The sequence below is a fragment of the Streptomyces sp. NPDC002476 genome, from assembly GCF_042889785.1.
Lineage (GTDB): Bacteria > Actinomycetota > Actinomycetes > Streptomycetales > Streptomycetaceae > Streptomyces.
The window spans coordinates 248,907-304,359 of sequence record NZ_JBIARH010000001.1 but is presented as its reverse complement, the minus strand read 5'-3'; the positions used below and the strand labels follow the sequence as shown (position 1 = coordinate 304,359).

56 protein-coding genes and 2 riboswitches (1 of these 58 running past the window's edge) are annotated in these 55,453 nt (G+C 71.4%); of the genes, 35 read left to right on the top strand and 21 right to left on the bottom strand.

Translation table 11 applies throughout. From position 1 onward, the window contains the following. A protein-coding gene (nadA, locus tag ACFYXM_RS01340; RefSeq protein ID WP_389285719.1) for a quinolinate synthase NadA crosses the window boundary here: on the bottom strand, positions 1 to 385 show its 5' end (the start). The gene continues 824 nt to the left of window position 1, outside the view; 385 of the gene's 1,209 nt are visible here — the first part of the coding sequence; it begins with the start codon at positions 383 to 385; the stop codon falls past the left edge of the window. 224 nt (positions 386 to 609) lie between these two features. On the opposite strand from nadA, the gene erpA reads away from it, so the two are divergent. After that, positions 610 to 966, top strand: a complete 357-nt coding sequence (gene erpA, locus ACFYXM_RS01335) for an iron-sulfur cluster insertion protein ErpA (RefSeq protein ID WP_362629994.1) — start codon at positions 610 to 612, stop codon at positions 964 to 966. A gap of 187 nt (positions 967 to 1,153) precedes the next feature. On the opposite strand, the gene ACFYXM_RS01330 is transcribed toward erpA, so the two are convergent. Next, positions 1,154 to 2,734 (bottom strand): hypothetical protein, encoded by a 1,581-nt coding sequence (locus tag ACFYXM_RS01330; protein ID WP_389285717.1) that lies wholly within the window; start codon positions 2,732 to 2,734, stop codon positions 1,154 to 1,156. A gap of 114 nt (positions 2,735 to 2,848) precedes the next feature. Here ACFYXM_RS01330 and ACFYXM_RS01325 point away from each other — a divergent pair, with 114 nt between their 5' ends. Further along, the gene (locus ACFYXM_RS01325) at positions 2,849 to 3,082 is read left to right on the top strand and encodes a hypothetical protein (protein ID WP_389285715.1); all 234 of its coding nucleotides are present in this window, start codon (positions 2,849 to 2,851) and stop codon (positions 3,080 to 3,082) included. 25 nt (positions 3,083 to 3,107) lie between these two features. On the opposite strand, the gene ACFYXM_RS01320 is transcribed toward ACFYXM_RS01325, so the two are convergent. After that, positions 3,108 to 3,590, bottom strand: coding sequence for a DUF4188 domain-containing protein (locus ACFYXM_RS01320; RefSeq protein WP_389285713.1), 483 nt, complete (start codon positions 3,588 to 3,590; stop codon positions 3,108 to 3,110). An 81-nt stretch (positions 3,591 to 3,671) separates the two neighbouring features. On the opposite strand from ACFYXM_RS01320, the gene ACFYXM_RS01315 reads away from it, so the two are divergent. Then, positions 3,672 to 4,331 (top strand): MerR family transcriptional regulator, encoded by a 660-nt coding sequence (locus ACFYXM_RS01315; protein ID WP_389285711.1) that lies wholly within the window; start codon positions 3,672 to 3,674, stop codon positions 4,329 to 4,331. Positions 4,332 to 4,613: 282 nt separating this feature from the next. Here ACFYXM_RS01315 and ACFYXM_RS01310 read toward each other — a convergent pair whose 3' ends face one another. Then, complete coding sequence (locus ACFYXM_RS01310; RefSeq protein ID WP_389285709.1) at positions 4,614 to 4,811, bottom strand: hypothetical protein; 198 nt, start codon at positions 4,809 to 4,811, stop codon at positions 4,614 to 4,616. Between the two features lie 161 nt (positions 4,812 to 4,972). On the opposite strand from ACFYXM_RS01310, the gene ACFYXM_RS01305 reads away from it, so the two are divergent. Further along, on the top strand, positions 4,973 to 5,947 hold the full coding sequence (locus ACFYXM_RS01305) for a carbohydrate kinase family protein (RefSeq protein WP_389285707.1): 975 nt from the start codon (positions 4,973 to 4,975) through the stop codon (positions 5,945 to 5,947). 241 nt (positions 5,948 to 6,188) lie between these two features. Here the strand turns inward: ACFYXM_RS01305 and ACFYXM_RS01300 are convergent, their stop codons facing one another. Beyond that, positions 6,189 to 7,571: a cysteine desulfurase/sulfurtransferase TusA family protein gene (locus ACFYXM_RS01300; protein WP_389285705.1), complete on the bottom strand. Its 1,383-nt coding sequence runs from the start codon at positions 7,569 to 7,571 to the stop codon at positions 6,189 to 6,191. Between the two features lie 381 nt (positions 7,572 to 7,952). On the opposite strand from ACFYXM_RS01300, the gene coxB reads away from it, so the two are divergent. The 4 genes from coxB (at position 7,953) to ACFYXM_RS01280 (ending at position 12,426) form a co-directional block, all read left to right on the top strand. Next, positions 7,953 to 8,912 carry a cytochrome c oxidase subunit II gene (gene coxB, locus ACFYXM_RS01295; RefSeq protein WP_389285703.1) on the top strand — a complete coding sequence of 320 codons (960 nt, stop codon included), beginning with the start codon at positions 7,953 to 7,955 and terminating at the stop codon, positions 8,910 to 8,912. After that, positions 8,909 to 10,645: a cytochrome c oxidase subunit I gene (gene ctaD / locus ACFYXM_RS01290; protein ID WP_389285701.1), complete on the top strand. Its 1,737-nt coding sequence runs from the start codon at positions 8,909 to 8,911 to the stop codon at positions 10,643 to 10,645. The genes coxB and ctaD overlap by 4 nt, the downstream gene beginning before the upstream one ends. After that, positions 10,642 to 11,040 (top strand): cytochrome c oxidase subunit 4, encoded by a 399-nt coding sequence (locus ACFYXM_RS01285; protein ID WP_389285699.1) that lies wholly within the window; start codon positions 10,642 to 10,644, stop codon positions 11,038 to 11,040. The genes ctaD and ACFYXM_RS01285 overlap by 4 nt, the downstream gene beginning before the upstream one ends. Positions 11,041 to 11,166: 126 nt before the next feature. Further along, entirely contained in the window at positions 11,167 to 12,426 is a 1,260-nt protein-coding gene (locus ACFYXM_RS01280; RefSeq protein ID WP_389285697.1) for an Ig-like domain-containing protein, read from the top strand. Between the two features lie 51 nt (positions 12,427 to 12,477). On the opposite strand, the gene ACFYXM_RS01275 is transcribed toward ACFYXM_RS01280, so the two are convergent. After that, positions 12,478 to 12,879, bottom strand: coding sequence for a hypothetical protein (locus ACFYXM_RS01275; RefSeq protein WP_389285695.1), 402 nt, complete (start codon positions 12,877 to 12,879; stop codon positions 12,478 to 12,480). Positions 12,880 to 13,066: 187 nt separating this feature from the next. Between ACFYXM_RS01275 and ACFYXM_RS01270 the strand changes: the two genes are divergently transcribed. The 6 genes from ACFYXM_RS01270 to ACFYXM_RS01245 all read left to right on the top strand — a co-directional run bounded on the left by ACFYXM_RS01270 (position 13,067) and on the right by ACFYXM_RS01245 (position 20,254). After that, entirely contained in the window at positions 13,067 to 13,687 is a 621-nt protein-coding gene (locus ACFYXM_RS01270) for a heme-copper oxidase subunit III (protein WP_351518526.1), read from the top strand. A gap of 92 nt (positions 13,688 to 13,779) precedes the next feature. Next, a complete protein-coding gene (locus ACFYXM_RS01265) occupies positions 13,780 to 14,589 on the top strand; it encodes a c-type cytochrome (RefSeq protein WP_389285693.1) in 810 nt (269 codons plus the stop codon). Continuing rightward, a complete protein-coding gene (locus ACFYXM_RS01260; protein ID WP_389285691.1) occupies positions 14,586 to 15,638 on the top strand; it encodes a Rieske 2Fe-2S domain-containing protein in 1,053 nt (350 codons plus the stop codon). Before ACFYXM_RS01265 ends, ACFYXM_RS01260 begins: the two co-directional genes overlap by 4 nt. Further along, the gene (locus ACFYXM_RS01255) at positions 15,635 to 17,284 is read left to right on the top strand and encodes a cytochrome bc complex cytochrome b subunit (protein WP_389285689.1); all 1,650 of its coding nucleotides are present in this window, start codon (positions 15,635 to 15,637) and stop codon (positions 17,282 to 17,284) included. The genes ACFYXM_RS01260 and ACFYXM_RS01255 overlap by 4 nt, the downstream gene beginning before the upstream one ends. A gap of 124 nt (positions 17,285 to 17,408) precedes the next feature. After that, on the top strand, positions 17,409 to 18,473 hold the full coding sequence (gene trpD, locus ACFYXM_RS01250; protein ID WP_389285687.1) for an anthranilate phosphoribosyltransferase: 1,065 nt from the start codon (positions 17,409 to 17,411) through the stop codon (positions 18,471 to 18,473). Between the two features lie 127 nt (positions 18,474 to 18,600). Beyond that, positions 18,601 to 18,718, top strand: a riboswitch (SAM riboswitch). 171 nt (positions 18,719 to 18,889) lie between these two features. Then, positions 18,890 to 20,254: an aminotransferase class V-fold PLP-dependent enzyme gene (locus tag ACFYXM_RS01245; protein WP_389285686.1), complete on the top strand. Its 1,365-nt coding sequence runs from the start codon at positions 18,890 to 18,892 to the stop codon at positions 20,252 to 20,254. 142 nt (positions 20,255 to 20,396) lie between these two features. On the opposite strand, the gene ACFYXM_RS01240 is transcribed toward ACFYXM_RS01245, so the two are convergent. Together ACFYXM_RS01240 and ACFYXM_RS01235 are read right to left on the bottom strand one after the other, a co-directional pair. Next, on the bottom strand, positions 20,397 to 20,678 hold the full coding sequence (locus ACFYXM_RS01240; RefSeq protein WP_389285684.1) for an Lrp/AsnC family transcriptional regulator: 282 nt from the start codon (positions 20,676 to 20,678) through the stop codon (positions 20,397 to 20,399). Then, entirely contained in the window at positions 20,675 to 21,427 is a 753-nt protein-coding gene (locus ACFYXM_RS01235) for a rhomboid family intramembrane serine protease (RefSeq protein ID WP_389285682.1), read from the bottom strand. Before ACFYXM_RS01235 ends, ACFYXM_RS01240 begins: the two co-directional genes overlap by 4 nt. Positions 21,428 to 21,625: 198 nt before the next feature. Between ACFYXM_RS01235 and ACFYXM_RS01230 the strand changes: the two genes are divergently transcribed. From ACFYXM_RS01230 to ACFYXM_RS01215, 4 genes are all read left to right on the top strand, one after another. Beyond that, the gene (locus ACFYXM_RS01230) at positions 21,626 to 21,868 is read left to right on the top strand and encodes a hypothetical protein (RefSeq protein WP_073782241.1); all 243 of its coding nucleotides are present in this window, start codon (positions 21,626 to 21,628) and stop codon (positions 21,866 to 21,868) included. A 37-nt stretch (positions 21,869 to 21,905) separates the two neighbouring features. Further along, entirely contained in the window at positions 21,906 to 23,273 is a 1,368-nt protein-coding gene (locus ACFYXM_RS01225) for an NYN domain-containing protein (protein ID WP_389285680.1), read from the top strand. Between the two features lie 280 nt (positions 23,274 to 23,553). Continuing rightward, complete coding sequence (locus tag ACFYXM_RS01220; protein ID WP_389285678.1) at positions 23,554 to 24,591, top strand: NlpC/P60 family protein; 1,038 nt, start codon at positions 23,554 to 23,556, stop codon at positions 24,589 to 24,591. 192 nt (positions 24,592 to 24,783) lie between these two features. Next, entirely contained in the window at positions 24,784 to 26,055 is a 1,272-nt protein-coding gene (locus tag ACFYXM_RS01215; protein ID WP_389285676.1) for a hypothetical protein, read from the top strand. A 61-nt stretch (positions 26,056 to 26,116) separates the two neighbouring features. Here ACFYXM_RS01215 and ACFYXM_RS01210 read toward each other — a convergent pair whose 3' ends face one another. Next, a complete protein-coding gene (locus ACFYXM_RS01210; protein ID WP_389285674.1) occupies positions 26,117 to 27,379 on the bottom strand; it encodes a glycosyltransferase 87 family protein in 1,263 nt (420 codons plus the stop codon). Positions 27,380 to 27,508: 129 nt separating this feature from the next. Here ACFYXM_RS01210 and ACFYXM_RS01205 point away from each other — a divergent pair, with 129 nt between their 5' ends. After that, entirely contained in the window at positions 27,509 to 28,651 is a 1,143-nt protein-coding gene (locus ACFYXM_RS01205) for a glycosyltransferase family 4 protein (RefSeq protein WP_389285672.1), read from the top strand. A 203-nt stretch (positions 28,652 to 28,854) separates the two neighbouring features. Here the strand turns inward: ACFYXM_RS01205 and ACFYXM_RS01200 are convergent, their stop codons facing one another. After that, a complete protein-coding gene (locus tag ACFYXM_RS01200; protein ID WP_389285670.1) occupies positions 28,855 to 30,651 on the bottom strand; it encodes an AMP-dependent synthetase/ligase in 1,797 nt (598 codons plus the stop codon). A 459-nt stretch (positions 30,652 to 31,110) separates the two neighbouring features. Here ACFYXM_RS01200 and ACFYXM_RS01195 point away from each other — a divergent pair, with 459 nt between their 5' ends. The 6 genes from ACFYXM_RS01195 (at position 31,111) to ACFYXM_RS01170 (ending at position 36,471) form a co-directional block, all read left to right on the top strand. Next, positions 31,111 to 31,917, top strand: coding sequence for a metallophosphoesterase (locus ACFYXM_RS01195; protein ID WP_389285668.1), 807 nt, complete (start codon positions 31,111 to 31,113; stop codon positions 31,915 to 31,917). Positions 31,918 to 32,094: 177 nt separating this feature from the next. After that, on the top strand, positions 32,095 to 32,544 hold the full coding sequence (locus ACFYXM_RS01190; protein WP_389285666.1) for an SRPBCC family protein: 450 nt from the start codon (positions 32,095 to 32,097) through the stop codon (positions 32,542 to 32,544). Between the two features lie 4 nt (positions 32,545 to 32,548). Then, complete coding sequence (locus ACFYXM_RS01185) at positions 32,549 to 33,877, top strand: ArsA family ATPase (RefSeq protein WP_389285664.1); 1,329 nt, start codon at positions 32,549 to 32,551, stop codon at positions 33,875 to 33,877. A 92-nt stretch (positions 33,878 to 33,969) separates the two neighbouring features. After that, positions 33,970 to 34,428 carry a DUF5304 domain-containing protein gene (locus tag ACFYXM_RS01180; protein WP_389285663.1) on the top strand — a complete coding sequence of 153 codons (459 nt, stop codon included), beginning with the start codon at positions 33,970 to 33,972 and terminating at the stop codon, positions 34,426 to 34,428. A gap of 73 nt (positions 34,429 to 34,501) precedes the next feature. Continuing rightward, positions 34,502 to 35,443, top strand: coding sequence for an ROK family glucokinase (locus ACFYXM_RS01175; RefSeq protein WP_389285662.1), 942 nt, complete (start codon positions 34,502 to 34,504; stop codon positions 35,441 to 35,443). A 269-nt stretch (positions 35,444 to 35,712) separates the two neighbouring features. Next, entirely contained in the window at positions 35,713 to 36,471 is a 759-nt protein-coding gene (locus ACFYXM_RS01170) for an endonuclease/exonuclease/phosphatase family protein (RefSeq protein ID WP_389285660.1), read from the top strand. A 78-nt stretch (positions 36,472 to 36,549) separates the two neighbouring features. Here ACFYXM_RS01170 and ACFYXM_RS01165 read toward each other — a convergent pair whose 3' ends face one another. Together ACFYXM_RS01165 and ACFYXM_RS01160 are read right to left on the bottom strand one after the other, a co-directional pair. After that, positions 36,550 to 37,335, bottom strand: a complete 786-nt coding sequence (locus tag ACFYXM_RS01165; RefSeq protein WP_389285659.1) for a hypothetical protein — start codon at positions 37,333 to 37,335, stop codon at positions 36,550 to 36,552. Next, a complete protein-coding gene (locus tag ACFYXM_RS01160; RefSeq protein WP_389285657.1) occupies positions 37,328 to 38,107 on the bottom strand; it encodes an alpha/beta hydrolase in 780 nt (259 codons plus the stop codon). Before ACFYXM_RS01160 ends, ACFYXM_RS01165 begins: the two co-directional genes overlap by 8 nt. Here ACFYXM_RS01160 and ACFYXM_RS01155 point away from each other — a divergent pair. The 5 genes from ACFYXM_RS01155 to ACFYXM_RS01135 all read left to right on the top strand — a co-directional run bounded on the left by ACFYXM_RS01155 (position 38,039) and on the right by ACFYXM_RS01135 (position 42,221). Beyond that, positions 38,039 to 38,197 carry a hypothetical protein gene (locus tag ACFYXM_RS01155; protein WP_389285943.1) on the top strand — a complete coding sequence of 53 codons (159 nt, stop codon included), beginning with the start codon at positions 38,039 to 38,041 and terminating at the stop codon, positions 38,195 to 38,197. The two genes, ACFYXM_RS01160 and ACFYXM_RS01155, sit on opposite strands and share 69 nt — an antisense overlap. Before the next feature lie 165 nt (positions 38,198 to 38,362). Continuing rightward, entirely contained in the window at positions 38,363 to 39,103 is a 741-nt protein-coding gene (locus ACFYXM_RS01150; protein ID WP_389285656.1) for a lysophospholipid acyltransferase family protein, read from the top strand. A 48-nt stretch (positions 39,104 to 39,151) separates the two neighbouring features. Then, positions 39,152 to 40,375, top strand: coding sequence for a MacS family sensor histidine kinase (gene macS / locus ACFYXM_RS01145; RefSeq protein ID WP_389285655.1), 1,224 nt, complete (start codon positions 39,152 to 39,154; stop codon positions 40,373 to 40,375). Next, complete coding sequence (locus ACFYXM_RS01140) at positions 40,372 to 41,064, top strand: response regulator (protein ID WP_389285654.1); 693 nt, start codon at positions 40,372 to 40,374, stop codon at positions 41,062 to 41,064. Before macS ends, ACFYXM_RS01140 begins: the two co-directional genes overlap by 4 nt. 140 nt (positions 41,065 to 41,204) lie before the next feature. Continuing rightward, entirely contained in the window at positions 41,205 to 42,221 is a 1,017-nt protein-coding gene (locus tag ACFYXM_RS01135) for a 2-hydroxyacid dehydrogenase (protein WP_389285652.1), read from the top strand. A 59-nt stretch (positions 42,222 to 42,280) separates the two neighbouring features. Here the strand turns inward: ACFYXM_RS01135 and ACFYXM_RS01130 are convergent, their stop codons facing one another. Further along, positions 42,281 to 44,251 (bottom strand): anthranilate synthase family protein, encoded by a 1,971-nt coding sequence (locus tag ACFYXM_RS01130; protein ID WP_389285650.1) that lies wholly within the window; start codon positions 44,249 to 44,251, stop codon positions 42,281 to 42,283. A gap of 88 nt (positions 44,252 to 44,339) precedes the next feature. After that, positions 44,340 to 44,396, bottom strand: a complete 57-nt coding sequence (locus ACFYXM_RS01125; protein WP_138057791.1) for a trp operon leader peptide — start codon at positions 44,394 to 44,396, stop codon at positions 44,340 to 44,342. Between the two features lie 217 nt (positions 44,397 to 44,613). On the opposite strand from ACFYXM_RS01125, the gene ACFYXM_RS01120 reads away from it, so the two are divergent. Further along, on the top strand, positions 44,614 to 45,960 hold the full coding sequence (locus ACFYXM_RS01120) for a class II 3-deoxy-7-phosphoheptulonate synthase (RefSeq protein ID WP_389285929.1): 1,347 nt from the start codon (positions 44,614 to 44,616) through the stop codon (positions 45,958 to 45,960). Between the two features lie 181 nt (positions 45,961 to 46,141). Further along, positions 46,142 to 46,438 carry a bacterioferritin-associated ferredoxin gene (locus ACFYXM_RS01115; RefSeq protein ID WP_389285927.1) on the top strand — a complete coding sequence of 99 codons (297 nt, stop codon included), beginning with the start codon at positions 46,142 to 46,144 and terminating at the stop codon, positions 46,436 to 46,438. 71 nt (positions 46,439 to 46,509) lie between these two features. On the opposite strand, the gene bfr is transcribed toward ACFYXM_RS01115, so the two are convergent. Then, positions 46,510 to 47,034 (bottom strand): bacterioferritin, encoded by a 525-nt coding sequence (gene bfr, locus ACFYXM_RS01110; RefSeq protein WP_389285648.1) that lies wholly within the window; start codon positions 47,032 to 47,034, stop codon positions 46,510 to 46,512. Between the two features lie 194 nt (positions 47,035 to 47,228). Here bfr and ACFYXM_RS01105 point away from each other — a divergent pair, with 194 nt between their 5' ends. Continuing rightward, positions 47,229 to 47,861 (top strand): sulfite oxidase-like oxidoreductase, encoded by a 633-nt coding sequence (locus tag ACFYXM_RS01105; RefSeq protein ID WP_389285646.1) that lies wholly within the window; start codon positions 47,229 to 47,231, stop codon positions 47,859 to 47,861. 32 nt (positions 47,862 to 47,893) lie between these two features. Here the strand turns inward: ACFYXM_RS01105 and ACFYXM_RS01100 are convergent, their stop codons facing one another. The 6 genes from ACFYXM_RS01100 to thiO form a co-directional block, all read right to left on the bottom strand. Next, entirely contained in the window at positions 47,894 to 48,037 is a 144-nt protein-coding gene (locus ACFYXM_RS01100) for a hypothetical protein (RefSeq protein ID WP_389285644.1), read from the bottom strand. 98 nt (positions 48,038 to 48,135) lie between these two features. Continuing rightward, on the bottom strand, positions 48,136 to 48,993 hold the full coding sequence (locus ACFYXM_RS01095; protein WP_389285643.1) for a deoxyribonuclease IV: 858 nt from the start codon (positions 48,991 to 48,993) through the stop codon (positions 48,136 to 48,138). A gap of 6 nt (positions 48,994 to 48,999) precedes the next feature. Next, a complete protein-coding gene (pknB, locus tag ACFYXM_RS01090; protein ID WP_389285641.1) occupies positions 49,000 to 50,916 on the bottom strand; it encodes a Stk1 family PASTA domain-containing Ser/Thr kinase in 1,917 nt (638 codons plus the stop codon). 126 nt (positions 50,917 to 51,042) lie between these two features. Then, entirely contained in the window at positions 51,043 to 51,837 is a 795-nt protein-coding gene (locus ACFYXM_RS01085) for a thiazole synthase (protein WP_389285639.1), read from the bottom strand. A 2-nt stretch (positions 51,838 to 51,839) separates the two neighbouring features. Continuing rightward, the gene (gene thiS / locus ACFYXM_RS01080) at positions 51,840 to 52,118 is read right to left on the bottom strand and encodes a sulfur carrier protein ThiS (RefSeq protein ID WP_389285638.1); all 279 of its coding nucleotides are present in this window, start codon (positions 52,116 to 52,118) and stop codon (positions 51,840 to 51,842) included. After that, entirely contained in the window at positions 52,115 to 53,320 is a 1,206-nt protein-coding gene (gene thiO, locus ACFYXM_RS01075) for a glycine oxidase ThiO (RefSeq protein WP_389285637.1), read from the bottom strand. The genes thiS and thiO overlap by 4 nt, the downstream gene beginning before the upstream one ends. Next, positions 53,318 to 53,431: riboswitch (TPP riboswitch) on the bottom strand. It overlaps the preceding gene by 3 nt. Before the next feature lie 236 nt (positions 53,432 to 53,667). Between thiO and ACFYXM_RS01070 the strand changes: the two genes are divergently transcribed. Beyond that, on the top strand, positions 53,668 to 54,849 hold the full coding sequence (locus tag ACFYXM_RS01070; RefSeq protein ID WP_389285925.1) for an NAD(P)/FAD-dependent oxidoreductase: 1,182 nt from the start codon (positions 53,668 to 53,670) through the stop codon (positions 54,847 to 54,849). 101 nt (positions 54,850 to 54,950) lie between these two features. After that, positions 54,951 to 55,316: an Rv2175c family DNA-binding protein gene (locus tag ACFYXM_RS01065; protein ID WP_389285636.1), complete on the top strand. Its 366-nt coding sequence runs from the start codon at positions 54,951 to 54,953 to the stop codon at positions 55,314 to 55,316. Positions 55,317 to 55,453 lie beyond the last annotated feature (137 nt).

The window sequence follows — 55,453 nt, the reverse complement described above, 5'->3', positions numbered from 1 at the left end:
GCAGCACGACCTGCTGGTCGTCCGTGGTCAGGATGTCCGCGGACTCGGCCATGAAGTGCACACCGCAGAAGACGATGTACTCCGCCTCCGGGCGCGCCGCGGCGTCCCGGGCGAGCTTGAACGAGTCGCCGGTGACGTCGGCGAACTGGATGACCTCGTCGCGCTGGTAGTGGTGGCCGAGGACGAACACCTTGTCCCCGAGCTTCTCCTTGGCGGCGCGGGCACGCTCCACGAGGTCCGGGTCGGACGGGGCGGGCAGGTCGCCGGGACACTCGACACCGCGCTCGCTCCTCGGGTCGGCCTCGCGGCCGAGGAGGAGCAGTGCGAGGGGCGTCGGCTGGACGTCGAGATCCTGGACGGGGTGGGCCGTGGTCACGTCACGCACCCTTTCTTCTCTGCGGAGGAGCCTTTTCGTCGAAATGACGTTATCTATCATAGCCGGTTTATGTCACTTTGACGATGGCCATAGCGTCGATGTGACGCATCCCTTGAAGGGGCCTGTGTGCGAGCATGAAGGGAACAGGCAAGCGCTCGGCCCGGAATGAATCCGCGGTCCCGACGGTTGCAACGTCGGCAAGCAGTCTCCGTACAACCCCGGGAGAGAAGCAGATGTCCGTATCGGACGAGACCACCACCGTGAGCGACGGCATCCTCCTGTCCGACGCCGCCGCCGCGAAGGTCAAGAGCCTGCTGGAGCAGGAAGGCCGCGACGACCTGGCGCTGCGCGTCGCCGTCCAGCCCGGCGGTTGCTCGGGCCTGCGCTACCAGCTCTTCTTCGACGAGCGCTCGCTCGACGGCGACGTCGTGAAGGAGTTCGACGGCGTCAAGGTCGTCACCGACCGGATGAGCGCTCCGTACCTGGGCGGCGCCTCCATCGACTTCGTCGACACCATCGAGAAGCAGGGCTTCACGATCGACAACCCGAACGCCACGGGCTCCTGCGCCTGCGGCGACTCCTTCAGCTGAGCCCCGAGGCACCTGACCCCGAAGGCGGTCGAGCCCCGAAGGCGCCGATTGCTTGAGGCGGGGGCGGAGAAACCATACGAAGGCGGCGGCCCCGAAATTCGGAGCCGCCGCCTTCGCCGTGCGTACAAGCCATTGGTACGAGCCGTGCATACGAGCCGCCGTGTGCACGACCGTGTGTACGGGGTTGTCAGGCGTGCGGTACGCGGGCGCCCGAGGCCGCGTCGACCACCGCCCGGTCACCGAGCGGTGCGTCCAGCGTCACCGTCCGGGTCAGCTCCTCGGCCGTCATCACGCAGACCTTCTTCCCCTCCTGCTTCGACTCCGTCACCGTCACCCGCACCGTCTTCCCGTCCTCGGCCGCGCTCGCCGCGTACGTACTGCACACCCCGCCCCAGAACGTCACCGACAGGTTCCGGCCGTCGGCGCTGTACGACTGGATCTGCCGCGAGCTCTCGGGCGTGCCGCCCGTCTCGCCCGGCGGCGTCGCCGGGGCGTCCTTCGCCTTCGCCAGATACGCGGGGTCCACGGCGACCCGCGCCAGCGTCGTGCCCGCGTCGCCCTCGGCGGACCGTACCGAGAAGAGCCAGGACGGCACGAGGGCCGGCTCGCCCGCCACGTGCCGCATCGACAGGCCGAACACCGCCTTGTCGATCGTGACCGTCGTCGTCGGCGGCTCCGCCCCGGTCCGCGTCCCGCAACGGACCCCCGGCGATTTCAGGTCACCCTCCAGCGGTACGGGTTCGGCGCACCCTCCGACCCCGGAGCCTTGGCCCGTCCGTGACGAGGAGCCGTTCAGCTGCTTCAGCGCCTCGCCCGCGCTGATCACCGGATAGCTGTCGCCCTTCTCCAGACCCTTCAGGTGTCCGCTGCCGCCGACCACGTCACCGTCCGGGCCCACCTGGACGCCGGTCGACCAGCCGTACGTGGGCAGCCCGTCCACCACCGGATCGGCGTTCACCACCCGTGCGGAGCCCATCACCTGGCGGGAGTCGAGGGCGGCGTCGTCCAGCCCCGCCGCCCTCAGGACCGGTGTCGCGGCGGCCCTGGCGGCGCTCTCGCTCACCGGGGAGCCGCTGTCGCCCGGAGCCGTCCTCCCGCTCGAACAGACCGACGCGCCCCGGCGGCAGTCGTCCGTTCCCCCGGAGCCGTACCGGGCGAAGGTCCAGGTGCCCGGGGCCTGCCTGTCCACCCTGAGGAGCGGTCCGGAGCCGTCCTTGTCCGAGCCCACCGTCCAGGACGTGCCCTCCGCCCGCGGCGTGCCCGCCAGGCCCAGCGACTTCGCCAGCCGGGTCACCTCCGCCGCCGTGACCGTGCCCACCGCGCGGCGCACCTCGGCCCGACCCGGCCCCTGGGGCAGCGTCCCGGACACGCGGTAGACCACCTTGCCGCCGTGCGGATCGGGCTCACCGATCGCGATGCCCTGCGGGGGTCCGTCCGGCGCCGCCGGCGGAACGTCCGCACGCTCGTCCAGGGCCGGCGGGGGAGGGGCGGAGCCGCCACCGTCGGCCGCCGCACCGCCGCCGCTCCCGCCGTCGCCGTTCGCGGCGGTCGCCGCCCAGTACGCGCCACCGCCCCCGGCCAGCAGGACCGCCGCCACCGAGGCCACGAGCACGGAGCGCTTCGGGAGCCGTGGCCGGGCGGACGCCGCCGCGTCCGGAACGCTCCCCGGCGCCCCGTCCGGAGCATCCTCGCGCGGTGCACCTCGCCGGGCGCCGGTCACCTCGTCCGGGGGGCCGGTCACGTCGTTGTCGGGTCGCTCGGTGCTCAACCGGATCCGCTCCTTCGCCTGCGCTGCCGTCGTACAGGCCGTCGACCGGCCTGCCGTCCGTCCCTGGGTCGGGACGACAATGGGACGGGGCACAGGGCCGGACGGTTCCGCCTGGTGGGCGACGACCACCACGACCACGTGGCGTCCGTGCCGCACGCCGTCGACCACCCGGACCGGGGGGCCGCCCTCACCCTGGCGCAGGCCCTGGCTGGTGCCGCTCCCGGCAACGTTTGCCCCGTCGCGACGTCGGGCACGCACTCTCGCTGCACCAGCCGAAAGCCCAAGTACGTCCAGTACAAGGACTTCCGGCCGGCACACCGAGAGCACGCACCCCACGCCGCTCCTTGACGGGCAAACGTTGCCTGCCGCGGCACTAGCCCGCGAGCCGCTCCGCGGCCCGCTCACCCCGCCGCCCGACCGGCTCGACCCCATGGGCTTCGCCGAGCCCAGTCGGTGGCATGGCGTGGTAGATCGCCTCGTACGAGCCCGCCGGCACGATGTACGTCTCGTGCCAGATGCCGACACTCCCCGCGGCGCTCCGCGCACGGCGGTTGAACGCCGCCCAGGCGGGGCGGTGCTGTCGTTCCGGGGCCGAGGCGTAGGCGAGCAGCTTCTCGCGCGACTCCCAGTACTGGACGAGCGTGTGGGTGCGCAGCCCGGCCGTGTAGCCCCGGTATCCCAGCAGCCCGCTGCCCTCCTCGCGCGCAAGCTCGTTGAGCATGCGTGGCATGGCCGTGAAGGCGGGCAGCCAGTGGCGCACCGACCGCCACCGGTTGATCCGCATGCCGATGAGGAAGACGACCACGTCCCCCTTGGCCGCCGTCGTGACTCGCCCCGCTATCGGTGCCGTACCCATGCCGCGCTCCCCACTCTCTTGTTGGATAGTGCCACTATCCATGCTTGGATAGTGACAGTATCCGAAGGGGGGTGCAAGTTGATGAGACTGGCCGAGCTGAGTGAGCGCAGCGGGGTGTCCGCCTCGACGATCAAGTACTACCTGCGGGAAGGGCTGCTCCAGCCCGGCCACCGGGTCACCGCCACCCAGGCCGCGTACGGCGAGGAGCACCTGCGCCGGCTGCGTCTGGTGCGGGCGCTGATCCAGATCGGCAAGGTGCCGGTGGCCGTCGCGCGGGAGGTGGTCGCCGCAGCGGAGGACTCGTCGCTGGATCACCACATGCGGCTCGGCGCGGCCGCCCGGGCGCTGCCGCATGGCCCGGGGCCCGCCGAGGACGACGAGGCGACCGGGATCGCGCGCCGCTCGGTGGAGGCGTTGCTGGAGCAGTTGGACTGGCGCTGCATGCATGACGACGCCTCCCCCGCCCTCGGCACGCTCGTCGCCTCTGTCGCCGCGCTCGTCCGCCTCGGTTACCCCTGCGACACCGCGCACCTGTTGTCGTACGGCCGCATCGCCGCCGAGCTCGCCGTCGCCGACCTGGACGCGGTGGAGGAACAGCCCACGGCGGCCGGGCAGATCGAGGCGGCCGTCGCGCTGACCGTGCTGTACGAACCGGTGCTGCTCAGCCTGCGCAGACTGGCGCACGTCCAGGAATCGGCCCGTCGGTTCGGGGTCGCCACTGACTTCGGCTCGTCAGGGTGAACCTTCACGAAGTCCGTGACGCACCGGTCAGTCCAAGAAGGCGGCGCGGGCGGCGGCGGCACGAGTGCTGCTCGACGCATACCCGCAGGTCGGTGCAGCGGCGGGCATGGGGCGGGAAGCAGCACCCGCTACCCTGCCGGCCGCGTCGCCGCTGCCGTACGCGCAGCCGGGAAACCGGCACCGGGACGCCGTGAGTGACCCGGCGGCCACGTTCGAGCTCGGCCATCGCGCGGACGGGCTCCCCGCCCATGCCTCCTGGGTCCACGGCGCGGACCCCGACATTCAGTCGCCGTACTCGGACATGCCGTCGACCAGCCGGGCGGACACCGCCGGTACGGTCACGCCGTGGATCCGCTCCGGGGCCACCCGGTCGGGGGCGGGCTTCGCGCGGGCCACCCAGTGCGGCGCCATTCGCGCGCAGTCACCGCGCAGCTCGGACAGGCTGATCTCGGACTCGTGCGTGGCGATGTGATTCGACATGAGGGCACCGTAGGCATCGCCCGTACGGAGAAGAAAGCCCTACTATCGGGTAGTTTTCCCCCCTTCAGGGCGCGCACCGGGAACGGTAGCGTGAACTGTCACGCCGCCCCCGGGAACACTTCCATCCCGTTCCCCCCGATCTCCGCAGGAGCACTTTTCCCGTGCGCATCGCAGTCACCGGCTCCATCGCCACCGACCACCTCATGACGTTCCCCGGCCGATTCGCGGACCAGCTGGTCGCGGACCAGCTGCACACGGTCTCCCTCTCTTTCCTGGTCGACAACCTCGACGTGCGCCGGGGCGGTGTCGCCGCCAACATCTGCTTCGGCATGGGTCTGCTCGGCACGAACCCGATCCTGGTCGGTGCCGCCGGGGCCGACTTCGACGACTACCGCGCCTGGCTCGACCGCCACGGCGTCGACACCGGCTCGGTCCGGATCTCCGAGGTCCTGCACACCGCCCGGTTCGTCTGCACGACGGACGAGGACCACAACCAGATCGGCTCCTTCTACACGGGTGCCATGAGCGAGGCCCGGCTCATCGAGCTGAAGTCCGTCGCCGACCGGGTCGGCGGCCTCGATCTCGTCTCGATCGGCGCCGACGACCCCGAGGGCATGCTCCGCCACACCGAGGAGTGCCGCTCCCGGGGCATCCCGTTCGCCGCCGACTTCTCGCAGCAGATCGCCCGGATGGACGGCGAGGAGATCCGTATCCTCCTCGACGGCGCCACGTACCTCTTCTCCAATGAGTACGAGAAGGGCCTCATCGAGACCAAGACCGGCTGGAGCGACGAGGAGATCCTCTCCCGGGTCGGCCACCGGGTCACCACCCTCGGCGCCCGCGGCGTCCGCATCGAGCGCGTCGGCCACGAGCCGATCGAGGTCGGCTGCCCGGAGGAGGAGAGCAAGGCCGACCCGACCGGTGTCGGCGACGCCTTCCGGGCCGGATTCCTCTCCGGCCTCGCCTGGGGCGTCGGTCTGGAGCGCGCCGCCCAGGTCGGCTGCATGCTCGCCACCCTGGTCATCGAGACCGTCGGCACCCAGGAGTACACCCTGCGCCGCGCCCACTTCATGGAGCGCTTCACCAAGGCGTACGGCGACGAGGCCGCCGCCGAGGTCCGCACGCACCTGGGCTGACAGCCTGTCGGGTGACCTTCGACCGGAAAGCGGACGCGGCATGGTGCGTGCGATTCCGAGGCGCCGGGATGCCCTTGGATGGGGTCTCCCCTGCTCCTTGAGAGCTTGGGGAAGGAGCTACTAGGGCATTTCGGTAACGCCGGAGGGGGTCCCCCGGCCCTTAAGGCCTTGGGGGAGTGCGTGCCAGGGCGTGGCCGCCCGGTCAGATGTCACCCGACAGGCTCTGACCCGGGCGGCGAAATCAGGTCAGCCGACGGACCGTATAGGCCGAGCCGCGGTCCGTCGGCTCCTCGCCCACGTACTCCTGCTCGCGCATCGCGCACCACGCCGGGATGTCCAGGCGTGCCGCCTCGTCGTCGGAGAGGACCGTCACCGTCCCGCCCCGCGGCACCTCCCCGATCACCTTCGCCAGCTCGATCACCGGCACCGGGCAGCGCTTTCCCCGGGCGTCCACCACCAGGGAGCCGCCCCCGGCCGCCTCCCCGGGATCCGGCACGGGCGCGCCCAGCCTCTCCCGCACCTCCGCGACCGTTCGCGGGAGCACGTCCAGGAAGCGGTCCACGTCCTCGTCCGTGGTGCCGCGCGGCAGCGACACCCGTACGTTCCCCTCCGACAGCACTCCCATCGCTTTCAGGACATGGCTCGGGGTCAGCGTGCTGCTGGTGCAGGACGAGCCGGAGGACACGGAGAACCCGGCCCGGTCCAGTTCGTGCAGCAGGGTCTCCCCGTCGACATAGAGACAGGAGAAGGTCACCAGATGCGGCAGCCGCCGCACCGGATCGCCGACCACCTCCACATCCGGCACCAGCTCCGGAACCCCGGCCCGGATCCGGTCCACCAGGACCCGCAGCCGTGCCGCCTCCGCCGCGGCCTCGGCCCGCACGGCCCGCAGCGATGCCGCCGCCGCCACCGCCGCCGGAAGGTTCTCGAACCCGGCCGACCGCCCCGACTCCCGTTCGTCGGACGGTCCCCGGACCGCGAACCGCGTCCCCTTGCGCACCGCCAGCAGCCCGACTCCCGAGGGCCCGCCCCACTTGTGCGCGGAGGCCGTCAGCAGCGACCAGCCCTCCGGCACCGGAGCCCAGCCCAGCGACTGCGCCGCGTCCACCAGCAGTGGCACCCCCGCGGCACGGCAGGCCTCCGCGACCCGGGCGACCGGCTGCTCGGTGCCGACCTCGTGATTGGCGGACTGCAGACAGGCCAGCGCGGTGTCCGTACGCAGCGCCCGCGCGAACTCCGGCGCACTCACCTCCCCCGACCGGTCCACCGCGACCTCGGTGACTTCCCCGCCCTCCGCCGTATGGGCGGACGCCGTATGAAGCACGGACGAGTGTTCGACCGCGGAGACGACCAGATGGCGACCGACACGCCGACGGCCCGCGAGGGCGCCGGAGATTCCGGAATGCACGGCCTGCGTCCCCGAAGGAGTGAAGGTCAGCTCGTCCGGACGGCAGCCGACGGCCTCGGCGGCGGCCTCCCGGGCCGCGTCCAGCAGCAGCCGGGCGCGCCGCCCCTCGCGGTAGAGCCGGGCCGGGTCGGCCCACCCCTCGTCCAGCGCGGCGAGCAGAGCCTGACGGGCGACGGGGTGCAGGGGAGCGGAGGAAGCGGCATCGAAGTAGGGCACACGGCCACGCTAGCCCGCCCCGCCCCGCCCCGCCCCGGCCCGCCCCGGCCCGCACTCGTGCCCAGGCTCTCCTCCGTGTCGCGCCCCCGGCTGCGCCCCCGCACCCCGGGGCGCGCCCCGCCCCGTCCGGGGGCCGATTCCCGCGCGGGCCGCCGGCCGCGGCACCAGGAAAAGGGGCGTCAGATAGCGGTCACGAGCCCGTATTCCACCCCTTCGGGGAGTCGGGCGGCGCGTTGGGCACCCTCCCCGCGCGACCCCAAATGGCGTCCAGTAGGGTTTGGTCCGCATAAACATCCAAACCCCTGCCCGCGTCAGGGCGGCGACCGACCAGAAGGACCGGCCGCGCCGACCGCGTGGGCGAGACTCTCGGGAAGGCGCTACGTGAGTCCCAACGGCTCCGACCGCTCGTCGCGGCGCCCGATGCGGCGGAAGCTGCCGCAGGTGCTGACTGCGGGCCTGATCCTGGCAACCGCCACCGGTTGCACATACAAGGACTTCCCCCGCCTCGGAATGCCCACGCCGGTCACGGAAGAAGCACCGCGGATCCTCTCCCTCTGGCAGGGCTCGTGGGCGGCAGCGCTCGCCACGGGTGTCCTCGTCTGGGGCCTGATCCTGTGGTGCATCTTCTTCCACCGGCGCAGCCGCACCAAGGTCGAGGTTCCTACGCAGACCAGGTACAACATGCCCATCGAGGCGTTGTACACCGTGGTCCCCCTCATCATCGTCTCGGTGTTCTTCTACTTCACCGCGCGCGATCAGACGAAGCTCCTCGAACTCAAGAACCCGACCCACACCATCAACGTGGTCGGTTACCAGTGGAGCTGGGGATTCAACTACATCGAGAACGTGGACGGCTCCACCGCCACGGGCAGCAAGATCCCCGCACAGCTCGACGCCATTCCGGACAGGTTCCAGAAGGACTTCCCCAAGGGTGCGGAGGGTGTCTACGACTACGGCATCCCGGGCACGCGGAACCCCCAGAACGGCAACCCGGGGCCGACCCTGTGGCTGCCGAAGGGTGAGCGCGTCCGCTTCGTCCTGACCTCGCGCGACGTCATCCACTCCTTCTGGGTGGTGCCGTTCCTCATGAAGCAGGACGTCATCCCGGGCCACACCAACGCCTTCGAGGTGACTCCCAACCAGGAGGGCACCTTCATGGGCAAGTGCGCCGAGCTCTGCGGCGCCGACCACTCCCGGATGCTCTTCAACGTCAAGGTCGTCTCCCCGGAGCGCTACCAGGCGCACCTCGAGGAACTGGCGAAGAAGGGCCAGACGGGCTACGTGCCGGCCGGCATCAAGCAGACTGACCCGGCCAGGAATGCGGAGACGAACAAACTGTGAGCATCCTCAACGAACCTCAGGGTGCCGCGGCAGCAGACGACTCGTACGAGGACGAGCTGCCGGTCCGGCGCAAGCAGCCGGGAAACATCGCTGTCAAGTGGCTGACCTCCACTGACCACAAGACGATCGGCACGCTCTACCTGGTCACGTCGTTCGCGTTCTTCTGCATCGGCGGCCTGATGGCGCTCTTCATGCGCGCCGAGCTGGCCCGTCCCGGCACGCAGATCATGTCGAACGAGCAGTTCAACCAGGCGTTCACGATGCACGGCACGGTCATGCTGCTGATGTTCGCGACGCCTCTGTTCGCCGGTTTCGCGAACTGGATCATGCCGCTGCAGATCGGCGCGCCCGACGTGGCGTTCCCGCGGCTGAACATGTTCGCCTACTGGCTCTACCTCTTCGGCTCGCTGATCGCGGTGGGCGGCTTCCTCACCCCGCAGGGTGCGGCGGACTTCGGCTGGTTCGCCTACTCCCCGCTGTCGGACGCGGTCCGTTCGCCGGGCATCGGCGCCGACATGTGGATCATGGGTCTGATCCTCTCCGGGTTCGGTACGATCCTCGGTTCGGTCAACTTCATCACCACGATCGTCTGCATGCGTGCACCCGGCATGACGATGTTCCGCATGCCGATCTTCACCTGGAACGTCCTGCTGACCGGTGTCCTGGTCCTGCTGGCCTTCCCGGTTCTCGCCGCCGCGCTCTTCGCGCTGGAGGTCGACCGTAAATTCGGTGCGCACATCTTCGACGCGGCCAATGGCGGGGCATTGCTCTGGCAGCACCTCTTCTGGTTCTTCGGCCATCCAGAGGTGTACATCATCGCCCTGCCATTCTTCGGAATCATTTCCGAGATCATTCCGGTGTTCAGCCGGAAGCCGATGTTCGGTTACATCGGTCTGATCAGTGCCACGATCGCCATCGCGGGTCTTTCCGTGACGGTGTGGGCGCACCACATGTACGCCACCGGCGGTGTGCTGCTGCCGTTCTTCTCCTTCATGACGTTCCTCATCGCGGTACCCACCGGGGTGAAGTTCTTCAACTGGATCGGCACGATGTGGAAGGGGTCATTGTCCTTCGAGACCCCGATGCTCTGGTCCATCGGCTTCCTGATCACCTTCACCTTCGGTGGTCTGACCGGTGTGATCCTGGCGTCGCCCCCGCTGGACTTCCACGTCACGGACTCGTACTTCGTCGTCGCGCACTTCCACTACGTCATCTTCGGCACCGTGGTCTTCGCGATGTTCGCCGGATTCCACTTCTGGTGGCCGAAGTTCACCGGCAAGATGCTGGACGAGCGGCTCGGCAAGATCACGTTCTGGACGCTGTTCGTGGGCTTCCACGGCACGTTCCTGGTGCAGCACTGGCTCGGTGCCGAGGGCATGCCGCGTCGCTACGCGGACTACCTCGCCGCCGACGGCTTCACCGCGCTGAACACGGTCTCGACGATCGCCTCGTTCCTGCTCGGTCTGTCGATGCTGCCGTTCTTCTACAACGTGTGGAAGACCGCCAAGTACGGCAAGAAGATCGAGGTCGACGACCCGTGGGGTTACGGCCGTTCCCTGGAGTGGGCGACCTCCTGCCCGCCGCCGCGGCACAACTTCCTCGCGCTGCCGCGGATCCGTTCCGAATCCCCGGCGTTCGACCTGCACCACCCGGAGATCGCGGCCCTGGAGCAGCTGGAGTTCGCCTCAGAGGGTGAGAAGGCCCTCGCCGGCGGCAAGGAGGCAGGCAAGTGAAGATCCAGGGCAAGATGTTCCTCTGGCTGAGCGTCTTCATCCTCGCCGTCGCCGTCACCTACGGCGTGTGGGCGAAGGAGCCGGTCGGCACCACCACGCTCCTCCTGGCCTTCGGTCTGGCCGTCATGATCGGCTTCTACCTGGCCTTCACGGCCAAGCGGGTCGACGCCATGGCGCAGGACAACAAGGAGGCGGACATCGCCGACGAGGCCGGCGAGCTGGGATTCTTCTCCCCGCACAGCTGGCAGCCGCTCTCCCTGGCCGTGGGTGGCTCCCTCGCCTTCATGGGCGTCATCTTCGGCTGGTGGCTGATGTACTTCTCGGCCCCGATGATCCTCATCGGCCTGCTCGGCTGGGTCTTCGAGTACTACCACGGCGAGAACCGCACCCAGTGACCTGAGGTCACCGATCCATCGGCTCCACCAGACGGGGGCCCGTACCTCTCCACCAAGAGAGGTACGGGCCCCCGTTTGCACGCACAAGACGCGCCAATAGGGATGAAATATCCATAACGTGTGTTCATGGACCACACGCTGCGCATTCGCCCCCTAGTGAGCAGCACGCTGCTGGTCGCGACCCTGATAGCGGCCGCGACCGCGTGCGGAGCCTCCGACGACCACCCGCTCGCGGCGAAGCCCTACGACGCGGGGGACGAGATCACCTCCAACCTGCCGGAGGGCGACAAGAAGGCGGACTCCGACCGTCCGATCGAGGTCGGTGTCAAGGACGACGACAGCCGGATCACGGACGTGACGGCCACGGACGCCACCGGACGCCGCCTGGCGGGCGAACTCGACGCCGACGGCAAGCGCTGGCGCTCCACATCCCCGCTCGCCGCCGGCCACCGGTACACCGTGCGGGTCAGTGTGGAGGACGACGACGGCGCCCCCGGCAGCCGCACGCTCTCCTTCGAGACCGGCGCCACCAAGAAGAAGACGCTGAAGGTCGCCTTCGGCCCCAAGGCGGGCACCTACGGCGTGGGACAGCCCATCACCGCGGAACTGAGCGCCCCCATCAAGGACAAGGCCGCCAGGGCCGTCGTGGAGCGCTCCCTGAGCGTCCGCTCCACGCCCGCCGTCACCGGATCCTGGTACTGGGTCGACGACAAGACCCTGCACTACCGTCCGAAGGAGTACTGGCCCGCCAGAGCCAGGATCGACGTCAGCAGCGGCCTGGCGGGCATCAAGGTCACCGACAGCCTGTACGGGGCGCCCACGAAGGCGCTGAAGCTCACCACCGGCGACCGCGTCGAGGCCGTCACCGACGCCGCCGCGCACACGATGACCGTCAAGCGCGACGGGAAAGTGATCAACACCATTCCGGTCACCACCGGCAAACCCGGATTCGCCACCCGGAACGGGGTCAAGGTGGTGCTGTCCAAGGAGTACTCCGTACGCATGCGCGGCGAGACGATCGGCATCGCGGCGGGCTCCGACGACTCGTACGACCTGCAGGTCTACTACGCGACACGCGTCACCTGGAGCGGGGAGTACGTCCACGCGGCCCCCTGGTCCACCGGCTCGCAGGGGTACGCGAACGTCAGCCACGGCTGCACCGGCATGACCACCGGCCTGGCCGAGTGGTTCTTCAACATCGTGCGCGAGGGCGACCTCGTCACGGTCGTCGGCAGCCAGGGCGAGATGATGACCCCGTTCGACAACGGCTACGGCGACTGGAACCTGTCCTGGGACACATGGCAGAAGGGCAGCGCACTGCGCAATGACGCCGACCCGGAACGCGCGGACACGGTCCAGGCGGCACGCCTGCGCCCCCAGGTCTGACGGCCCGGGGAGTGCGCCGCCCCTCCGGGAGGACGGGTGGGGCGACGGGCCTCAGACGTCCACGCAGCGCCTGCTGCGCAGCAGGGCGGCCAGTGCGTCCGCGAACTCGACCGGTTCGATCGGAAGGGTCACCGCGGCGTCCGCACGGCTCCAGGTGGCCAGCCAGGCGTCCTGCGGGCGCCCGATCAGCAGCAGGACGGGCGGGCAGCGGAAGATCTCGTCCTTGATCTGCCGGCAGACGCCCATGCCGCCCGCGGGCGCCGTCTCGCCGTCCAGCACGCAGACGTCGATGCCGCCGTTGTCCAGCGCCTCCAGGACGGCGGGCAGGGTGGCGCACTCCACGTACTCCACCTCGGGCACGTCGGCCGCGGGCCTGCGCCCGGCTGCCAGCCTCACCTGCTCACGGGTGTTGGCGTCGTCGCTGTAGACCAGGACCGTGGCGGTCGGCTGCATTGTTCCTCCGTGACATCCGTGTCTGCGGGGCTTGGCGGGCATGAACCGATGCGCGGATCGTACTCCGCCCGACGGCCTGTCAGCATCGCCCGTGACAGCGGTTTCATGGGCTGTTCGGGGAGGGCACACCCGGTTGACACACCGAACGGCACCCCCCGGAGTGAGGGCGGGATAAGCGACCGACATAATGTCGGTCGTGGCGACAGCAACGACAGTAGAAACCGGGCACGCGCACCCGTCGGTCAATCGACCGAACCTCACCAGCGTCGGAACCATCATCTGGCTGAGTTCCGAGCTGATGTTCTTCGCGGCCCTCTTCGCGATGTACTTCACCCTGCGATCGGTGATGGGACCGGATCACTGGAAGGAGATGGCCGGGCACCTGAACTTCCCGTTCTCGGCGACGAACACCACGATCCTGGTGCTTTCCTCACTCACCTGCCAGCTCGGCGTCTTCGCCGCCGAGCGGGGCGATGTGAAGAAGCTCCGCACCTGGTTCATCATCACCTTCGTGATGGGCTCGATCTTCATCGGAGGTCAGGTCCTCGAGTACACCGAGCTGGTCAAGGAAGCGGGTCTTTCCCTCTCCTCCGACCCGTACGGTTCGGTGTTCTACCTGACGACCGGCTTCCACGGCCTGCACGTGACAGGCGGGCTCATCGCCTTCCTGCTCGTCCTCGGCAGGACGTACGCGGCCAAGAGGTTCACCCACGAACAGGCCACCTCGGCCATCGTCGTGTCCTACTACTGGCACTTCGTCGATGTCGTGTGGATCGGCCTCTTCGCCACGATCTACATGATCAAGTAATCGGGCCCGACCCGAACTACACGATCAAGTAACGGGCTCGACCCGAACCACATCCAGCATCGACGCAGAAGATCCTGACACCGGGGTAATCCGTGAAAAAGCTCTCCGCTCGACGACGCCATCCGTTGGCGGCGGTCGTCGTACTACTCCTCGCGCTGGCGGCTACTGGGGGGCTGTATGCCGCGTTTGCGCCCGCGAGTAAGGCGCAGGCCGACGAAACCGCCCAGTCCCTCGCCATCGACGAGGGCAAGAAGCTGTATGCCGTCGGTTGCGCCAGCTGCCACGGGACCGGCGGTCAGGGCACCACCGACGGGCCGTCCCTGGTCGGCGTGGGCTCCGCCGCCGTCGACTTCCAGGTCGGTACGGGCCGCATGCCGGCGCAGCAGCCGGGTGCCCAGGTACCGAAGAAGAAGAACATCTACAGCCAGGCCGAGATCGACCAGCTCGCGGCGTACGTCGCGTCGCTCGGCGCCGGTCCGATCACGCCGACCAAGCAGCAGCACGACCCCGCCGGCGCGGACGCCGCCAAGGGCGGCGAGCTGTTCCGCAACAACTGCGCCCAGTGCCACAACCTCACCGGCCAGGGCGGTGCGCTGACGAACGGCAAGTACGCGCCCAGTCTTGAGGGCGTGTCGACGAAGCACCTGTACGAGGCCATGCAGACCGGCCCGCAGAACATGCCGTCCTTCCCGGACACGACGATGCCCGAGCAGCAGAAGCGGGACATCATCGCCTACGTCAAGGCCGTGAACAGCGATGACACCCCGAGCCCGGGTGGTCTCGGGCTGGGTGGCCTGGGACCGGTCAGCGAAGGCCTGTTCGCCTGGATCTTCGGTCTCGGCGCACTGATCGCACTCGCCGTTTGGGTCGCGGCCCACACCGCTAAGGCCAAGAAGTCATGAGTAGCCAAGAGATTCCAGACGAGAACCTGCCCACCACGCAGGACACCGCGCACGGCGCGGTAGAGGTCGCGGACAACCCGTTCGCCGACCCGGGGCTGCCGGCCCACCAGCCGCGCATCCAGGACATCGACGAGCGGGCCGCGAAGCGCTCCGAGCGCACCGTCGCCCTGTTCTTCACACTGTCGATGCTGGCGACGATCGGCTTCATCGCGTCGTACGTCATCTTCCCGGTCGACAAGATCGTGTACATCTGGCCCTTCGGCCATGTGAGCGTGCTCAACTTCTCCCTGGGCCTGACCCTGGGCGTGGCGCTCTTCGCGATCGGTGCCGGGGCCGTCCACTGGGCGCGCACCCTGATGTCCGACGTGGAGGTCGCCGACGATCGTCACCCGATCGAGGCCGAGCCCGAGGTCAAGGCGAAGGTCCTGGCGGACTTCGCCGAGGGGGCCAAGGAGTCCGCGCTCGGTCGGCGCAAGCTGATCCGCAACACCATGTTCGGCGCGCTGGCCCTGGTGCCGCTCTCCGGTGTGGTGCTGCTGCGCGACCTCGGCCCGCTGCCGGAGAACAAGCTCCGCAAGTCGCTGTGGGCCCAGGGCAAGCAGCTCATCAACATGAACACGATGGAGCCGCTGCGTCCCGAGGACGTCGCCGTCGGTTCGCTGACCTTCGCCATGCCCGAGGGCCTGTCGGAGGACGCGGAGGACTTCAACAACCAGATCGCCAAGGCGGCGCTGATGATCGTCCGGATCCGTCCGGAGGACATCAAGGACGCGCGCGAGCGCAAGTGGGGGCACGAGGGGATCGTGGCCTTCTCCAAGATCTGCACCCACGTCGGCTGCCCGATCAGCCTTTACGAGCAGCAGACGCACCACGTGCTCTGCCCCTGCCACCAGTCCACCTTCGACCTCTCCGACGGCGCCCGCGTCATCTTCGGCCCGGCCGGTCACGCCCTTCCGCAGCTGCGTATCGGCGTGAACAGCGAGGGCAACCTCGAAGCGCTCGGTGACTTCGAAGAGCCCGTCGGTCCTGCATTCTGGGAGCGCGGATGAGTACTGCGACCACGCAAGCCCCCGGCTCCTCGGCGCCGGGCAATCGCAAGGCACCCGCCGGTGAGCGGGTGGCCGACTGGGCGGACGGCCGGCTGGGGATCTACACCCTGGCCAAGGCCAACATGCGCAAGATCTTCCCGGACCACTGGTCCTTCATGCTCGGGGAAGTCGCGCTCTACAGCTTCATCATCATCATCCTCACGGGTGTGTATCTGACGCTGTTCTTCCACCCGAGCATGAACGAGGTCGTGTACCACGGCTCGTACGAGCCGATGCAGGGCATCAAGATGTCCGAGGCCTACGCCTCGACGCTGGACATCAGCTTCGATGTCCGCGGTGGTCTGCTGGTCCGCCAGATCCACCACTGGGCCGCGCTGATCTTCCTGGCCGCCATGTTCGTGCACATGATGCGCGTCTTCTTCACGGGCGCCTTCCGCAAGCCGCGCGAGATCAACTGGCTGTTCGGTTTCCTGCTGTTCGTGCTCGGCATGTTCACCGGTTTCACCGGCTACTCGCTCCCGGACGACCTGCTGTCCGGTACGGGTATCCGCTTCACCCAGGGCGCGATCCTGTCCGTGCCGATCGTCGGCACGTACATCTCGATGTTCCTGTTCGGCGGCGAGTTCCCCGGCCACGACTTCGTCGCCCGGTTCTACTCGATCCACATCCTGCTGCTGCCGGGCATCATGCTCGGCCTCGTGGTGGCGCACCTGATCCTGGTCTTCTACCACAAGCACACGCAGTTCCCCGGCCCCGGCCGCACCCAGAAGAACGTCGTCGGCATGCCGCTGCTGCCGGTGTACATGGCGAAGGCGGGCGGATTCTTCTTCCTGGTCTTCGGCATCATCGCGATCATCTCGGCCATCGCCACGATCAACCCGGTCTGGTCCATCGGCCCGTACCGGCCGGACCAGGTGTCCACCGGCGCCCAGCCCGACTGGTACATGGGCTTCGCCGAGGGTCTGATCCGAGTGATGCCTGGCTGGGAGATCAACCTGTGGGGTCACACGCTCGCCCTGGGCGTGTTCATCCCGCTGGTGTTCTTCGGACTGGTGCTCGTGATCATCGCGGTCTACCCGTTCCTCGAGTCCTGGGTCACCGGTGACAAGCGCGAGCACCACCTGCTGGACCGCCCGCGCAACGCCCCGACCCGGACGGCCTTCGGCGTCGCCTGGATCACCGTCTACGTCATCGTCTTCATCGGCGGTGGCAACGACCTGTGGGCCACGCACTTCCACATGTCGATCAACGCCATCACCTGGTTCATCCGGATCTTCATCTTCGCGGGCCCGGTCATCATGTTCATCGTCACCCGGCGGATCTGCCTCGGCCTCCAGCGCCGCGACAAGGAGAAGGTGCTGCACGGGCGCGAGTCCGGCATCATCAAGCGCCTGCCGCACGGTGAGTTCGTCGAGATCCACGAGCCGCTCGGTCCCGAGCAGCTGCACACGCTCACCGCGCACGAGCAGTACGAGCCGCTCGCGATCGGCCCGACGGTCGACGAGAACGGTGTCGAGCGCAAGGTCTCCGCGATGCAGAAGCTGCGCGCCCGGCTCAGCAAGGGCTACTACGGCGAGAACAACCAGATCGCCAAGCCCACCGTCGAGGAGTACAAGGAGATCACCAGCGGCCACGGTCACCACTGATCGCCTGAACTGATCGCCACAGCAGGGGCCCCGTCCATCCGATGGACGGGGCTCTTCGCTGTCCTCCGCCCTGGATAGGGTGGGAGCCGAACCTCTTATCGGCTGTGGACCCCAGGAGCGGACCATGAACGTTGTGACCCCGGTCGGCGGCGACAGCGTGGCGGACCGTTCCTGGCCCGGCGTGCTGAACCCGCTGCTGCGCGGCGAGGACCTGAGCGCGGACGACACCGCGTGGGCGATGGACCGCATCATGAGCGGCGAGGCCACCGACGTGCAGATCGCCGGTTTCGCGGTGGCCCTGCGCGCCAAGGGCGAGACGGTCGACGAGGTGTCCGGCCTGGTGCGCGCGATGTACGAGCACGCCAACACCATCGACGTCCCCGGCCGCACGGTCGACATCGTCGGCACCGGCGGCGACCTCGCCAAGACGGTCAACATCTCCACGATGTCGGCGATCGTCATCGCGGGCTCCGGCGCCAAGGTCGTCAAGCACGGCAACCGCGCCTCCTCGTCGGCGAGCGGCTCCTCCGACGTGCTGGAGAGGCTCGGCGTCAACCTGGACCTCGGCGCGCGGCGCGTGGCCGAGGTCGCCGAGGAGGCGGGCATCACCTTCTGCTTCGCCGTGAAGTTCCACCCGGCGCTGCGGTACGCGGCCCGTGCCCGCAAGGAGCTGGGAGCCCAGACCACGTTCAACGTCCTCGGCCCGCTCACCAACCCGGCCCGGGTACGTGCCCAGGCCGTCGGCGTCGCCGATCTGCGGATGGCACCCATCGTCGCCGGCGTCCTCGCCGAACGGGGCAACTCGGCGCTCGTCTTCCGCGGCGACGACGGGCTCGACGAGCTGACGACGACCGCGACCTCACGGGTCTGGGTGGTCCGCGACGGAGCGGTGCGCGAGGAGGCGTTCGACCCGCGCGACATAGGTCTGGAACTGGTCCCGGCCCAGGCGTTGCGCGGCGGCGACCCCTCGTACAACGCGGATGTGGCCCGCCGGGTGCTGACCGGTGAGCACGGGCCCGTACGCGAGGCCGTGCTCCTCAACTCGGCCGCGGCGCTGGTGGCCCTGGACCCGACGGACGGCACGCTGAACGAGCAACTCGCCGCCGGGATCGAGAAGGCCGCCGAGTCCATCGACTCCGGGGCGGCACGGCGCGCGCTGGAGCGCTGGGTGGCGGCCAGCAACGCCTGAGCGCCTGTCGGGTGAGCCGCGATCGGACATCCGACAGCCTCTGAACCGAGGGAATGTGCCGCAGGGCGCGGTCCGGATCCTGGACCGCGCCCTTGCGCGTTCGCATCCATATGGCAGGATGCAGGCAGGTCATGAGTGACAGCGACTACGGCCCCGGCCCGCTGTCCGGCAACCCTCCGTCCGTGGCGGGGTGCCCCGGGTGAAGACCAGGCCGCAGGCAGCGAGGTCTGCGGCAAGCGCGGGCCCCTCGGCATCGGTGAATGCCAACCCCCGGGGTCCTGGTCCCTAGGGAGTCTCTTGTGAGCACGCGAATGCGCTAGGGCGTTCTCGCCCTTCTCCGCACCCTTTCTCTTTCCGCTGCGCTGCCGCGTATCCGCCGGCGCATGCGTTTCGCCTGCCTTCTACGGGAGTTCGCCATGTCTGTCCTCACCGCTGCCGCCGACCAGTCGATTTATAACCCTCTGCCGGTTCTGGGTAAGGATGTAATGGTTCCGCTGGTCACGGGTGGTGAAGTCACCTATGCCGCGCTCGACTACGCCGCCAGCGCCCCGGCCCTCCAGCGCGTCTGGGACGACGTCGCCGCGTACGCCCCGTACTACGGCAGCGTCCACCGCGGCGCCGGGTACCTCTCGCAGCTCTCCACGGACCTCTTCGAGAACAGCCGCGAGACCGTCGCGGAGTTCCTCGGCTGCCGCCCCGACGACCAGGTCGTCTTCACCCGCTCGACCACCGATTCGCTCAACCTGCTGGCCGCGGTGGTCCCCGCCGACTGCCAGGTGTTCGTGTACGAGACCGAGCACCACGCCTCGCTGCTGCCGTGGCGCGACGCCCGGGTGACGTACCTGGACGCCCCGCGCACCCCGGCCCAGGCCGTCGAGACGCTGGAGCGGGCGCTCGCCGACCGCGATCCCTACGGCCCCGCGCTGGTCTGCGTCACGGGCGCCTCCAACGTCACCGGCGAACTGTGGCCGGTCAAGGAGCTGGCGGCCGCCGCGCACGCGCACGGCGCCCGGATCGTGCTGGACGCCGCGCAGCTCGCCCCGCACCACCCCGTCGACATCACCGACCTGGACGTCGACTGGGTCGCCTTCTCCGGGCACAAGCTGTACGCGCCGTTCGGCTCGGGCGTGCTCGCGGGCCGGGCCGACTGGCTCCGGGACGCCGAGCCGTACCTGGCCGGCGGCGGCGCCTCGCGCACGGTCGCCCGCCGGGCCGACGGCGGTGTGGACGTCGAGTGGCAGACCACCTCGGCCCGTCACGAGGCCGGTTCCCCCAACGTCATCGGCGTGTACTCCATCGCCTCCGCCTGCAAGGCGCTCACCGAGGCGGGCTTCGACGACCTGGTCGCCCGGGAGCAGCACCTCGTCGCCACCGTCCGCGCCGGGCTCGCCGAGGTCCCCGAGGTCACGGTGCTCTCGCTGTTCGGCGACGACGCCCCGCGGGTCGGTGTCATCTCGTTCGTGGTGGAGGGCTGGAACAGCTCGCACTTCGCCGCGGCGCTCTCCGCCGAGTACGGCATCGGGGTGCGCGACGGACTGTTCTGCGCCCACCCGCTGGTCCGTACGCTGCTGGGCAGCGACCCGCAGGAGGTCGGCGAGTGCGGCGCTCCCGAGGCCGCGCCGGGAGAAACGTCGCTCAACGCGATCCGGGTGAGCTTCGGCGCCGGTACGCCCGACGAGCACATCGAGCGCTTCGTGCGGGCGGTCAAGGAGCTGGTCGGTCGGGGCGCCCGGTGGACCTACCGCACCGAGGGCGGTCGCTGCGTGCCGGACCGGGGCTGAGAGCCTGTCGGGCGACCTCTGACCGGGCGGCCACGCCCTGGGGCGTGCGCTTTCCGGTCGAAGGCCGCCCGACAGGCTCTGAGAGTGCGTGACCCCGGTGGAGGCGGCGGGGCCGCCTCCACCGGGGTGCGGGAGGCGGCCTCTACGCGTCGAGGCCGATGTTGAAGGCGGCCTCCAGGTCGTGCTGCGAGTAGGTGCGGAAGGCCACGTGCGTGTCGGTGGCCTCGACGCCGGGGATCTTGCTGATCCGGCCGGGGATGACGTCCGCCAGGTCGTCGTGCCGGGCCACCCGGACCATGGCGATCAGGTCGTAGGTGCCGGTGACGGAGAAGACCTCGCTGACGTTGTCCAGCGCGGCGATGGCCTCGGCGATCTCGGGAATCCGGTCCACGCTGGTCTTGACGAGCACGATCGCGCTGATCACGGCTGGTTCTCTCCCTCGGTGGCCGCTGCTGGGGCCTTCACTCTATCCGCACGCCGGTAGCGCCCCCATGCGTAGAGGAAGCCGAGCGCGAAGCCGACCACATGGGCCAGATAGGCCACGCCGGGCCCGCCGTCGACGGAGTTCCGGACCGCCAGCCACTGCAGGACGAACCAGAAGATCAGGACGATCCAGGCGGGGAAGCGCAGCGGCAGGAAGAAGAGGAACGGGAACAGGCTGGTGACCCGGGCCCTGGGGAACAGGTACAGGAAGGCCCCCAGTACCGCCGAGATGGCCCCCGAGGCGCCGACCAGGGTCTGGTCGGACGTGGCGTGCGCGGCGGCGTAGGCGGTCAGCGCGAGATAGCCGCACACCACGTAGAAGAGGGTGAACTCGGCGCGGCCCATGCGCTGCTCGGTCATCGCCCCGAACACGTACAGGAACAGCATGTTCCCGAGCAGATGCAGCCAGCTGCCGTGCACGAAGAGGGCGGTGAGCGGGGTGAGCAGGACGCGCCCCGAGCCGTTCCACAGCTCGTTCGGGATCACCCCCCAGCGTTCGAAGTAGCCGGCCTGCGCGGCGAGCACGGCGTCGGCGGTGCCCTGGGGCGGGCGGAGGCCGGAGAGCGGGCCGAGCACGAAGATCAGGCAGCACGCCGCGATCAGGGTGTGGGTGACCAGCGGGCCGCCGGAGGTGACCGTCCGTAGGAGTCCGCTGGTCAGCCTGCCGGCCGCAACTCGCAGATCGATCATGAACAGAGCATGACGCAAGCGGAGGGAACGGGACAGACCGCCTCGCCGTGTCGGGCGGACACGGCGAGGCCGTAGGGTTAAGAGGGGCCGGTGGTGAGCAGAGCGGCCCTTCGTACGGCAGGACAATCCGCAGTTCGACGGCGCACCGCGAGATCCTTGAAACAGACGGCACCAGGCTCGATGAAAGAGGACGCAACGATGACGACGGTTCCGCAGCCGACCGACGGGACCCGCTGGCGCTGCACGCTCTGCGGAAATCTCACACGCTTCGACGTGACGCGTTCCTCCAAGGTCGTCGAGTACGTCCATCTCGACCTGGCCGGGGAAGCGACCGTGGAGGAACGCGAGGTGGTCAGTGAGACCATCGAGTCGGTGCGTTGCCGTTGGTGCAACGCGGTGGACCAGATCGAACTGGTCGCCAGGCCGGGTGCCGACTCCTGACGGAGCCGCGCACAGACAATCGATTTTGAGGTGACGGATGGTGGAGCGGTCCGCAAGCGGCGCCGAACCGGCCGAGGCGGCCGACGGCGCTGTCGAGGCGCTCGACCGCCCGCTGCCCGAAGGCGTGCGACGGCGGGTCGTCGCGCTGGTCTCGGACGCGTTCGGCGGTCTGACGGTCGGTGAACTCCCGGCCCCGCTGAGACAGTACGCCCGCTTCACGCCGACCCGGCGTGCCAAGTTCGCCGGGAACGCGATGGCGGCGGCGCTGGAGAGCGACGCGCTGTTCCGGCAGCGTATCGGTGAACGGCTGGGGGAGCGGCAGCCGGAGCTGGCCCGTGCGCTGGAGTCCGGTTCGCCGCCCGCCGCCGCCGATCCCGTCGACGTCGCCGCGGCCGCCTATGTGCTGCGCCCGGCGGGCTGGGTGAAGCTGGTCGCCGCCGCGGGCGAGGAGGTCCAGCGCGCCGAGGCCGAACGCGCCGACGAGGCGAGTCGCCGCGAGCTGGAGCGGCTGCGCGAGGAGCTCGCCCAGGCCCGTGCCCAGACCAGGAGTGAGACGGAACGGCTGCGCGCCGAACTGGACGCCGCCCGCAAGGAGGCCGACTCCCTCCAGCGCAAACTGCGCAGCGCGGTCAACGACGTCAGGCGCGGCGAGGCCGCGCTGCGCCGCAGCCGGGCGGAGACCGACGCCGTGCGCGCCGAGGCGGCCGCCCAGCTCTCCGCGGCGGAGAGCGAGACCCGTCGGCTCAAGGCGCGGCTCGGCGAGGCCGAGGCGTCCGCCGAGGCGGGCCGCAGGGCCGCGCGGGAGGGGCGCTCGGTCGAGGACATGCGGCTGCGGCTGCTGCTGGACACGGTGCTCGACGCGGCCAGGGGGCTGCGCCGTGAACTGGCCCTGCCGCCGGCCTCGATCCGCCCGGCGGACGGGGTCGACGCGGTCGAGCCCGGCCGGATGTCGCCCAAGGACATTGCCGCCAGGGCGCTTTCGGAGACCGATCCGGCCCTGCTCGACCAGTTGCTCGCGCTGCCGCAGGCGCACCTGATCGTGGACGGCTACAACGTCACCAAGACCGGCTACCCTCAACTGCCGTTGGAGAAGCAGCGCTTGAGGCTGCTGGGCGGCCTCTCGGTGCTCGCCGCGCAGACCGGCGCGGAGATGACCTGTGTCTTCGACGGGGCCGAACTCGCCGCCCCGGTGCTGCTCGCGCCGCCGCGCGGCGTCCGCGTGCTGTTCAGCAAGCCGGGCGTGACCGCCGACGAGCTGATCCGCCAACTGGCCCGTGCCGAACCGCCGGGACGCCCGGTCGTGGTGGTCTCCACCGACCGCGAGGTCGCCGACGGGGTGGCGAAGGCGGGCGCCCGGCCCGTCGCGTCCGCCTTGCTCCTGAAGCGCCTTTCGCGTGTCTCATGATGGTTGTCGCGACTCGCCGGATTTTATGGAACGGACCGTCAGGTCGCCGCTACGGCCTGTGTGATATGGGTAAAGAAGTACCTGCTGTGGTGAGATTTTTCCGGTGAGGATTTGAACTGATCACAAGTTGGTCACTAGGGTCACCATCGAACCTTCGCTCGGTTGATCACCCATCCGGGGTGACGGCGAAGGAACCGCCGAGTCCGTGACGTGCACGGAGCCGGGGACCCGATCCCCCCACAGCCCGGTAGGCGGCCGGAGGAAGAAGGAGATCGCCTTCGTGGCGTCCCACCGTCGTCCCAAGCAGCCGAGCCGCGCCCGTGTGACCGTGCTCACCGCCACCGCCGCCGCAGCCGTGGCCCTGTCCTCCCAGGCGGCCCAGGCCGACCCCAAGCCCTCCAAGAGCGAGGTCAAGGCGAAGGTCGAGAAGCTCGGCCACGAGGCCGGCGAGGCCAATGAGCAGTACCACGGCGCCAAGGAGAAGCAGCAGAAGCTGGAGAAGGAAGTCAGCGCGCTGCAGGACAAGGTGGCCCGCGGCCAGCAGGAGATCAACAACCTGCGCAGCGGCCTCGGTTCGCTCGCCACCGCGCAGTACCGCTCCGGCGGCCTCGACCCGTCGGTGCAGCTCTTCCTCTCGTCCAACCCGGACACCTTCCTCGACGAGGCCTCCGCGCTCGACCAGCTGACGGCCAAGCAGGCCGAGGCGCTCCAGAAGATCCAGGAGAAGCAGCGGGTCCTCGCGCAGGAGCGCAAGGAGGCCCAGGACAAGCTGGGTGACCTCGCGGACGTCCGCAAGACGCTCGGCGAGAAGAAGAAGAAGCTCCAGGGCAAGCTCGCCGAGGCGCAGCGCCTGCTCAACACGCTGACCGCCGCCGAGCGTGCGAAGATCCGCGAGGACGACAAGCGTGCCAGCCGCGCCAGCCGCGCCTCCGCCGACCGGGGCGAACTCGGCAACGAGGCCCCCGCCTCCGCCCGCGGCGCGGCCGCCCTGAGCGCCGCGAGCACCCAGGTCGGCAAGCCGTACGTCTCCGGCGGCACCGGTCCCAACTCCTTCGACTGCTCCGGGCTGACCCAGTGGGCCTACGCCCAGGCCAACGTCCACATCTCCCGGGTCACGTACACCCAGGTCAACGACGGCCCCCGGATCGGGCGCGGTGCGTTGAAGCCGGGCGACCTGGTCTTCTTCAACAACACCTCGCACGTGGGCCTCTACGCGGGCAACAACACCGTCCTGCACGCCCCGTACCCGGGCGCGGTGGTCCGCTACGAGTCGATGAACACCATGGGCAGCTTCCAGTTCGGCGTGCGCGTCGCCTGACGACGCCCGAACGGGCGAATTCCCGCGCCCCGCAGATCGGCCCGCCCCGCCGGAGACCACAGGTCACCGGCGGGGCGCCCTCGTCGGCATGATGCCGGTCTCCTCGGTCACCCGCGTCCGGCCGGCCGTCCGCGTTCGGTTCCCGGTCACCCGCGATGCCCTCACCCGGGCCCGGCCCGTACCCTCGACCGGATGGGTCGGCGACGGCGACGGGGACGGGGCGGCGGGCGGCGCGCGGCGGGAGTGCTGCTCGCCGGGGCGCTGCTCCTGTCCGGCTGCGCGGACGGCGGCGGCCCCGGGGCCGGGACCGGATCCGCCGATCGCGTCCCGGGGGCCGACGCCCGCGCCGTGCGCGCCCTCCTCGACCGCCGCGCCGCCGCCGTGACGGCCCGTGACGCGGACGCCTACCTGGCCTCCGTCGATCCCCGCGCCACCGGGCTGCGCACGGCCCAGCGCCAGGAGCTGGACAACCTCGCGGACGTGCCGCTGGCCTCCTGGACGTACCGGGTCACGGAGCTGACCGGACAGGGTGCCGACCGCGTCACCGCGCACGTCCGGCTGAGCTACCGGATCAAGGAGTACGACCGGGCCCCGGCCACCGCGGACCGGGTGCTCGACCTGCGCCGGGACGGGGCTGACGGCCGCTGGTACCTCACCGCCGACCGGCCGGGCGCGGACGGCGGCGGCCTGCTCTGGCAGCAGGGGCGGGTCCGGGCGGTGCGCGGCACGCACAGTCTCGTCCTCGGCGTCGGCCGCACCGGGCGCGAGCTGCGCGCGATCTCCCGGGTCGCCGACCGGGCGGTGCCCGTGGTCTCCGGTGCCTGGCCGGAACGCTGGCCCGGCCGGGTGCTGGTGCTCGTACCGCACACCGCGGAGGACATGGCCGGGCTGCTGGGCGCGCCCGCCGCCGACTACCGGGGCATGGCGGCCGTCACCACCGCGCGGCCCGGCGGCCCGGGCGGGGCCCCCGCGGACCGGGTGATCGTCAATCCGCAGGCGTACGGTGCACTCGGCGCGTTCGGGCAACGGGTCGTCCTCACCCACGAGATCACCCATGTCGCCACCCGGGCCCGCACCACCGGCGCCACCCCGGCCTGGCTCTCCGAGGGCTTCGCGGACCGGGTGGCCTACCGCGCCGAGCACCGCACCGCCGCGCAGGCGGCGCCCGAACTGGCCGCGGCGGTCCGGCGCGGGGAGGTTCCCGCCGCGCTCCCGTCGGACGAGGACTTCGGATTCGCGGGCGACGAGGCCCGGCTGGCGAAGGCGTACGAGGGCGGCCTGCTGGCCTGCGAGCTGATCGCCGACGCCTGGGGCGAGCGGAGGCTCTCCGCGTTCTACCGGGCCGTCGCCGGACAGCGGGAGCGGGCCGGGGCGGTGGAACGGGCCCTGCGGGAGGTGCTCTCCAGCACCCCCGCCGAGTTCACCGCACGCTGGCGGGAGTACCTGCGCGCCCGGCTCGGCTGAGCCCGTACGGGGAAGCCCGGCCGCCCCCGGACACGCCCCTGCCATGGTCCGCGCACACGGCTCAGGAGCCGACGTGCTCCGGATCCCGGGCGGCGCGGCGGCGGCCCGCCGCGATCCCGTCCCCGCTCCCGGCGTTGTCGCCGGGAGCCCCGGGTGCCGTGCGCCGCCACAGCCGACGGCAGGCGATCAGCGTCGCCGCGACCAGCAGACCGTTGCGCAGGAACATCAGCGTCACGCCCGTCGCGTCACTGGCCACCACGTTGTCGAAGCCGAACGGGAACTCCGCCTGGGTCACGCCGGTGGCGAGCAGCACCAGCCCGGCCGGCAGCCCCATCCCGCTGTCCCGGAAGACCAGGCAGACCGCCGCGAGCCCGACGAGCCACAGCATGTACTGCGGGCTGATCACCCGGCTCGTGGTCGTGAACAGCAGGACCGCCGTGAACGCGGCGTCGGCCGGGGTGCTCGCCCGGAAGGTCCGGGCGCGCAGCCGCCACACCAGCAGCCAGCCGAGGGCGAGTACGGACAGAGCGAGGGCGACCGTACTCACCAGCTCCACCCCCGGCCCCAGGAACTCCAGCGAGCCGTAGTGCAGTTCCACCCGCCCCGGCCAGCCGGACGCCCGCGCCACGTGGAACACCAGCGCTCCCAGCGACTCGACCTCGGTGCCCCGGTCGCGCTGGAAGCCGAGGAAGGCGAACGCCCCGGGGAGCGCCAGCGCGCAGCCGAGTGCGAGCCCGGCCGCCGTCACCGCCGCCGCCGTCCACGCCCGGCGCGTCCGGGAGCCCGGCGCGGTGCCGACCAGGATCAGCGCCGGCCACACCTTCAGCAGCGCCCCGGTCGCGGCCAGCACCCCCAGCATCCGCGGGTGCCGCACCCCCGCCAGCAGTCCCGCCACCGCCACCGCCGTCACCATCAGGTCGTAGCGGGCGTACGCGGTCGTGCCCAGCAGCGGCACCCCGGCCACCCACACCCACGCCCCCGCCGCCGACCGGTCCTTCCCGCGGCCCGCGCGCAGCAGCAGCCCCAGTACCAGACCGTCGCACAGCAGCACGAGGACGAAGAACGCCGAGGTGTAGTCGAGGAAGGGCAGCAGGGCGGGGGAGAGCACCGCGAGCGCGGCGAGCGGCGGGTACTGCCAGGTCACGTCCGACATCGGGTACGTGCCGGAGCGCAGCACCTCCGACCAGCCCCGGTAGATCACCGAGACGTCACCGGTCACGTCCGGACCGGGCAGGACGATCACCTTCGTGACGCAGAGCAGCAGCGCGATCCTCGTGAGGGCCCACACCGCGGGAGCGAGCCGCGCCCCGGTCGATCCCGTCATGGCAGCTCATCCGTTCCGTCGTGCGTGTGCGGTGCGTACGGCGCGGACACGCGCGGCACGAGGGGTCATCATGCCCGCCCGTCCCCTGCGTCGGCCATCAACGCCACCCGCCCGGTACTGTCGGCCGCGATGGACAAGACCCTGATCGTGACCAACGACTTCCCGCCGCGCCCCGGCGGCATCCAGGCGTTCCTGCACAACATGGCCCTGCGGCTGGACCCCGAGCGGGTCGTCGTGTACGCCTCCACCTGGAACCGGACCGCGGAAGGCGTCGCGGCCACCTCCGCCTTCGACGCCGAGCAGCCGTTCACCGTCGTCCGGGACCCCACGACGATGCTGCTGCCCACCCCCCGGGTCACCCGGCGCGCGGCGGGGCTGCTGCGCGAACACGGCTGTACGTCCGTATGGTTCGGCGCCGCGGCCCCGCTCGGGCTGATGGCCCCGGCGCTCCGCCGGGCCGGGGCCCGCCGCCTGGTCGCCACCACGCACGGGCACGAGGCCGGCTGGGCCCAGCTGCCCGCGGCCCGTCGGCTGCTGCGGCGGATCGGCGACGGCACGGACACCCTCACCTACCTCGGGGAGTACACCCGTTCCCGGATCGCCTCGGCGCTCAGCCCCGCGGCGGCCGGCCGGATGGTCCAGCTGCCGCCCGGCGTCGACGAGAAGACCTTCCATCCGGGCTCCGGCGGGGACCTGGTCAGGGCCCGGCTCGGGCTCGCCGACCGGCCCGTCGTCGTCTGCGTGTCACGGCTCGTGCCGCGCAAGGGCCAGGACACGCTGATCCGGGCGATGCCCGCGATCCTGGAGCGGGTCCCGGACGCGGCCTTGCTGATCGTCGGCGGCGGACCGTACGCCGACGACCTGAAGAGGCTGGCCGGTCGGACGGGTGTCGAGGAGTCGGTGCGCTTCACCGGGCCCGTGCCGTGGGAGGAACTGCCCGCCCACTACGGCGCGGGCGACGTCTTCGCCATGCCGTGCCGCACCCGGCGCGGGGGTCTCGACGTGGAGGGGCTCGGCATCGTCTTCCTGGAGGCGTCCGCGACCGGGCTGCCGGTCGTCGCGGGCGACTCGGGCGGCGCGCCGGACGCCGTGCTCGACGGCGAGACGGGGTGGGTGGTGCGCGGCGGCTCCGTCGAAGAGACCGCCGACCGGGTCGTCACCCTGCTGCACGACCCGGAGCTGCGGCAGCGGATGGGGGAGCGGGGACGGGCCTGGGTCGAGGAGAAGTGGCGCTGGGACCTGCTGGCCGAGCGGCTCGAGGAACTGCTCTGACGCCGTCCGGACGGTGGAACGCGAACGGGCCCGCACCCTGGGCGGATTCTCGGGGTCCCCGCAACTCCCTGAACTTCCAGGGTGTTGCGGGGATCGTGAGAACCCGCCCTGTCCGGTGCGGGCCCGTTCGCGCGTTCGCGTCCGGCGCCGGTGCCGGTGGTTCGCGTGTTCGCGTCCGGTGCCGGTGGTCCGCGCGGTCGCGTTCAGCGCTGGTAGATCGCCTCGATCTCGTCCGCGCAGTCCTTCGCCACCACGTTCCGCCTCAGCTTCAGCGACGGGGTGATGTGCCCCGCCTCCTCGGTGAACTGGGAGGGCAGGATGCGGAACTTGCGGACCGACTCCGCCTTGGACACCGCGGCGTTCCCGTCGTCCACCGCCCGCTGCACCTCGGCCAGCAGCTCCGGGTCCTCGCGCAGCGAGGCGGCCGTCGCCCCGGCCGGCTTGCCGTGCTCCACGGCCCAGCGGCGCAGGAACTCCTCGTCCAGGGTGATCAGCGCGCCGACGAACGGCCGTCCGTCACCGACCACCATGCACTCGGCGACCAGGGCGTGCCCGCGGATACGGTCCTCGATCACGGCGGGAGCGACGTTCTTGCCGCCCGCCGTGACGATGATCTCCTTCTTGCGGCCGGTGATCGCGAGGTAGCCGTCCTCGTCGAGCGTGCCGAGGTCGCCCGTGTGGAACCAGCCGTCGGCCAGCGCCTCGACCGTGGCCGCCTCGTTGTTCCAGTAGCCGGTGAACAGGTGCTCGCCGTGCACCAGCACCTCGCCGTCGTCGGCGATCCGGACCACCGAGCCGGGCAGCGGCTGGCCGACCGTGCCGATCTTCTGGCGGTCCCACGGGTTGAACGCGGTGGCCGCGCAGGTCTCGGTCAGGCCGTACCCCTCCAGGACGGTGAAGCCGATGCCCCGGTAGAAGTGGCCCAGCCGTTCGCCCAGCGGCGCGCCGCCGGAGATCGCGTACTCGCCGCGTCCGCCCAGCACCGCGCGCAGCTTGCCGTAGACCAGCTTGTCGAACAGCTTGTGCTTCAGGCGCAGTCCCAGGGACGGGCCCTGCGGGGTGCTCAGCGCGCGGCTGTACGCGATGGCCGTGTTCGCGGCCCGGTCGAAGATCGCTCCCTTGCCGTCGGCCTGCGCCTTGGCCCGTGCCCCGTTGTAGACCTTCTCGAAGACGCGCGGCACGCCGAGGATCAACGTCGGCCGGAACGAGGCAAGTTCATCGGTGAGGTGCTTGATGTCCGGTACGCAGCCGAGCCTGATCGGTGCCATGACCGACGCCACCTCGACCAGCCGCCCGAAGACGTGCGCGGTGGGCAGGAAGAGCAGCACCGAGCGCGAGCCGGTACGGAACAGGGGCTTGAGCCGTTCCACCACGTTGCCGCACTCCGCGAAGAAGCTGCGGTGCGTGAGCACACAGCCCTTGGGGCGGCCGGTGGTGCCCGAGGTGTAGACGATGGTGGCCGGGTCGTCCGCCTTGGCACTCGCCATCCGTGCGTCCACGGTCTCGTCCGGGACGTCCGCGCCCGCCTCCGTCAGTCGGGCGATCGCGTCCGCCTCGATCTGCCAGATCCCCTTCAGGGCGGGCAGATCCGCCCGGACCGACTCCACGGACGCCTCGTGCGCCTCGGACTCCACGACGCACAGGGCGGCGCCGGAGTCACCGAGAATCCACTGGATCTGCTCGGGCGAACTGGTCTCGTACACGGGGACGGTGACCCCGCCCGCGCTCCAGATCGCGAAGTCGAGCAGGACCCACTCGTAACGGGTGCGGGACAGCAGGGCCACCCGGTCGCCCGCCTCGACGCCCGCCGCTATCAGCCCCTTGGCGACCCCTCTGACCTCGGCGAGGAACTGCCTGGCGTCCACGTCGGCCCACGCGCCTCCCACCTTGCGGCTCATCACCGCGACATCGGGATGCTGAGCGGCATTGCGGCGGATGAGATCCGTCAGGTTGCCGTCCGAGGGGACCTCGTACAGGGCCGGAAGGCTGAACTCGCGCAAGACTGCTGCTCCTCATCGGGCTCCGGTGCCACGGCTCTGTGTGACCCACCGGCTGCGGTCCAAGATAGGCAGATGCTCATGTGTGAAGTGAGCACGACTGGACTGCCCGGACGTTACCCATCAGTACTCAGTTCCCGATAGAGGGTTCGGGCCAATGTCTTGTGCGTCACACACGATGGTGATCCTTGCGCGCACAGTAGCCCACGGCGCGTCATCGCCCGGGGCCCGCCGCAGGTCCGGAGGCCCTGTCCGGGCGGCCGACGCTCCTTTCGGAACACGCCCTGAGGGCTGTCCCGTCATCCGTGGTGGACCAGCGCGCGGCGTCGGATGTGGTGCATCGCAAGGCGGAGGGGCGTCCGCATACTGGACGTATGCGGATGTTCCGACAACGCGGCGAGGTGCCGCAGCTGTCGTCGCGTGCCCGCCAGGGATTACGGGACAGCCCTTAGGCTGGCCGTCATGCCTGCCGCACCGGACACCCGACTCAGCCCCGCCGCACGGCGCACGCGCCTCCACGTGGTCAGTGACGTGCACGGCAACGCCGAGGCCCTGGCCCGTGCCGGGGACGGCGCCGACGCCCTGATCTGCCTCGGTGACCTGGTCCTCTTCCTCGACTACGCCGACCACTCGCGCGGCATCTTCCCCGACCTCTTCGGCGTGGAGAACACCGACCGGCTCGTGGCCCTGCGCACCGCCCGCCGTTTCGAGGAGGCCCGCGAGCTCGGCCGGCGCCTGTGGGCGGGCATGGACCGCGAGGCCGCGATCGTCGCGGGTGTGCGCAAGCAGTACGCGGAACTCTTCGCGGCCTTCCCCACTCCGACGTACGCCACCTACGGCAACGTCGACATCCCCGGACTGTGGGCCGAGTACGCCCGCCCGGGCACCACGGTGGTCGACGGCGGGCGCGTCGAGATCGGCGGCCGGGTCCTCGGCTTCGTCGGCGGCGGCCTGAAGTCACCGATGCGAACCCCGTACGAGATCGACGACGAGGAGTACGCGGCCAAGATAGAGGCGGTCGGCGCGGTCGACGTGCTCTGCACCCACATCCCGCCCGACGTGCCGGAACTGACCTACGACACGGTGGCGCGCCGCTTCGAACGCGGCAGCCGGGCCCTGCTCGACGCCATCCGCGCGACCCGCCCCCGCTACGCGTTGTTCGGCCACGTCCACCAGCCCCTGGTCCGCCGGATGCGGATCGGGGCGACCGAATGCGTGAACGTCGGCCATTTCGCCTCCACCGGAAGGCCGTGGGCCCTGGAATGGTGACAGGCTCGGAGCCCCTCCCGGCACGGCCCCCGGGCCCGGCTGCGGACCTCGCCCGCACGGCCGCCCCACCGGCCGCGGCGCCGGACCCTGGGACGGAGCGCCGCGGGCACGCGATAGCCTTCTGACGGCAGGCATCTGCCGACGCACCGGTCACACCGCACTGGAGGAGCCACGGCGATGGCTGAACACACCAGCTCGACGATCACGATCGAGGCGGCACCGGCCGACGTCATGGGAGTGATCGCCGACTTCGCCCGCTACCCGGAGTGGACCGGCGAGGTCAAGGAGGCGGAGGTGCTCGCCGCCGACGACCGGGGCCGTGCCGAGAAGGTCCGCCTCGTCCTCGACGCCGGGGCGATCAAGGACGACCACACCCTCGCGTACACCTGGACCGGCGACCGCGAGGTCAGCTGGACCCTCGTCAAGTCGCAGATGCTGCGAGCCCTCGACGGCACCTACGCGCTCGCCCCGCTCGGCGACGGCGACCGCACCGAGGTCACCTACCGGCTGACCGTCGACGTCAAGATCCCGATGCTCGGCATGATCAAGCGCAAGGCCGAGAAGGTCATCATCGACCGGGCCCTGGCCGGCCTGAAGAAGCGCGTCGAGTCCGTACCGAAGGGCTGACCCGGTGCGCACGGTTCTCGTCACCGGGCCCGGCGGCGCGGGCCGTACCACCGTCGCGGCGGCGACCGCCCTGGCCACCGCCCGCCGGGGCCGCCGCGTCCTGCTGCTCTCCGCCGACCCCATACCCGGCTTCCCCGACGGCACCGAACCCGTCGAGGTCACCGACGGCCTCTGGTCCGTCCGCATCGACTCCGGCGAGCACTTCCGCGGCGAACTCCTCGCCCTCCAGGACCGGGCCTCCGGCGTGCTCGACCTGCTCGGCGGGCACCGGATGGACGGCGAGGAACTCACCGAACTCCCCGGCAGCCCCCAGCTCGCCCTGCTGCACGCGCTGCGCCGCGCCGCCGAGGGCGACTGGTCGGACGGCCGCTTCGACCTCATCGTCGTCGACCTGCCGCCGCTGCGCGAAGCGCTCGCCGTCCTCGCCCTCCCCGAACAGCTGCGCCGCTATCTGCGCCGGCTGCTGCCCCCGGAACGCCAGGCCGCCCGCGCCCTGCGCCCCATGCTCGCCCAGCTCGCCGGGGTGCCCATGCCCGCCCAGTGGCTGTACGAGGCCGCCGCCCGCAAGGACGCCGAACTGGCCGCCGTCCAGGCCCTGATCGAGGACCGCGCCACCACGCTCCGGCTGGTCGCCGAACCGGGACCGGCCGCCGAGGACGCCCTGCGCACCGCCCGCACCGGCCTCGCCCTGCACGGACTGCGCGTCGACGCCCTCGCCGCGAACCGGGTCCTGCCCCGGCACTCCGGCGACCCCTGGTTCGCGGACCTCGCCGCGCGGCAGGAGAAGACCGTCGACCACTGGTACGAGGAATGGGGCCCCACGACGGCCCTGTACGAGGTGCCCCACCTCGGCCGCGACCCCCGGAACCTCGACGACCTCGCCCTCCTCGACGGCCTCGCCCGCTCCACCGCGCCGACCGGGGCGGCCACCGGCGGCTTCGGGGCGGGGGACGGACTGTGCGCCGCACCGGACGAACCGGCCCCCGGCCGGGCCGACCACCCCTGGTGGATCGAGGACCCCCGGCGGACCGGGGAACGGGGCGCCGCGGACGACGGGCGCACCCCGCCGCCCGGCCCCCGGGCCATGGGCGCCCCGCCGGCCGACGGCGGCCCCGTCCTCGTCTGGTGCCTGCCGCTGCCCGGAGCCGTCAAGTCGGACCTGCAACTGGTGCGCCGCGGCGACGAACTGCTGCTCACCGTCGGCCCGTTCCACCGGATCATCACCCTGGAGTCCGGACTGCGCCGCTGCACCGTCTCCGGCGCCGCCCTCACCGACGGGGTGCTCCGGGTCAGATTCACCCCCGACCCCGGGCTGTGGCCCCGTACGGACTGAACGGCACCCCGCCGTTCGGGTAACGTCGGTAGTAGGTGCCCGTACGGTCCCGCAGGCGCGGCCGCGGGCGAACCACGTCGCAGGAGTCCGCCATGAGCGAAGCCACCGATCGTCCCGTCGACGACGACGCGTGGGCACGGGCCTGCGCCGAGGACCTCGAAGCGGAGAAGGCCCGCCGCCGCGCCCACCACGGCCCGGGGACCGGAACCGCCGCCGAGGAGCTGCGCAAGCTGATCGACGCCGTGGCCGACCGGATCTCGTCCCTCCCGACGCCGCTGCTGGGCCCGGCGGCGCAGGGCACCGTGCAACAGATCATCAAGCAGGCGAAGTCCGCAGCCCAGCCCGTCATCGAACGCAACCCGGACGTCTTCGACCATCTCGCCGCGGCCGGCGGCGAACTCCTCGCCGCCTACCGTTCCGCCGTGGAGGGTCAGGAACGCCGCTGGACCAGGGACGCGGGGGACCAGGCCGGCACCGGGAAGCGGTCCGACGATCCCACCGACCCGCGCGACGGGGGAGCCTCCGGCGGCGAGCACATCGACCTGGACTGACCTGCGCGGAAGTCCGGGTCCGCGGCTCGGGTACGGTTGGCCCCAGCGGGGCTCGACCGAAACTGAGGGATTCATGGGACTCACCATCGGCGTCGACATCGGCGGCACGAAGATCGCGGCTGGAGTGGTCGACGAGGAGGGCCGCATCCTCTCGATGTTCAAGGTGCCGACCCCGTCGACGGCCGGCGGCATCGTGGACGCGATCGCGGACGCGGTGTCCGGCGCGAGCGAGGGGCACCGCATCGACGCGGTCGGCATCGGCGCCGCGGGATACGTCGACGACAAGCGTGCCACCGTCCTGTTCGCACCGAACATCGACTGGCGGCACGAGCCGCTGAAGGACAAGGTCGAACAGCGCGTCGGCCTCCCCGTCGTCGTCGAGAACGACGCCAACGCCGCCGCCTGGGGCGAGTACCGCTTCGGCGCCGGCCGGGGCCACGACGACGTCATCTGCATCACGCTCGGCACCGGCCTCGGCGGCGGCATCATCATCGGCAACAAGCTGCGCCGCGGACGCTTCGGCGTGGCCGCCGAGTTCGGCCACATCCGGGTCGTCCCGGACGGTCTGCTCTGCGGCTGCGGCAGCCAGGGCTGTTGGGAGCAGTACGCCTCCGGCCGCGCCCTCGTCCGGTACGCCAGGCAGCGCGCCAACGCCGCCCCCGAGAACGCCGCGGTCCTGCTGTCGCTCGGCGACGGCACGATCGACGGCATCGAGGGCAAGCACATCAGTCAGGCCGCCCGGCAGGGCGATCCGGTGGCGACCGACTCGTTCCGCGAGCTGGCCCGCTGGGCCGGTGCCGGACTCGCCGACCTCGCCTCGCTCTTCGACCCGTCCGCGTTCATCATCGGCGGCGGTGTCTCGGACGAGGGCGAACTGGTCCTCGACCCGATCCGCAAGTCGTTCCGCCGCTGGCTGGTCGGCAGTCAGTGGCGCCCGCACGCCCAGGTGCTCGCGGCCCAACTGGGCGGCAAGGCGGGGCTGGTGGGTGCGGCGGACCTGGCTCGCCAGGGCTGAGAGCCTGTCGGATGACCTTCGATCGGAAAGCGGACGCGGCATGGTGCGTGCGATTCCAAGGCGCCGGGAGGTCTTCGTAGCGGAGCTACGAGGGCATTCCTGCAACGCCGGAAGCGTGCGTGCCAGGGCGTGGCCGCCCGGTCAGAGGTCACCCGACAGGCTCTGAGAGGCCGTCAGGCCGCCCGGCGGCTGCGAACCGCCACCGTACGGAGCCGGACGCCCGTCGCGCCCCATGGGACGCGACGGGCGTCCGTCGTACCGTGGGCCCCATGGTTGCGACGCCACTGCCCGACTCCCGAACCGAGCCGGACGGTTCGGCGGTCATCAGAGTGCTCGGCTACAACGTCCGGTCGATGCGCGACGACCGCGAGGCACTGGCCCGTGTCATCGGCGACTGTGTCCCCGACCTCGTCCTCGTCCAGGAGGCCCCGCGCTTCTTCCGCTGGCGCAAGCACGCCGCCTGGCTCGCGGCCCGTACCGGTCTCGTCGTGCTCGGCGGCGGCGCCACGGCGGCCGGGCCGCTGCTGCTCTGTTCGCCGCGGGCCGCCGTGGAGCGCACGGAGGACCTCCTGCTGCCGCTGACCCCCGGTCTGCACCGCAGGGGATTCGCCACGTCGGTGGTACGGATCGCGGGCACCCGGATCGGTCTGCTCAGCTTCCATCTGAGCCTGCGCTCCGACGAACGCCTGGCCCAGGCCGGGATGGTGCTGGAACAGCTGGACGCGATGGGCGTCGAGCACGCCATCGCGGCCGGTGACGTCAACGAGACCCCGGGCGGGGCCGCGTTCCGGCGGCTGGCCGGGCGGCTCCAGGACTGCTGGGCGGTACGGCCATGGGGCGAGGAGAACACCTCGCCGTCGGATCACCCCCGGCAGCGCATCGACGCGGTCTTCGCGACGGAGGGGATCGAGGTGCTCGGCTGCGGCGTCCCCACCGGGCTGCCGGGCCTCGCCGACGTGGACCTGCGGGCGGCCACCGACCACCTGCCGGTCCTGGCGGCGCTACGGGTGCCCGCGCTCAGGCCCTGATCCGCCGCTCGCCCCCGGTTGCCGGGGAAGGGGGGCACGCGGGGCGGCCGGGTGACGGGCGCCCGACAGGCTCTCAGCTCAGACGACCGCCCCGCGACCCGGGTCGTCCTCGTCCTCGTCGTCGTCCCCCATCCGCGCCACCAGCGTGATGAAGCCGCCCACGAAACCGCCGACGCAGACCGTGCCGAGCCACCAGGTGATCTCCCACCGCAGCAGGACCGCGAGCAGCATCAGGACCGGACCGCCGACGACCGCGAGCCAGGCGAACTTCGCCGTGACGTCGGCCTCCGGCAGCGGCGGCGGCTCCGGGGGCACGAAGTGCCCCTCGTCCGTGTCGTCGAGGTCGTCGTCCTCGGGCTTCGCGAGCTTGTAGTCGCGCGGCCCGCCGACACCGGGCGCGAACACGACCGAGCTGCCGAGCGGGCGCTCCGGCGGCCCGGGGGCCTTCTTGCCGATCCCCTTGTCCGGATCGAGCACGCCCGACCGGTCGTCCTCCAGCCCCGCGAGATCCTCGATCGACCGGAACGGTCTGGCACCCGGCGGGTCCGGCGGCTCCTCGCCGTACCCCGCGACGATCGCCCGCCAGGCCGCGTCCTCGTCGAGCCGTCCGTCGCCCGAGCCCTCTCCCGGGCCGCCGTCGTCCGTCCGGCCGGCATCGGCGGACGCCTTCTCGGCCGGGGCCGGAGCCGACGACGGGGCCGCGTCCCGCGCGTCCGTACGGTCCCCGCCCCGGCGTCCGTCCCCGGGCGCGGGCGTGTCCGCCGCCCCGGGAGCCGTGCCCTCCACGGGCCGGGCGGTTCCCTCGGCGGGAAGGGACTCGCGCCCGTCCTCGCCTCCCGTGCGCTCCGCCTCCTGCTCAGCCACCGGACCCGCTTCCCTTCTTCCCGACGCTCGGAGCGAGGCGACCGATGAACCGGTGGCTCTCGTCGAAGATCCGCTCCGCATCGTGGTCCAACGTCGCCACGTGGTAGCTCTGTTCCAGCAGGATCTCCTCGACATCCGTCGACGACACCCGGCTGAGGATCCGGGCCGAGTCCGCGGGCGGCACCACATGGTCCTGCGGGCTGTGCAGCAGCAGGAGCGGCTGTGTGACCTGGGGCAGCTCGGCGTCGACCAGGCGGAGGAACTGCCGCAGCGAATGCGCCGCGTGCAGCGGCACGCGGTCGTACCCCAGCTCCGGCGAGCCCTCCTTGGCGATGTCGTTCGCCAGCCCCTTCGTCGTCCGCACCAGGTGACGGGCGACCGGCAGCGCGTACGCCGACAGACCGTGCACCTTGTTCGCCGGGTTGACGAGCACCAGCCCGCTGATCGCGTCACCGTGCTTCGCCGCGAGCCGCAGCGTCAGCGCGCCGCCCATGGAGAGGCCGCAGACGAAGACCCGGGCGCACCGCTCCAGCAGCCCGCGCAGCTCCCGGTCCACCTCCGCGTACCAGTCCTGCCAGCCGGTGACCTGCATGTCCTCCCAGCGGGTGCCGTGTCCGGGCAGCAACGGGAGCGAGACGGTGAGGCCGCGCTCCGCCAGATGGCCGGCCCAGGGGCGCAGCGACTGGGGGGAACCGGTAAATCCATGGCAGAGAAGGACACCGACCTCTCCGCCCTCGTGGCGGAACGGCTCGGCTCCAGGCAGGACCGGCACCGGGGATCTCCTGTTCGTGAGGCTGGAAAGGCTGGAAAGGCTGGAAAGGCTGGAAAGGGGGACGAGAACTCGGAGGGGAACGAGACTTGAAGGGGAAGGAAAGAGGGAAGTGCAGAGGATTGCTTCACCGTACGCGACCGGACTGACACCGACCAGGGCCGTCCCGGTCCCGTCCGCCGCAACGTCCGGTCCGGGCGGGAACGGGGACGCCCGCACGGGTTAAGGTCTGTCGGACAGCACACAGGAGGCACCGAGTTGATCTACGGCGCAATGAAGCTCTCCATCGGCAACGGGCTGAAGCTCGCCTTCAGGCCCTGGGTGGAGGGCCTGGAGAACATCCCCGCGCACGGGCCGGCGATCCTCGCGAGCAACCACCTGTCCTTCTCCGACTCGTTCTTCCTGCCCGCCGTCCTGGACCGCAAGGTCACCTTCATCGCCAAGTCCGAGTACTTCACCACGCCCGGCGTGAAGGGGAAGCTCACCGCCGCCTTCTTCAAGGGCGTCGGCCAGCTCCCGGTGGACCGCTCGGGCGCCCGGGGCGCCGGTGAGGCCGCCGTCCGGGCGGGCATCGAAGTCATCGAGAGCGGCGGGCTGTTCGGCATCTACCCGGAAGGCACCCGGTCGCCCGACGGCCGTCTCTACCGGGGCAAGCCCGGCGGACTCGCCCGGGTCGCGCTGGCCACCGGCGCCCCCGTCATCCCCGTCGCGATGATCGACACGGAGAAGATCCAGCCGCCCGGCAAGGTGATGCCCAAGCTGATGCGCCCGGGGATCAGGATCGGCAAGCCGCTCGACTTCAGCCGCTACCACGGCATGGACGGGGACCGCTTCATCCTGCGCTCGGTCACCGACGAGGTGATGTACGAGATCATGAAGCTCTCCGGGCAGGAGTACGTCGACATCTACGCGACCGTCGCCAAGCGGCAGATCGCGGATGAGGCGAAGCGCCGCGCCGAGGAGAAGCGCGCGGGCGGAGAGTCCGGAACACAGGGGTGACGGAACGGTTCGGCGCACAGCGCGCCGGTCCTGCCCGAGGGGGAAGAAGTGGCCAGGCGCGAACGCGTCGTACGGATGTCGGTCGAGCAGCCGCTGTGGCGTGCCCTGACGGCCTATCGCGTGCTGACGATGGTCTACGCGGTGCTGCTCGCCGTGTTCGGCCGGGAGCGGTACGACCGGCCGTGGGTCGCCGTCGTCTTCCTGACCGTGCTGGCGGTCTGGACGCTCGCCTCGCTCCCGAAGGTCTCCGGCGCCGTCGCCTGCACCAAGCGCTTTCTCGTCGTGGACCTGACGCTCGCCCTCGCCGGCATCCTCCTCACCCCGCTCGCCGACTTCGAGGCCCAGTCGGTCGACGGCCCCACACTGCCGTCCATCTGGACCGCGGGCTCGGTGCTGGCCTTCGCCCTCAAGGGCGGCTGGCGCTGGGCGGCGTTCGCCTCGACCCTCGTCGCCGTCGTCAACATCGTCGAACGCGGCGAGCCCAGCCGGGACACCTTCCACAACGTCCTGCTGGTCTGGGTCGCCTCCATCGCCATCGGGTACGTCGTCGAGGTCGCCCGGGCCAGTGAACGCACCCTCGCCCGCGCCCTGGAGATCGAGGCCGCCACCCGGGAACGGGAACGGCTCGCCCGCGACATCCACGACAGCGTCCTTCAGGTCCTGGCGATGGTGCAGCGCCGCGGCACCGCGCTGGGCGGGGAGGCGGCCGAGCTGGGCCGGCTGGCCGGGGAGCAGGAGATCGCCCTGCGCACCCTGGTCACCAGCGGTCTGGTGCCCGCCACCCGGGTCTCCGAGGACGCCGCCGAGGGCGCGGTGGTCCGCAGCGTGGAGGTCGACGACGAACCGTCCGGCCCGGCCGCGTGCGACCTGCGCACCCTGCTCGCCCCGCACGCGGGCTCCCGGATCACCTTCGCGGAGCCGGGGGCCCCGGTGCTGCTCGCCCCCGCCACCGCGGCGGAGCTGGCGGCCGCCGTCGGTGCCGCCCTGGACAATGTGAGGGTGCACGCGGGGGAGAACGCCCAGGCGTGGATCCTCGTCGAGGACTGGCCGGACGAGGTGGTCGTGACGGTCCGGGACGACGGGCCGGGCATTCCGGAGGGGCGGCTCGCCCAGGCGGAGGGGGAGGGACGGATGGGAGTCGCGCTGTCGATCCGCGGCAGGCTGCGTGACCTGGGCGGTACGGCGGAGTTGGTCTCGGTGCCCGGTCAGGGCACCGAGGTGGAGTTGACGGTTCCGAAGGTTTCACGGGGGAAGGCAGGATCAGCGGGATGAGCACGCGGGGCGACCGGAGCGCCGAGGAGCGGACCACCACGGTGATGGTGGTCGACGACCATCCGATGTGGCGCGACGCCGTCGCCCGCGATCTGTCCGAGTCGGGTTTCGAGGTGGTGGCGACCGCGGGCGACGGGCCGCAGGCCGTCCGCAGGGCCAAGGCGGTCACACCCGACGTCCTCGTCCTCGACCTCAACCTGCCCGGCATGCCCGGCGTGCAGGTCTGCAAGGAACTCGTCGGCGTCCTGCCCGGGCTGCGGGTACTGGTGCTCTCCGCGAGCGGCGAGCACGCCGACGTGCTGGAGGCGGTCAAGTCCGGCGCCACCGGCTATCTGCTCAAGTCGGCCAGTACGCAGGAGCTGACCGAGGCCGTACGGTCCACCGCGGCCGGCGACCCCGTCTTCACCCCGGGCCTGGCCGGACTGGTCCTCGGCGAGTACCGCAGGCTCGCCTCCGACCCCGCGCCCGTCGCCGCCGACGAGCCCAAGGCCCCGCGGCTCACCGAGCGCGAGACCGAGGTGCTGCGGCTGGTCGCGAAGGGGCTCTCGTACAAGCAGATCGCCGAGCGTCTGGTCATCTCGCACCGCACCGTCCAGAACCACGTCCAGAACACCCTGGGCAAGCTCCAGTTGCACAACCGCGTGGAGCTCGTGCGGTACGCGATCGAGCGCGGCCTCGACGACGTCTGAGCGCGTCCGGGCCCGCCGTGCGGGCGGCGGCCTCCGAGCGGCGCGGCGGGGACCGGGACCGTATATTCGCGATGACCGGCACATGCGCGACGACCGGCGCCCGCCCCGGTCCCCGGTCCGCGCGTCGAACGGGAGCAGTCGTGGAAATCCTGGCCTTCGGTGTGCAGTCCGACGAGAAGCCGCTGATCGAGAGGGCCTTCGACAGGGCCTTCGCCGGGCGGCACGAGGTCCGGTGCCTGGACGTCTTCCTCACCGCCGACACCGCCCCCATCGCGGCGGGCCACGAGATCATCTCCACCAGCGTCAACGCCGACCTCGGCAGCCGCGTCCTGCGGACGCTCGCGGCCGGGGGCACGCAGATGATCGCCCAGCGGTCCACCGGCTTCAACAACATCGATCTCGACATCGCCGAACGGCTCGCCCTGCGGGTCGCCCGGGTCTCCCGCTACTCGCCGTACTCGGTCGCGGAGTTCGCCTGGACCCTCGCGATGGCGGTCAACCGCCGCGTCGTCCGGGCCGCGAGCCGCACCCGCGACTTCGACTTCCGGCTCGACGGCCTCCTCGGCCGGGACATGCACGGGCGCACGGCCGGGGTGATCGGCACGGGCCGGATCGGCGAGGCGTTCACCCGTATCGCCCACGGCTTCGGCATGAGACTGCTCGGCTGGGACGTCACCGAGAACCCCGCCTGCACCGCACTCGGCATGGAGTACGCCGACAAGGACCGGCTCCTCGCCGAGGCCGACCTGATCAGCCTGCACGTCCCGCTGCTGCCCGCGACCCACCACCTGATCGGCGCCCGGGCCCTGGCCCGGATGAAGGACGACGCGATCCTGGTCAACTCCAGCCGAGGCGGTCTCGTCGACACCGACGCGCTGGTCGCCGAGCTGCGCGCGGGCCGGTTCCTGGGCGTCGGACTCGACGTGTACGAGGCGGAGGCCGGGCTCTTCTTCGTCGACAAGTCCCTGGAGGGCATCGACGACGACACCCTCGCCCGGCTCGTCACCTTCCCCAACGTCGTCGTGACCTCGCACCAGGCGTACTACACCCGTGACGCCGTGTCCCAGATCGTCGACACCACTGTGCGCAACATCGCCGACCACCTGGCCGGCCGCCGCAGCGAGAACGTCCTCGTACCGGCGCTCCCGGCGGGCTGACGCCCAAGGGCCGCGCCGGTCCCCGGGGCCCGCCCGGTCGGAGGTCACCCGACAGGCTCTCAGCCGCCGACCGGCAGCCCCGCGAGCAGCTCCGCCACGATCGCCGTGCCGCGCAGCGTCAGCACCGACTCCGGATGGAACTGCACCGACGCGAAGCCCGGCCCGCGCAGCGCGTGCAGTTCCCCGGTCGCCGGATCCACGCTCGACTCGATGCCGTGCGCCGCCAGCTCGACGGCCGCCGCCTCGTCGCAGCGCGCCGTGAAGCTGTTGTAGAAGCCGACCGTCTCCGGCCGCCCGAAGAGATCGATCCGGACCTGGGCGCCCTGATGCGGCACGGTCTTGCGGACGATGTCCAGCCCCAGCTCCGCCGCGATCAGCTCATGGCCCAGACAGACCCCCAGCAGCCCGTGCCGGTGGTCGCGGACCAGCTCCGCCGCGAGCCCGCGCAGCAGCCGCATCTTCGGATCGGCCGTGTCGCCGGGGTTCCCGGGCCCGGGACCCAGCACGAGTGGACCCGCGTGGCCGCGCACCCGCTCGCGCAGCCCAGGCTCGTCGAAGCGGTGCACCGCCACCTGAAGCCCCGAGGAGCGCAGCAGATGGGCCAGCATCGCGGTGAAGGTGTCCTCCCCGTCGACCACCAGCGCACGGCCGGCCCCCTCGTGGGTCCGCTTCTGCATCCGCAGCCAGAATGGGGCGAGCCCGTCCCGCCGGGCATCCAGCGCCGCCCGCACCCGCGGGTCGTCGGCCAGCCGCGCCGGGCCCGCCGCCCCTGCTCCGGGCCGGCCGGGCCGCACCCCCAGCGCGGCGAGCACCCCGGCCGCCTTCGCGTGCGTCTCGGCGACCTCGCCCTCCGGGTCCGAGTGGCGTACCAGCGTCGCCCCGACCGGCACCCGCAGCCGGCCGTCGGCCGCGATGTCGGCGGTACGGATCAGGATCGGCGAGTCCAGGGTCTGCGCCCCGCCCGGCTCCTGCCGCAGCAGCGCCAGCGCCCCCGCGTAGTAGCCGCGCCCGCCGGACTCGTACCGCTCGACGACCCGGCAGGCGTTCTGCACGGGCGAGCCGGTGACCGTCGCCGCGAACATGGTCTCCCGCAACACCTCCCGCACGTCGAGCGAGGAGCGTCCGCGCAGCTCGTACTCGGTGTGCGCGAGATGGGCCATCTCCTTGAGGCGGGGCCCGACCACCACCCCGCCCATGTCGCCCACGGTGCACATCATCTTCAGCTCCTCGTCGACGACCATGGAGAGCTCGTCGCGCTCCTTGCGATCGGCGAGGAACTCCAGCAGGCCCTCGGCGGTCGGTCCCTCGGCGGGGTAGCGGTACGTGCCGCTGATCGGGTTCATCACGACCGTCCCGCCGGACATCCGCACGTGCACCTCGGGGCTCGCCCCGACCAGCGTCCGCCCGGCCGTCCTCCGCCCTGCCCGGGAAGCCCCCTCCGAGGAAGCCCCGTCGGGCCCCCGTCCGCTCCCGGTGTGCACCACGAACGTCCAGTACGCGCCGCGCTCACCGGCCAGCAGCCGCCGGAACAGGGCCAGCGCGTCGGCCCGGCCGAAGCCGGGGATCTCGCCCCGGAAGGTGCGCCGGACGACGAAGTTTGCGCCCTCGCCCCGCCCGATCTCGTCCTCGACGACCCTGCGGACGATCTCCGCGTACTCCTCGTCGGGGACGTCGAAGCCACCGCCGACGACCGGTACGTCCCGCACCGGCAGGTGCTCCAGCACCTCGGCGAGCGGCAGCTCGTGCACCTCGTCGGCGACCAGCACGGACAGCGGCGTGCCGTCGTCGCGCACGTCGAAGCCGCGCTCGGCGATCTGCCGGAACGGCACCAGGGCGAGCGAGGGCAGCGGTCCGACCGGCAGGTCGGCGAGCCGGTCCACCTCCCGCACCGGGCCGATCAGCACCTCGACGACGTCCTGGTCGTGGCCCGGGGTGCGCCGGTGCAGCAGGGCGAACGGCGGGCAGTCGTCACCGAGCAGCCGTTCGACGACGGAGCCGGTGCGGCGGGGGCGGGGCTGGGGCTGGGACACGGGTGTTCCTTCCATGAGGAGGAACGGCTCCCGAACGCGAAGAAGGCCGCCCCTCGGGCGGCCTTCGCGTGGTCTGTCGCGCGATCGATCAGTGGGCCGCCGGATGAGCGGTCCACCACCGGTTCTGGGTCGTCTGCGCGAACATGCCCCGAACCCTAGCGGATGGACGGGGCGTCCCCAACGGAATCCGGTGCGATCCCCGTCGGAGGATCCGCCCGGGAAGTCGTGGGCGGATCCTCCGACGGACAGGCGGCGGCCCCGGCGGGAGGGCGGGCCGCGGGTGGGTCATCCGAGCGCGCGTCTCAACTATTGAGCTTTCGGATGGACGCGGCGCCGGACCCCGTAGTGTTGTCGGTGTGACCGTGAACGCCAACACCTCCGTCGCCGGTGGCAACACCTGGCGAGACCTTCCCGCGGCGCAGCAGCCCGAGTACCCCGATGCCGGGGCTCTGCGCGACGTACTCGCGGAACTCGCGTCGTATCCGCCGCTCGTGTTCGCGGGCGAGTGCGATCAGCTGCGCGCCCGTATGGCAGCCGTCGCCAAGGGCGAGGCGTTCCTGCTCCAGGGTGGTGACTGCGCCGAGGCGTTCGACGCCGTGTCGGCCGATCACATCCGGGCCAAGCTGAAGACGCTGCTCCAGATGAGTGCCGTCCTCACCTACGCGGCGTCCGTGCCGGTCGTCAAGGTGGGCCGGATCGCGGGCCAGTACTCCAAGCCGCGCTCCAAGCCCACCGAGACCCGCGACGGCGTCACCCTGCCGACCTACCGCGGCGACTCGGTGAACGGCTTCGCCTTCACCGAGGAGGCCCGGGTCCCGGACCCGCAGCGGCTCAAGCAGATGTACCACGCGTCCGCCTCCACGCTGAACCTGGTGCGTGCCTTCACCACCGGTGGCTACGCCGACCTGCGCCAGGTGCACGCCTGGAACCAGGACTTCGTGAAGTCGTCGCCGTCGGGCCAGCGCTACGAGGCGCTCGCCCGCGAGATCGACAACGCGCTGAACTTCATGAAGGCGTGCGGCACGGATCCGGCGGAGTTCAAGGCCGTCGAGTTCTACGCCTCGCACGAGGGCCTGCTGCTGGACTACGAGTCGGCCCTGACCCGTGTCGACTCGCGCACCGGCCGTCTGTACGACACCTCCGGCCACATGGTCTGGATCGGCGAACGCACCCGGCAGTTGGACCACGCACACATCGAGTTCGCCGCGCAGATCCGCAACCCGATCGGCATCAAGCTCGGTCCGACCACGACGGCCGGGGAGGCGCTGCAGTACATCGAGCGACTCGACCCCGACCGGGAGCCGGGCCGGCTGACCTTCATCGTCCGCATGGGCGCGGACAAGGTCCGTGACAAGCTCCCCGAGCTGGTGGAGAAGGTCACCGCGTCCGGGGCCACCGTGGCGTGGGTGACCGACCCGATGCACGGCAACACCTTCGAGGCGGCCTCCGGCCACAAGACCCGCCGCTTCGACGACGTCCTGGACGAGGTCAAGGGCTTCTTCGAGGTGCACAAGGGCCTCGGCACGCACCCGGGCGGCATCCACGTGGAGCTCACCGGCGACGACGTCACCGAGTGCGTCGGCGGCGGGCACGAGATCTTCGTGGACGATCTGCACCAGCGCTACGAGACGGCCTGCGACCCCCGCCTCAACCGGAGCCAGTCCCTCGACCTGGCGTTCCTGGTCGCCGAGATGTACCGCGACCAGTAGGCGGCACCGCGTCACCGCAGGTGACAGGCGTACGACTGTGGGGCACGGGTCGCTGTGATCCGTGCCCCACAGGGCTTTCGAAGGTTCCCGGCACCTTGCGCGCAGGGTAAGGTTAGGTTTGCCTCACCGGGTAGGGGGACGGTCTGGCAGTCAAGGACCGAACCCGTCGGGAGTGAACCGCATGTACGTCTGCTCGTGCTTCGGCGTTACGGAGCAGCAGGTCAAGGAGCATGCGGAAGCCGGGGCCTGCACCCCCCGGAAGATCGCCTCCGTCTGCAAGGCGGGCACGGACTGCGGCGGCTGTGTCCGCGCCATCCAGGCCGTCCTGGGTCGCGGCACCTGCCCGCGCCGTGAGCTGCTCGACCGGAAGCGGACGCCCGGCGCCGGCTCCGATGTCACCGGAGGCGATGCCGACGCCCTCGCCCCGGCGGTCGCTCCGGGTGCCGTACGGCCCGCCCGGCTCCCCGAGGCGGCCTGACCTCTTCGCCCGGCTCCGGCGCTCTCGCAACACGCCCTAGGGCGTGTCCGGAGTTGTGATCTGGACACGCCCTAGTGTCCTCCGTACCCCTTGAGGCCCGTCTCGCCGCTGTGTCCCTCGTCGTGCGGCTGCTCGATCTGCTGCGCGATGTAGAGCGGTTCGCCGAGCTTCTCGACGAGTTCCAACTGGGCTTCGAGGTAGTCGACATGGTGCTCCTCGTCGGCGAGGATCGCCTCGAAGATGTTCGCGGACGTGATGTCGGCCTTCCCGCGCATCAGGTCGATCCCGCGCCGCAGGCGATCGATCGCCTCCACCTCGATCTGGAGGTCGGCCTGGAACATTTCGGTGACGGTCTGACCCACCCTTACGTGGAACAGCCGCTGGTAGTTGGGCAGTCCGTCGAGGTAGAGGATCCGGTGCGTGAGGATCTCGGCGTGCCGCATCTCGTCGAACGACTCGGCGCGGGTGTACTTCGCGAGCTTCAGCCAGCCGGCGTGCTCCTGCATCTTGGAATGAAGGAAGTACTGGTTGATCGCGGTCAGTTCGGCGGTCAGCTGCTCGTTCAGGAACTCAAGGACCTCGGGATCGCCCTGCATCGAAGAGGCTCCTTCCGGCCGGTGGGTACCGGCCAATACCGGTGGATGACAGTGAATGCCAGCGAATACGGCAAGTTGGCCGAATCCTCGCACTGCACCCCTTGATCGTCCAGTAAGTACACGCTTAGTGGGATTTGCCGGAATTATCTACACCCCGGTCGGAACCACCCCTGCCTGTCTGTCACCATGGAGGCATGGGTCAGCCGGAAAGCCGGGAAAACCGCGCGTCAGAGCAGTCGGAGCTTCCGCCGGGACAGCGACTCCAGCGCGGCTGGCCGGTCACCCACTACGGGCCGGTGCCCAAGTTCAAGCCGGATCGCTGGGAGTTCCGCGTCTTCGGCGCCACCGCGGACGGCGCTAAGCACTGCTGGAACCATCAGGAGTTCTCGGCGCTGCCGTACTCCTCGGTCGTCGCCGACCTGCACTGCGTCACGAAATACAGCATGCTCGGCGCCGAATGGGGCGGGGTCCTCGCCCGTACGGTTCTGGAACTCGCGCCGCCCGCGCCGAACGTCACGCACGTGATGGTCTGGGCCGAGTACGGCTTCAGCTCGAACCTGAGGCTCTCCGACTTCGCCTCGGACCGAACGATCTTCGCCACCCACAAGGGCGGTGAGCTGCTCACCGCCGAGCACGGCTTCCCGCTCCGGCTCATCGTGCCGCACCTCTACGCCTGGAAGGGGCCCAAGTGGGTCCGCGGCGTCGAGTACATGACGGCGGACCGCCGCGGCTTCTGGGAGGAGCGCGGCTACCACAACATCGGCGACCCGTGGCACGAGCAGCGTTACTCGTACCAGGAAGAGCCCGGGGACGGCCCCGAGCTTTGACCCGATGGGCGTCGGATCCGCCCGGTCTGCCGTCAGTGGTGGTACTGGTGCACCACCGCGTGGCCGACATGGCCGGTGTGGCCCGAGTGACTGGTGTGGGCGTCGCGGGCGGCCTGATCCGATTGCTCGGCGTGCGGGCTGTGCCCGTGCTGCCCGTTCTTCGTGTCGTGCTGCATGGCGATCCCCCATACCGGATGACGGCTCCTTCGGCAGCGGGAAGCGTATACCCCGGAGGGGTAACCATCATGGGGGCGAAGATTGAAGGACGAGGAACTCAGCCCCGGTCGCGCAGCCCCTTCAGCCGGGCCACGTCCGCCGCGTGGCCATCCTTTCCGCCCGGCGTCTCGATGATCAACGGCACGCCCGCGGTGGCCGGATGGGAGAACAGCTCCCGGAACGGTTCCGTACCGATGTGCCCGGCGCCGATGTTCGCGTGCCGGTCCTTGTGGGCTCCCGCCGCCTCCTTGGAGTCATTGGCGTGGATCAGTTTCAGCCGGCCCGCGCCGACGGTGTCGACCAGCAGGTCCAGGGTCTGCCGCATGCCCTCCGGGCCCGACAGGTCGTGGCCCGCCGCGTGAATGTGGCACGTGTCGAGGCACACGCCGAGCCTGGGGTGGGAGTCGAGCGCCTCGAAGTACGGGCCGAAGTCCCAGGTCCGTGAGCAGAGCGAGGACCCCTGGCCGGCCGTGGACTCCAGCAGCAGGAACGGGTCGTCGTCGTGCGTCAGCTCGTCCAGCAGCGGCCGCATGTGCGTACGCACCTGGGCGAGGGCCCGTTCGCGCGGCCGGCCGCCGGTCGCCGAGCCGGTGTGCACCACGACGCCCAGCGCGCCGATCTCGCGGGCCCGGCGCAGCGAATGGCGCAGCGAGTCCACCGATCTCTCCACGGTGGCCTCGGTGTGCGAGCCGAAGTTGATCAGATACGGGGCGTGGACGTACGCGGGTACGGAGGCGACGGCGCACTCGGCGCGGAACCGCTCGTCCTCGGCGGGGTTGCCCACGGGGGTCGCCCAGCCGCGCGGATTGGCGACGAAGACCTGCACCGCCTCCGCCCCCATCTCCCGGGCGTAGGGCAGGCCGACCCTGGCGAGACCGCCGGCCACGGGAACATGGCCGCCGACTGGGTTGCGCATGCGGATCTAGAGCCCCTTGGTTCTGATGGTGATGGTGCTGCCCTCGGGGGCCCGTTCGCCGCCCTCGACGGACTGGCTCGCGATGGTGTCGCTGAAGGAGAGGAGCGGGCGGTCGACCTTGACTTCGAAGCCCGCGTCCTCCAGTTCGCTCCTTGCGTCGTCGATGTCCTTCCCGGTGACGTCCGGGACGGCGATCAGTCGCGGCCCCTTGGAGACCGTGAGCGTGATGGTGTCGCCCTCGGCAGCCCGGCTGCCCTCGCCCAGCGACTGATGGGCGATGTCGCCGGCGACCTCGGGGGAGTGGACCCGGTCGGGCAGCACCTCGGCCTTCAGCCCCTCCTTGTCCAGCGCGGCGGTGGCGTCCTCGACGGACAGCCCGGTGACATCCGGCACATCGACCGGAGCGCCCTTGTTGACGACCAGGGCGACCGCGGAGCCGGAGCGGCGCTCGGCGCCCGCCGCGGGTTCCGTACGGATCACCTCGCCCCGTGCCGTCTCCTCGCTGAACTCCTTGGTGACCATGCCGGGCACCAGGCCGACCTCCGTCAGATCACGTTTGGCGTCGGCGAGCGCGAGGCCTTGGACATCGGGCACCTTCACGATCTCGGGGCCGCGCGAGACGACGAGCTTCACCGCGTCGTTCCCCCGGATACGGTCGCCCGACCCGGGGTCGCTGCTGATGACCTTGCCTCGTTCCACGGTGTCGCTGTAGGCCCGCTCGACGCCCTTGAGCTCCAGACCGGCGTCCGAGAGCCGCTTCTGGGCGGTCTTCTCGGTCTGGCCGAGCACCGAGGGCACCCGGGTGAACTGCCCGGAGTTGATGTACCAGACACCGGTGCCGATCCCCAGCACCAGCAGCACTGCGACGAGCGCGGTGACGACGGAGCGCCGGGGGCTGCGGCGCCATGGGGCGCGCGGTGCGGGTCGCGGCGGCGTCGGCAGGGGCATTTCCAGTCGGCTGGTGTGATGGGCGACGCCCCGGTCGTCCGGGAGCAGCCGCGGGATCACGCTCGTGCGGTCCTCGGTGGCGTCGCGCTCCCCGGCGCGGGCCTGCGGCGGTACGGCGTCCAGCTGGGCGTCGGTGAGCGCGGAACGGGCCTCGCGGGTCTCGGCGAGCAGGGCCACCGCGTCGGACGGGCGGACCTCGGCGCTGCGCGCGGTCGCGCTCGCCACCAGGTCGTCGAGCGCGCCCGGGAGGTCCGGGACGAGGGCCGACGGGGGCGGGACGTCCTCGTTGAGATGCTGGTAGATGACCTGGGCCGGGGTGTCCCCGGTGTACGGCTTGGCGCCGGTCAGCATCTCGTACAGGACCACGCCACAGGCGTACACGTCGGTACGGGTGTCCGCCGTACCGTGTTCTATCTGCTCGGGGGCGAGGTACGAGACGGTCCCGAGCACCGATCCGGTGGTGCTGGTGACGGAGCCCACCGCCCGCACCAGACCGAAGTCGGCGACCTTGACCCGGCCGTCGTCCCCTATCAGGACGTTCTCCGGCTTCATGTCGCGGTGCACGAAGCCCGCCCGGTGCGCGGCGCCGAGCGCGGCGAGCACCGGCTCCAGGATGTCCATCGCGGCCCTCGGCTGGAGGGCGCCGCGGTCGCGCAGCACGTCGCGCAGCGTGCAGCCCGGGACGTACTCCATCGCGAGGTAGACGTACTGGCCCTGGGCTCCCTGGTCGAAGACCCCGACCACATTCGGGTGCGCGAGCCGGGCCACGGACTTGGCCTCGCGTATGAACCGCTCCACGAAGGACGCGTCGGTGGCGAGTGCCGGATGCATCACCTTGAGAGCGAGCACCCGGTCGAGCCGGGTGTCCACGGCCCGGTAGACCGTGGCCATGCCGCCCACGGCGATGCGGGTATCGACGCGGTAGCGGCCGTCGAGCAGCTGCCCGACGAGCGGGTCCTGGAGGGTCGTATCCACAGATGCGAGTCTACGAGCCGCCGCGGGCACCGCCCGACGACCCGGACGGCTCCGGGGCCGAACCGCAGCCGAGCCGTGACAGGGACACGCTCACCCGGTGACCGCCGGGACGCCCGGGCACCCCGGTCAGAAGGCCGGGCGCTCCGGGTCCAGCACCGCGCGCCCCGCCACCGGCGACGACGCCTCGGCGAAGTGCCGGCGCGGGATCCGGCCCGCCCGGTACGCCAGCCGTCCGCCCGCCACCGCGTGCCGCATCGCGGCGGCCATCAGCTCGGGCTCCTGGGCCCGGGTCACGGCGGAGGCCAGCATCACCGCAGCGCAACCCAGCTCCATCGCCAGCGCCGCGTCCGAGGCGGTCCCGGCGCCCGCGTCGAGGATCACCGGCACCCGCGCCTGCTCGACGATCAGCTGGAAGTTGTGCGGATTGCGGATGCCGAGACCGGAGCCGATGGGGGAGCCGAGCGGCATCACCGCCGCGCAGCCCACGTCCTGGAGCCGGCGGGCCAGCACCGGGTCGTCGTTGGTGTACGGCAACACGGTGAAACCGTCGTCCACCAGGGTCTCCGCGGCGTCCAGCAGCTCGACCGGGTCGGGCAGCAGGGTCCGCTCGTCGGCCACCACCTCCAGCTTGACCCAGTCGGTGCCGAGGGCCTCGCGGGCCAGCCGGGCGGTCAGCACGGCCTCGCCCGCGGTGAAGCAGCCCGCCGTGTTCGGCAGGACACGGATGGAGAGCCGTCGCAGGACGGAGAGCACCGAGCCCTGCACGGTCGGGTCGAGGCGGCGCATCGCGACGGTGGTCAGCTCGGTTCCGGAGGCGACGAGGGAGCGTTCCAGCACATCGAGGCTGGGCGCCCCGCCCGTGCCCATGATCAGCCGGGAGCCGAACGCGGTGTCGCCGAGGGCGAAGAGGTCGTCGGACACGATCAGCCTCCCTGGACCGCGGTCAGGATCTCGACCCGGTCTCCGTCGCGCAGCGCCGTGGCGGACCACTGCCCGCGCGGCACGACGCTCTCGTTGACGGCCGCCGCGACACCGGAGCGGGCCGAGGTCAGCCCGGCGACCAGCGCGTCCAGGGCGGTGCCCGCGGCGAGGAGCCGGATCTCCCCGTTCACGGACACGGAGACGGAGGCCGGTGAGGGGACGGGCGCGGAGTCGGCGAGGGGCACGGAATCGAGAGCGGGGGAGAGGACGGGCTCGGTCATGCGGGCTGCTCCTGGCGTACGGAGTCGGCGGCGGGCGAGAAGCGGTACGGGGTGAAGGGGCGGGCCACCTCGGGCAGCTCGCCGTCGGCCAGCGACGCCGCCATGACGTCTCCGGTGACGGGCGTGAGCAGCACCCCGTTGCGATGGTGACCGGTCGCGAGATGGAGGCCGGGCAGCGCGGTGGGGCCCAGCAGCGGGGCGTTGTCGGGGGAGCCGGGGCGCAGACCGGCCCGGGTCTCGACGAGCGGCAGCTCCGTGATGCCGGGCACCAGCTCGTGGGCGTCCCGCAGCAGCTCGTAGACGCCGCCCGCGGTGACGTCGGTGTCCCAGCCCATCTCCTCGCTGGTGGCGCCGACGACCAGTTCGCCGTTCTCGCGCGGCACGAGATAGAGGGGGCCGCCCCGGACCACGGCCCGGACCGTCCGGGACAGGAAGGGCGCGTACCGGGCGGGCACGGTCAGCCGCAGCACCTGCCCCTTCACCGGTCGGACCGGTGGCGCGACCCCGTCCGGCAGGCCCGGCAGCCGGCCGCTGAGACTCCCCGCGGCGAGCACGATCTGGTCGGCGGCCGGCTCCAGGCCCCCGGCGAGCACGATTCCGGCGGCCCGGTCGCGCACCACCGTCAGACGCTCCGCCCGGGCCCGGTGGAAGACCACCCCGGCCCGCTCGCACGCGGTCAGCAGCGCGGCGGCCAGCCGGCGCGGATCGATCTGGTGATCGCCGTCGACCCGCAGCCCGCCGCGCACGCCCGGCGCGAGCATCGGCTCCAGACGGCGGCACTCGCGGCCCGTCAGCCACTCCGACTCCAGGCCCGAACGCCGTTGCAGGGCGTGCAGTTCCCGCAGATGGGCCCGGTCGTCGGAGTCCAGCGCGACGGCGAGCGTGCCACAGGCGCGAAAGCCCGTGTCCCGGCCGCTCGCCTCCTCCAGCTCCGCCACGAACGCCGGGTAGCGGGCGGCCGAGGCGAGATTCAGCCCCAGCAACAGCTCCTCGCCGTAGTGGAGTTCGGTGACGGCGGCCAGCATCCCGGCGGCCACGCGGGCGGCCCCTCCGCCCGGATCGGGATCGGCGACCGCGGTGCGCAGTCCGCGCTGCGCGGTCCGCCAGGCGGTCACCAGGCCGATGATCCCGCCCCCGACGACGAGGACGTCGTACGGCCCCCCGTCCCGGGCGGCCCGGCCCTCGTGGTGAGAAGAACGCATGGGCGTCCAGCCCCTCCCTTCGCCGGCATGACCCGGATCAGGTTCGTACGGTCGAAGGCCGCTCCAGCCTCCCTCTCAGCCCGCTGCGTCCGGGCTCCCGCGAGTGTCTTACCGTGGCCACCCTAAACCCCGTCCACCGGACCCGGTGAAGGACCGCCCAGTGCCGGTGAGGGGCCACCGGGCCCAGGCAAGGGAGGGCAGCGGCACCAGCACCGTGGAGGAACTCCCCCTGTCGTGACGCTCTGTCAGGTGTTTATGGTGTACAGGTGAGCGATCAGCAGCAGTCGCAGCAGTCGGAGCGCCCGGATCCGGGCACGGAGCGCCGCGTCGTCGTCGTCGGCGCGGGCATGGCCGGTGTGCAGACGGCCGTGGCTCTGCGGGAACAGGGCTTCACCGGCCCCGTCACGGTGATCGGCGCCGAACCCCACCAGCCCTACGACCGGCCCCCGTTGTCGAAGGCGGTGCTGCTCGGCAAGGCCGAGGACTCCGCCTTCGACATCGACTTCGAGGCACTGGACATCGAGCTGCGACTGGGTCTCGACGTCACCGGCCTGCGGGCCGCGGCGCACGAACTGGACACCCCCTCCGGTCCCGTCGCCTACGACGTGCTGGTGATCGCGACCGGCGCCGAACCGATCGTGCTGCCCGGCACCGAGGGCGTTCCCGGCGTCCACCTGCTGCGCACCCTCGACGACGCGGCCCGGCTGCGGCCCGTCCTCGACGAGCGGCACGACGTGGTGGTCGTCGGCGCGGGCTGGATCGGCGCCGAGTTCGCCACCGCGGCCCGCGCCGCCGGCTGCGCGGTCACCGTCCTGGAGGCCGCCGACCGGCCGCTCGCCGGCGCGCTGCCCGCCGAGGTCGCCGCCCCGATGGCCGCCTGGTACGCCGAGAGCGGCACCGAACTCCTCACCGGCGCCCGGGTCGACCACGTCGAACCGGGCCGGGTGGTCCTCGCGGACGACCGCGCGATCCCGGCCGGGGCCGTCGTCGTCGGCATCGGCGCCCGCCCCGCCACCGGCTGGCTGGCCGGCTCGGGCATCGCGCTCGGCCCCGACGGCTCGGTGACCGCCGACGCCGCGCTGCGCACCTCGCTCCCCGACGTGTACGCGGTCGGCGACTGCGCCTCGTTCCCGTCCGCCCGTTACGGCGAACGCCTGCTCGTCCACCACTGGGACAACGCGCTCCAGGGCCCCCGGACCGTCGCCGGCGACATCGTCGCGGTCGCGGGCGGGGACCACCCGGCGCCGCCGGCCTACGACCCCGTCCCGTACTTCTGGTCCGAGCAGTTCGACCGGTTCGTGCAGTACGCGGGCCACCACGCGGGCGCCGACACCCTGCTGTGGCGCGGCGACGCCGCCGACCCCGCCTGGTCGGTGTGCTGGCTGCGCGACGGCGTCCTGGTGGCGGTCCTCGCCGTGGGCCGCCCCCGCGACCTGGCGCAGGGCCGCAGGCTCATCGAGGCGGGCACCCGCATCGACCCGGCGCGGGCCGCAGACCCCTCCGTACCCCTGAAGTCGACGGCCCTCTGACACCCGTACTCCCCAGCCGCCGACCCTCCGACGGCGTACCGGCACCGCCCGTACGGTCGGCCCGGCTACCGCCTGTCGGTCCGGGATGGCACGCTTGTCCCGTGACCGAGATTGACGCAAAGATCGATGCTCTCGTCCCTGCCTGGCTCCACCTTCCCGACATCGCCGACATGTTCGGTGTCGAGGTGACACGTGTGCGGCAGCTGGTCAAGGAGGGCCAGCTCATCGCCGTACGCCGCGGTGAGAACCGGGCTCTCCAGGTGCCGGCCGCCTTCATCGCCGGCAACAAGGTGGTCAAGGGCCTCTCCGGCACCCTGACCCTCCTGCGGGACGACGGCTTCAACGACGAAGAGATGCTGGAGTGGCTCTTCACCCCCGATCCGACCCTGCCGGGCACCCCCGCCCAGGCACTGAGCGAGAATCGCGGCACGGAGGTGAAGCGCCGCGCCCAGGCGCTCGCCGTCTGAGAGCCTGCCGGGGTGGGGGGGGGGCCCCCCCCCCCCCCCCCCCCGCGGACCCCCCCCCCCCCCCCCCCCCCGGGGGCGGGCCGGGGCGCCGCGCGGCCGCCGCCCGGGGGGGCCGCGCCGCAGTCCGGGGGCCGGCG

Excerpts from the sequence above, each read along its gene's own strand:
- erpA (WP_362629994.1), top strand. The coding sequence starts at position 610 with ATGTCCGTATCGGACGAGACCACCACCGTGAGCGACGGCATCCTCCTG.
- ACFYXM_RS01320 (WP_389285713.1), bottom strand. The coding sequence starts at position 3,590 with ATGGGTACGGCACCGATAGCGGGGCGAGTCACGACGGCGGCCAAGGGG.
- ACFYXM_RS01315 (WP_389285711.1), top strand. The coding sequence starts at position 3,672 with ATGAGACTGGCCGAGCTGAGTGAGCGCAGCGGGGTGTCCGCCTCGACG.
- ACFYXM_RS01310 (WP_389285709.1), bottom strand. The coding sequence starts at position 4,811 with ATGTCGAATCACATCGCCACGCACGAGTCCGAGATCAGCCTGTCCGAG.
- ACFYXM_RS01280 (WP_389285697.1), top strand. The coding sequence starts at position 11,167 with ATGGACCACACGCTGCGCATTCGCCCCCTAGTGAGCAGCACGCTGCTG.
- ACFYXM_RS01275 (WP_389285695.1), bottom strand. The coding sequence starts at position 12,879 with ATGCAGCCGACCGCCACGGTCCTGGTCTACAGCGACGACGCCAACACC.
- ACFYXM_RS01270 (WP_351518526.1), top strand. The coding sequence starts at position 13,067 with ATGTCGGTCGTGGCGACAGCAACGACAGTAGAAACCGGGCACGCGCAC.
- ACFYXM_RS01260 (WP_389285691.1), top strand. The coding sequence starts at position 14,586 with ATGAGTAGCCAAGAGATTCCAGACGAGAACCTGCCCACCACGCAGGAC.
- ACFYXM_RS01255 (WP_389285689.1), top strand. The coding sequence starts at position 15,635 with ATGAGTACTGCGACCACGCAAGCCCCCGGCTCCTCGGCGCCGGGCAAT.
- trpD (WP_389285687.1), top strand. The coding sequence starts at position 17,409 with ATGAACGTTGTGACCCCGGTCGGCGGCGACAGCGTGGCGGACCGTTCC.
- ACFYXM_RS01245 (WP_389285686.1), top strand. The coding sequence starts at position 18,890 with ATGTCTGTCCTCACCGCTGCCGCCGACCAGTCGATTTATAACCCTCTG.
- ACFYXM_RS01235 (WP_389285682.1), bottom strand. The coding sequence starts at position 21,427 with ATGATCGATCTGCGAGTTGCGGCCGGCAGGCTGACCAGCGGACTCCTA.
- ACFYXM_RS01230 (WP_073782241.1), top strand. The coding sequence starts at position 21,626 with ATGACGACGGTTCCGCAGCCGACCGACGGGACCCGCTGGCGCTGCACG.
- ACFYXM_RS01225 (WP_389285680.1), top strand. The coding sequence starts at position 21,906 with ATGGTGGAGCGGTCCGCAAGCGGCGCCGAACCGGCCGAGGCGGCCGAC.
- ACFYXM_RS01215 (WP_389285676.1), top strand. The coding sequence starts at position 24,784 with ATGGGTCGGCGACGGCGACGGGGACGGGGCGGCGGGCGGCGCGCGGCG.
- ACFYXM_RS01210 (WP_389285674.1), bottom strand. The coding sequence starts at position 27,379 with ATGACGGGATCGACCGGGGCGCGGCTCGCTCCCGCGGTGTGGGCCCTC.
- ACFYXM_RS01205 (WP_389285672.1), top strand. The coding sequence starts at position 27,509 with ATGGACAAGACCCTGATCGTGACCAACGACTTCCCGCCGCGCCCCGGC.
- ACFYXM_RS01195 (WP_389285668.1), top strand. The coding sequence starts at position 31,111 with ATGCCTGCCGCACCGGACACCCGACTCAGCCCCGCCGCACGGCGCACG.
- ACFYXM_RS01190 (WP_389285666.1), top strand. The coding sequence starts at position 32,095 with ATGGCTGAACACACCAGCTCGACGATCACGATCGAGGCGGCACCGGCC.
- ACFYXM_RS01180 (WP_389285663.1), top strand. The coding sequence starts at position 33,970 with ATGAGCGAAGCCACCGATCGTCCCGTCGACGACGACGCGTGGGCACGG.
- ACFYXM_RS01175 (WP_389285662.1), top strand. The coding sequence starts at position 34,502 with ATGGGACTCACCATCGGCGTCGACATCGGCGGCACGAAGATCGCGGCT.
- ACFYXM_RS01170 (WP_389285660.1), top strand. The coding sequence starts at position 35,713 with ATGGTTGCGACGCCACTGCCCGACTCCCGAACCGAGCCGGACGGTTCG.
- ACFYXM_RS01155 (WP_389285943.1), top strand. The coding sequence starts at position 38,039 with ATGGCAGAGAAGGACACCGACCTCTCCGCCCTCGTGGCGGAACGGCTC.
- ACFYXM_RS01140 (WP_389285654.1), top strand. The coding sequence starts at position 40,372 with ATGAGCACGCGGGGCGACCGGAGCGCCGAGGAGCGGACCACCACGGTG.
- ACFYXM_RS01115 (WP_389285927.1), top strand. The coding sequence starts at position 46,142 with ATGTACGTCTGCTCGTGCTTCGGCGTTACGGAGCAGCAGGTCAAGGAG.
- bfr (WP_389285648.1), bottom strand. The coding sequence starts at position 47,034 with ATGCAGGGCGATCCCGAGGTCCTTGAGTTCCTGAACGAGCAGCTGACC.
- ACFYXM_RS01105 (WP_389285646.1), top strand. The coding sequence starts at position 47,229 with ATGGGTCAGCCGGAAAGCCGGGAAAACCGCGCGTCAGAGCAGTCGGAG.
- ACFYXM_RS01100 (WP_389285644.1), bottom strand. The coding sequence starts at position 48,037 with ATGCAGCACGACACGAAGAACGGGCAGCACGGGCACAGCCCGCACGCC.
- ACFYXM_RS01095 (WP_389285643.1), bottom strand. The coding sequence starts at position 48,993 with ATGCGCAACCCAGTCGGCGGCCATGTTCCCGTGGCCGGCGGTCTCGCC.
- thiS (WP_389285638.1), bottom strand. The coding sequence starts at position 52,118 with ATGACCGAGCCCGTCCTCTCCCCCGCTCTCGATTCCGTGCCCCTCGCC.
- thiO (WP_389285637.1), bottom strand. The coding sequence starts at position 53,320 with ATGCGTTCTTCTCACCACGAGGGCCGGGCCGCCCGGGACGGGGGGCCG.
- ACFYXM_RS01070 (WP_389285925.1), top strand. The coding sequence starts at position 53,668 with ATGGCCGGTGTGCAGACGGCCGTGGCTCTGCGGGAACAGGGCTTCACC.